The sequence below is a fragment of the Paraburkholderia sp. GAS348 genome, from assembly GCF_050434205.1.
Classification (GTDB): Bacteria; Pseudomonadota; Gammaproteobacteria; order Burkholderiales; family Burkholderiaceae; genus Paraburkholderia.
In genome coordinates this window covers 1-56409 of sequence record NZ_JBNPVT010000011.1, presented here as the reverse complement: position 1 = coordinate 56409, position 56409 = coordinate 1, and the positions used below count along the sequence as shown (strand labels likewise).

Annotated in this window: 60 protein-coding genes and 2 pseudogenes (1 of these 62 only partly in view); 43 read left to right on the top strand and 19 right to left on the bottom strand. The window is 59.1% G+C overall.

What is annotated here, in order from left to right; all coding sequences use genetic code 11:
- The 3 genes from P3T22_RS19495 to P3T22_RS19485 form a co-directional block, all read left to right on the top strand.
- Positions 1-240 carry the final stretch of a PDR/VanB family oxidoreductase gene (locus tag P3T22_RS19495; RefSeq protein WP_429325927.1) on the top strand. Its footprint begins 726 nt before the window's first position, so only the last 240 of its 966 coding nucleotides appear in the window; its start codon lies off the left edge, out of view; it ends in the stop codon at positions 238-240.
- A 208-nt stretch (positions 241-448) separates the two neighbouring features.
- Positions 449-1591, top strand: coding sequence for an MFS transporter (locus P3T22_RS19490; protein WP_236720952.1), 1143 nt, complete (start codon positions 449-451; stop codon positions 1589-1591).
- A 94-nt stretch (positions 1592-1685) separates the two neighbouring features.
- On the top strand, positions 1686-2771 hold the full coding sequence (locus tag P3T22_RS19485) for a porin (protein ID WP_148662165.1): 1086 nt from the start codon (positions 1686-1688) through the stop codon (positions 2769-2771).
- A gap of 210 nt (positions 2772-2981) precedes the next feature.
- On the opposite strand, the gene P3T22_RS19480 is transcribed toward P3T22_RS19485, so the two are convergent.
- The 6 genes from P3T22_RS19480 to P3T22_RS19455 all read right to left on the bottom strand — a co-directional run bounded on the left by P3T22_RS19480 (position 2982) and on the right by P3T22_RS19455 (position 8340).
- Positions 2982-3383, bottom strand: a complete 402-nt coding sequence (locus P3T22_RS19480; RefSeq protein ID WP_429325868.1) for an integrase arm-type DNA-binding domain-containing protein — start codon at positions 3381-3383, stop codon at positions 2982-2984.
- Between the two features lie 301 nt (positions 3384-3684).
- On the bottom strand, positions 3685-4599 hold the full coding sequence (locus P3T22_RS19475) for an ABC transporter substrate-binding protein (RefSeq protein ID WP_429325867.1): 915 nt from the start codon (positions 4597-4599) through the stop codon (positions 3685-3687).
- A 59-nt stretch (positions 4600-4658) separates the two neighbouring features.
- A complete protein-coding gene (locus P3T22_RS19470; RefSeq protein WP_200620739.1) occupies positions 4659-5159 on the bottom strand; it encodes a flavin reductase family protein in 501 nt (166 codons plus the stop codon).
- Between the two features lie 71 nt (positions 5160-5230).
- Positions 5231-6553, bottom strand: coding sequence for an LLM class flavin-dependent oxidoreductase (locus tag P3T22_RS19465; RefSeq protein ID WP_408371124.1), 1323 nt, complete (start codon positions 6551-6553; stop codon positions 5231-5233).
- Between the two features lie 48 nt (positions 6554-6601).
- Positions 6602-7405: an amino acid ABC transporter ATP-binding protein gene (locus tag P3T22_RS19460; RefSeq protein WP_429325866.1), complete on the bottom strand. Its 804-nt coding sequence runs from the start codon at positions 7403-7405 to the stop codon at positions 6602-6604.
- The gene (locus tag P3T22_RS19455; RefSeq protein ID WP_429325865.1) at positions 7402-8340 is read right to left on the bottom strand and encodes an amino acid ABC transporter permease; all 939 of its coding nucleotides are present in this window, start codon (positions 8338-8340) and stop codon (positions 7402-7404) included. The genes P3T22_RS19460 and P3T22_RS19455 overlap by 4 nt, the downstream gene beginning before the upstream one ends.
- Positions 8341-8529: 189 nt before the next feature.
- Here P3T22_RS19455 and P3T22_RS19450 point away from each other — a divergent pair, with 189 nt between their 5' ends.
- From P3T22_RS19450 to P3T22_RS19440, 3 genes are all read left to right on the top strand, one after another.
- Positions 8530-9459: a LysR substrate-binding domain-containing protein gene (locus P3T22_RS19450; protein ID WP_200620735.1), complete on the top strand. Its 930-nt coding sequence runs from the start codon at positions 8530-8532 to the stop codon at positions 9457-9459.
- Between the two features lie 1112 nt (positions 9460-10571).
- Positions 10572-11312 (top strand): autoinducer binding domain-containing protein, encoded by a 741-nt coding sequence (locus P3T22_RS19445; RefSeq protein WP_429325864.1) that lies wholly within the window; start codon positions 10572-10574, stop codon positions 11310-11312.
- A complete protein-coding gene (locus tag P3T22_RS19440) occupies positions 11296-12327 on the top strand; it encodes a fatty acid desaturase (RefSeq protein WP_429325863.1) in 1032 nt (343 codons plus the stop codon). The genes P3T22_RS19445 and P3T22_RS19440 overlap by 17 nt, the downstream gene beginning before the upstream one ends.
- Here the strand turns inward: P3T22_RS19440 and mnmH are convergent.
- Complete coding sequence (gene mnmH / locus P3T22_RS19435; protein ID WP_172316549.1) at positions 12253-13311, bottom strand: tRNA 2-selenouridine(34) synthase MnmH; 1059 nt, start codon at positions 13309-13311, stop codon at positions 12253-12255. The genes P3T22_RS19440 and mnmH overlap by 75 nt on opposite strands.
- 567 nt (positions 13312-13878) lie before the next feature.
- Here mnmH and P3T22_RS19430 point away from each other — a divergent pair.
- From P3T22_RS19430 to P3T22_RS19330, 21 genes are all read left to right on the top strand, one after another.
- Complete coding sequence (locus P3T22_RS19430) at positions 13879-14280, top strand: hypothetical protein (protein ID WP_235993973.1); 402 nt, start codon at positions 13879-13881, stop codon at positions 14278-14280.
- Between the two features lie 103 nt (positions 14281-14383).
- Complete coding sequence (locus P3T22_RS19425) at positions 14384-14635, top strand: helix-turn-helix transcriptional regulator (RefSeq protein ID WP_172316550.1); 252 nt, start codon at positions 14384-14386, stop codon at positions 14633-14635.
- Positions 14622-14909 (top strand): hypothetical protein, encoded by a 288-nt coding sequence (locus P3T22_RS19420; RefSeq protein ID WP_172316551.1) that lies wholly within the window; start codon positions 14622-14624, stop codon positions 14907-14909. Before P3T22_RS19425 ends, P3T22_RS19420 begins: the two co-directional genes overlap by 14 nt.
- Before the next feature lie 366 nt (positions 14910-15275).
- The gene (locus P3T22_RS19415) at positions 15276-16097 is read left to right on the top strand and encodes a ParA family protein (protein ID WP_211707996.1); all 822 of its coding nucleotides are present in this window, start codon (positions 15276-15278) and stop codon (positions 16095-16097) included.
- A 1-nt stretch (position 16098) separates the two neighbouring features.
- The gene (locus tag P3T22_RS19410) at positions 16099-16644 is read left to right on the top strand and encodes a hypothetical protein (protein ID WP_429325862.1); all 546 of its coding nucleotides are present in this window, start codon (positions 16099-16101) and stop codon (positions 16642-16644) included.
- Positions 16645-16646: 2 nt separating this feature from the next.
- Positions 16647-17288 (top strand): lytic transglycosylase domain-containing protein, encoded by a 642-nt coding sequence (locus P3T22_RS19405; protein WP_429325861.1) that lies wholly within the window; start codon positions 16647-16649, stop codon positions 17286-17288.
- A 50-nt stretch (positions 17289-17338) separates the two neighbouring features.
- Positions 17339-17680, top strand: coding sequence for a TrbC/VirB2 family protein (locus P3T22_RS19400; RefSeq protein WP_172316554.1), 342 nt, complete (start codon positions 17339-17341; stop codon positions 17678-17680).
- Positions 17681-17697: 17 nt separating this feature from the next.
- A complete protein-coding gene (locus P3T22_RS19395; protein WP_172316555.1) occupies positions 17698-18018 on the top strand; it encodes a type IV secretion system protein VirB3 in 321 nt (106 codons plus the stop codon).
- A 1-nt stretch (position 18019) separates the two neighbouring features.
- Positions 18020-20488, top strand: coding sequence for a VirB4 family type IV secretion/conjugal transfer ATPase (locus tag P3T22_RS19390; RefSeq protein ID WP_429325860.1), 2469 nt, complete (start codon positions 18020-18022; stop codon positions 20486-20488).
- Positions 20485-21666, top strand: a complete 1182-nt coding sequence (locus P3T22_RS19385; protein ID WP_429325859.1) for a type IV secretion system protein — start codon at positions 20485-20487, stop codon at positions 21664-21666. The genes P3T22_RS19390 and P3T22_RS19385 overlap by 4 nt, the downstream gene beginning before the upstream one ends.
- 16 nt (positions 21667-21682) lie before the next feature.
- A complete protein-coding gene (gene virB5 / locus P3T22_RS19380; RefSeq protein WP_200620709.1) occupies positions 21683-22378 on the top strand; it encodes a P-type DNA transfer protein VirB5 in 696 nt (231 codons plus the stop codon).
- A 228-nt stretch (positions 22379-22606) separates the two neighbouring features.
- Positions 22607-23323 (top strand): virB8 family protein, encoded by a 717-nt coding sequence (locus tag P3T22_RS19375; protein WP_429325858.1) that lies wholly within the window; start codon positions 22607-22609, stop codon positions 23321-23323.
- The gene (locus P3T22_RS19370) at positions 23320-24144 is read left to right on the top strand and encodes a TrbG/VirB9 family P-type conjugative transfer protein (protein ID WP_200620699.1); all 825 of its coding nucleotides are present in this window, start codon (positions 23320-23322) and stop codon (positions 24142-24144) included. Before P3T22_RS19375 ends, P3T22_RS19370 begins: the two co-directional genes overlap by 4 nt.
- Positions 24137-25366 (top strand): type IV secretion system protein VirB10, encoded by a 1230-nt coding sequence (virB10, locus tag P3T22_RS19365; RefSeq protein WP_429325857.1) that lies wholly within the window; start codon positions 24137-24139, stop codon positions 25364-25366. The genes P3T22_RS19370 and virB10 overlap by 8 nt, the downstream gene beginning before the upstream one ends.
- Entirely contained in the window at positions 25363-26481 is a 1119-nt protein-coding gene (gene virB11, locus P3T22_RS19360) for a P-type DNA transfer ATPase VirB11 (protein WP_429325856.1), read from the top strand. The genes virB10 and virB11 overlap by 4 nt, the downstream gene beginning before the upstream one ends.
- A gap of 12 nt (positions 26482-26493) precedes the next feature.
- Positions 26494-26868 (top strand): hypothetical protein, encoded by a 375-nt coding sequence (locus tag P3T22_RS19355; RefSeq protein ID WP_429325855.1) that lies wholly within the window; start codon positions 26494-26496, stop codon positions 26866-26868.
- On the top strand, positions 26865-28604 hold the full coding sequence (locus P3T22_RS19350; protein WP_429325854.1) for a type IV secretory system conjugative DNA transfer family protein: 1740 nt from the start codon (positions 26865-26867) through the stop codon (positions 28602-28604). Before P3T22_RS19355 ends, P3T22_RS19350 begins: the two co-directional genes overlap by 4 nt.
- Entirely contained in the window at positions 28601-30424 is a 1824-nt protein-coding gene (locus P3T22_RS19345) for a PriCT-2 domain-containing protein (RefSeq protein ID WP_429325853.1), read from the top strand. The genes P3T22_RS19350 and P3T22_RS19345 overlap by 4 nt, the downstream gene beginning before the upstream one ends.
- A gap of 59 nt (positions 30425-30483) precedes the next feature.
- Entirely contained in the window at positions 30484-32016 is a 1533-nt protein-coding gene (locus P3T22_RS19340) for an LPD7 domain-containing protein (RefSeq protein ID WP_429325852.1), read from the top strand.
- A 221-nt stretch (positions 32017-32237) separates the two neighbouring features.
- A complete protein-coding gene (locus P3T22_RS19335) occupies positions 32238-32558 on the top strand; it encodes a hypothetical protein (protein WP_429325851.1) in 321 nt (106 codons plus the stop codon).
- A 1-nt stretch (position 32559) separates the two neighbouring features.
- Positions 32560-33573, top strand: coding sequence for a relaxase/mobilization nuclease domain-containing protein (locus P3T22_RS19330; RefSeq protein ID WP_429325850.1), 1014 nt, complete (start codon positions 32560-32562; stop codon positions 33571-33573).
- A gap of 185 nt (positions 33574-33758) precedes the next feature.
- On the opposite strand, the gene P3T22_RS19325 is transcribed toward P3T22_RS19330, so the two are convergent.
- Positions 33759-34187 carry a hypothetical protein gene (locus P3T22_RS19325; protein WP_429325849.1) on the bottom strand — a complete coding sequence of 143 codons (429 nt, stop codon included), beginning with the start codon at positions 34185-34187 and terminating at the stop codon, positions 33759-33761.
- A 1135-nt stretch (positions 34188-35322) separates the two neighbouring features.
- On the opposite strand from P3T22_RS19325, the gene P3T22_RS19320 reads away from it, so the two are divergent.
- From P3T22_RS19320 to P3T22_RS19305, 4 genes are all read left to right on the top strand, one after another.
- A complete protein-coding gene (locus P3T22_RS19320) occupies positions 35323-35619 on the top strand; it encodes an HU family DNA-binding protein (RefSeq protein ID WP_429325926.1) in 297 nt (98 codons plus the stop codon).
- A gap of 206 nt (positions 35620-35825) precedes the next feature.
- Positions 35826-36032, top strand: coding sequence for a hypothetical protein (locus tag P3T22_RS19315; RefSeq protein ID WP_429325848.1), 207 nt, complete (start codon positions 35826-35828; stop codon positions 36030-36032).
- Positions 36033-36210: 178 nt separating this feature from the next.
- The gene (locus tag P3T22_RS19310; RefSeq protein WP_429325847.1) at positions 36211-36651 is read left to right on the top strand and encodes an SET domain-containing protein; all 441 of its coding nucleotides are present in this window, start codon (positions 36211-36213) and stop codon (positions 36649-36651) included.
- A gap of 40 nt (positions 36652-36691) precedes the next feature.
- On the top strand, positions 36692-36952 hold the full coding sequence (locus P3T22_RS19305) for a hypothetical protein (RefSeq protein WP_429325846.1): 261 nt from the start codon (positions 36692-36694) through the stop codon (positions 36950-36952).
- A gap of 687 nt (positions 36953-37639) precedes the next feature.
- Here the strand turns inward: P3T22_RS19305 and P3T22_RS19300 are convergent.
- Positions 37640-37804: a DUF4365 domain-containing protein gene (locus P3T22_RS19300; RefSeq protein ID WP_429325845.1), complete on the bottom strand. Its 165-nt coding sequence runs from the start codon at positions 37802-37804 to the stop codon at positions 37640-37642.
- 1148 nt (positions 37805-38952) lie between these two features.
- Here P3T22_RS19300 and P3T22_RS19295 point away from each other — a divergent pair.
- The gene (locus P3T22_RS19295; protein ID WP_429325844.1) at positions 38953-39552 is read left to right on the top strand and encodes a transglycosylase SLT domain-containing protein; all 600 of its coding nucleotides are present in this window, start codon (positions 38953-38955) and stop codon (positions 39550-39552) included.
- Positions 39553-39646: 94 nt separating this feature from the next.
- On the opposite strand, the gene P3T22_RS19290 is transcribed toward P3T22_RS19295, so the two are convergent.
- From P3T22_RS19290 to P3T22_RS19275, 4 genes and pseudogenes are all read right to left on the bottom strand, one after another.
- Positions 39647-39868 (bottom strand): hypothetical protein, encoded by a 222-nt coding sequence (locus P3T22_RS19290; protein ID WP_429325925.1) that lies wholly within the window; start codon positions 39866-39868, stop codon positions 39647-39649.
- Between the two features lie 236 nt (positions 39869-40104).
- Complete coding sequence (locus P3T22_RS19285) at positions 40105-40473, bottom strand: VOC family protein (protein ID WP_429325839.1); 369 nt, start codon at positions 40471-40473, stop codon at positions 40105-40107.
- Positions 40474-40650: 177 nt separating this feature from the next.
- Positions 40651-41793 carry an epoxide hydrolase family protein gene (locus P3T22_RS19280; RefSeq protein WP_429325843.1) on the bottom strand — a complete coding sequence of 381 codons (1143 nt, stop codon included), beginning with the start codon at positions 41791-41793 and terminating at the stop codon, positions 40651-40653.
- Between the two features lie 610 nt (positions 41794-42403).
- Positions 42404-42651 (bottom strand): annotated as a pseudogene (locus tag P3T22_RS19275) (transposase domain-containing protein); the annotation flags it as partial.
- Between the two features lie 453 nt (positions 42652-43104).
- Here P3T22_RS19275 and P3T22_RS19270 point away from each other — a divergent pair.
- The 4 genes from P3T22_RS19270 to P3T22_RS19255 all read left to right on the top strand — a co-directional run bounded on the left by P3T22_RS19270 (position 43105) and on the right by P3T22_RS19255 (position 45813).
- Positions 43105-43998, top strand: a complete 894-nt coding sequence (locus P3T22_RS19270) for a LysR family transcriptional regulator (protein WP_429325842.1) — start codon at positions 43105-43107, stop codon at positions 43996-43998.
- A gap of 112 nt (positions 43999-44110) precedes the next feature.
- A complete protein-coding gene (locus P3T22_RS19265; RefSeq protein WP_429325841.1) occupies positions 44111-44860 on the top strand; it encodes an SDR family NAD(P)-dependent oxidoreductase in 750 nt (249 codons plus the stop codon).
- Between the two features lie 87 nt (positions 44861-44947).
- Positions 44948-45238, top strand: coding sequence for a DUF1330 domain-containing protein (locus P3T22_RS19260; protein ID WP_429325840.1), 291 nt, complete (start codon positions 44948-44950; stop codon positions 45236-45238).
- Between the two features lie 206 nt (positions 45239-45444).
- On the top strand, positions 45445-45813 hold the full coding sequence (locus tag P3T22_RS19255; protein WP_429325839.1) for a VOC family protein: 369 nt from the start codon (positions 45445-45447) through the stop codon (positions 45811-45813).
- A 467-nt stretch (positions 45814-46280) separates the two neighbouring features.
- On the opposite strand, the gene P3T22_RS19250 is transcribed toward P3T22_RS19255, so the two are convergent.
- Positions 46281-46649 (bottom strand): winged helix-turn-helix transcriptional regulator, encoded by a 369-nt coding sequence (locus P3T22_RS19250; RefSeq protein ID WP_429325838.1) that lies wholly within the window; start codon positions 46647-46649, stop codon positions 46281-46283.
- 89 nt (positions 46650-46738) lie between these two features.
- Between P3T22_RS19250 and P3T22_RS19245 the strand changes: the two genes are divergently transcribed.
- The 6 genes and pseudogenes from P3T22_RS19245 (at position 46739) to P3T22_RS19220 (ending at position 52217) form a co-directional block, all read left to right on the top strand.
- Positions 46739-47065, top strand: coding sequence for a nuclear transport factor 2 family protein (locus P3T22_RS19245; RefSeq protein ID WP_301787116.1), 327 nt, complete (start codon positions 46739-46741; stop codon positions 47063-47065).
- Positions 47065-47844 carry an SDR family oxidoreductase gene (locus P3T22_RS19240; protein ID WP_429325837.1) on the top strand — a complete coding sequence of 260 codons (780 nt, stop codon included), beginning with the start codon at positions 47065-47067 and terminating at the stop codon, positions 47842-47844. The genes P3T22_RS19245 and P3T22_RS19240 overlap by 1 nt, the downstream gene beginning before the upstream one ends.
- 238 nt (positions 47845-48082) lie before the next feature.
- Positions 48083-48793, top strand: a complete 711-nt coding sequence (locus tag P3T22_RS19235; protein WP_429325836.1) for a helix-turn-helix transcriptional regulator — start codon at positions 48083-48085, stop codon at positions 48791-48793.
- Between the two features lie 74 nt (positions 48794-48867).
- On the top strand, positions 48868-49971 hold the full coding sequence (locus P3T22_RS19230; protein WP_429325835.1) for a DNA alkylation repair protein: 1104 nt from the start codon (positions 48868-48870) through the stop codon (positions 49969-49971).
- Position 49972: 1 nt separating this feature from the next.
- Positions 49973-50131: pseudogene (locus tag P3T22_RS19225) on the top strand (ABC transporter ATP-binding protein); the annotation flags it as partial.
- Between the two features lie 394 nt (positions 50132-50525).
- Positions 50526-52217, top strand: a complete 1692-nt coding sequence (locus P3T22_RS19220) for a methyl-accepting chemotaxis protein (RefSeq protein ID WP_429325834.1) — start codon at positions 50526-50528, stop codon at positions 52215-52217.
- A 124-nt stretch (positions 52218-52341) separates the two neighbouring features.
- Here P3T22_RS19220 and P3T22_RS19215 read toward each other — a convergent pair whose 3' ends face one another.
- The 4 genes from P3T22_RS19215 to P3T22_RS19200 form a co-directional block, all read right to left on the bottom strand.
- Positions 52342-52602, bottom strand: a complete 261-nt coding sequence (locus P3T22_RS19215) for a hypothetical protein (RefSeq protein WP_429325833.1) — start codon at positions 52600-52602, stop codon at positions 52342-52344.
- A 129-nt stretch (positions 52603-52731) separates the two neighbouring features.
- Positions 52732-53112 (bottom strand): DUF4148 domain-containing protein, encoded by a 381-nt coding sequence (locus tag P3T22_RS19210; protein WP_429325832.1) that lies wholly within the window; start codon positions 53110-53112, stop codon positions 52732-52734.
- Positions 53113-53179: 67 nt separating this feature from the next.
- Positions 53180-53506, bottom strand: a complete 327-nt coding sequence (locus P3T22_RS19205) for a DUF4148 domain-containing protein (protein WP_429325924.1) — start codon at positions 53504-53506, stop codon at positions 53180-53182.
- Positions 53507-54198: 692 nt separating this feature from the next.
- Positions 54199-54738, bottom strand: a complete 540-nt coding sequence (locus P3T22_RS19200) for a cytochrome b (protein WP_429325831.1) — start codon at positions 54736-54738, stop codon at positions 54199-54201.
- A 365-nt stretch (positions 54739-55103) separates the two neighbouring features.
- On the opposite strand from P3T22_RS19200, the gene P3T22_RS19195 reads away from it, so the two are divergent.
- Positions 55104-55613, top strand: a complete 510-nt coding sequence (locus P3T22_RS19195) for a DUF1269 domain-containing protein (protein ID WP_429325830.1) — start codon at positions 55104-55106, stop codon at positions 55611-55613.
- Between the two features lie 43 nt (positions 55614-55656).
- On the opposite strand, the gene P3T22_RS19190 is transcribed toward P3T22_RS19195, so the two are convergent.
- On the bottom strand, positions 55657-56307 hold the full coding sequence (locus P3T22_RS19190) for a Tn3 family transposase (protein ID WP_429325829.1): 651 nt from the start codon (positions 56305-56307) through the stop codon (positions 55657-55659).
- Positions 56308-56409 lie beyond the last annotated feature (102 nt).

The window sequence follows — 56409 nt, the reverse complement described above, 5'->3', positions numbered from 1 at the left end:
ACTGGAAAGACGGTGACCATCCCCGCAGACCGCACGGTGACGCAGGCGCTCGCGGACGCTGGAGTTGACGTACCCGTTTCGTGCGAGCAGGGCATTTGTGGAACCTGCCGTACCCGCGTTCTCGACGGCGAGCCGGAACATCGAGACCTGTTCCTATCTCCGGAAGAGCAGTCACGAAACGACCAGTTTCTACCGTGCTGCTCCCGCTCGAAGTCCGGGAGACTTGTGCTGGACCTGTAACGCCGCAACCCGGCAACACACGCCCGGCGCCCCTTACGCGCCGGATGTCAAATCGGAAAAAGAATAAGGGCGGCGTACGCACGCCCTGCATGGAGGAGTCGTGGGAAAAAACCTGACGTCGTCGAGTGACGCATCGGGCGCGGACTGGACCGCGTCAAGCGTCGGTGTAACAGCGGCGAGCCCCTACCGCTGGGTTGCTCTGTTTATCGTGTGGGCAGCATTTCTTCTCAGCTACGTCGACCGCGTCGCATGGAGCACGGTCGCAGCGCCTGTTGGCGCATCGCTCGGTATCAAGGTGTCGCTCCTTGGTGCCTTTGTTACGGCGTTCTATGCGGGATACGTGGTTGCAAACATCATCGGAGGCATGCTGACCGATTTTCTCGGCGGTCGGGCCATGATGACTCTCGCGTTGCTTCCGCTCGGTGTCTTCACGTTCTTTTTTGGCGAGACGACCTCGTTGACGGCGGGCATTCTGATTCAACTGGCAATGGGCTTTGCAGCCGGAGCTGACTATTCGGCCGGGATGAAGGTGATTCCTGCCTGGTTCACGCGAGACCGGGGGCGAGCGATGGGCATTTACACCACGGCAACTTCGCTCGCCGTGGTCCTCGCCAATGCAATCGTGCCCACCATTTCCGCGCAGTACGGCTGGGCCAGTGCATTTCGCATGCTCGGCATTGCCACGTTCGCCTGGGGCATCGTCTCCCTTCTGTTTCTCAAGAATCGCCCGGTCGGCGAACGAGCTCCGGCTCGCAACAGTGCGAAAGAGATGCTTAGTCTCTTGCGCAATCGCAATCTGATATTTCTTTCCATTGCTGGTTGCGGCGGTCTCTGGGCGACTGTTGGCTTCGGCGCCTGGGGAAATGCGCTGATGACGCGGCAGTACGGTATTTCCCCTGTCGTGGCCGGGTCGATTATCGCGTCTTTCGGCATCGGCGCGGTCATTGCGAAACCCACACTCGGTTGGGTATCCGACCTGCCGGGAATCTCGCGTCGGCTCATGTCCATTCTGGTTCTGGTCGCGTTTGCCATCACTCTTGTGGTGTTTGGCATGTGCTCGACTGTCACGCAGTTTTATATCGTCGCTCCGGTTCTTGGCGCGTTTTCATATGGTTACCTGCCGGTGCTTATGGCACAGGTGAGCGACGCATCCGGAAAACGTCTGGCTGGAGCGAGCGCTGGTTGGACAAACGCCATTTGGCAAATGGGTAGCGCTGTGTCCCCTCTGGCTGTCGGACACGTCTATGGCGGGACACATTCAATCGTGCTTGCCGTTCTTACGCTTGCCATCGGGCCAGTCGTCGGGCTTGTAGCGATGCTGTTCGTGAGCAAACGCATCGCACAGGTTTAATTCGCCCCGCACCGTCGGATGCAAATCGAAAAATTGTCGATGTGTATCGCCTGAATATTAAATTAGTATAACTACTCATAATAAGGAGACTAGCTTGAAATCGAATCACGGTACGCGACTGTTGAGGACAGTGCTCGCCGCTACGATATGTTCGTCGGCAAGTATTGCATCTCACGCTCAGTCATCGGTAACGCTCTACGGCATTCTTGACTCTGGCGTCGAGTTCGTCACCCATGCAGCCAGGCAGGGCTCCGGCAACCTGTTTCGTATCAACACCGGCAATCGCATCAATTCTCGTTGGGGTTTCACTGGCAAGGAAGACCTTGGGGCAGGTCTGCGCTCGATATTCACGCTCGAATCGGGCTTTGCGACGAATAACGGTACCCTGCAGCAGGGAGGACGGTTGTTCGGCCGCCAGGCGTTCGTTGGCCTTGAGAGCGATAAGTTCGGTGCGGTGATGGCCGGCCGGCAGATGACACCTATGTATCGCTTCTTCCTGGCGCTTGACCCTCTCAATTACTCCAGCTATGGCCTGTCGGCCCAGGATGCGCAGTTTGTAGGACGGGCCGATAACGCGCTCGAATATCTCGGGCACGCCGGTCCGTTCGAGTTGAACGCGCTCTACAGTTTTGGCTACGATTCGACGATTGCGAATGGGGGCCAGGTGCCGGGAGAGTTCCGGGTCGGCAAGCAGTTTGATATTGGTGGCCGGTATCGCCAAGGGCCAATCAACCTGACCTTCGTTTATGAGCAACGCCAAGGGACGAGTGTTGCCTCGTCCGGCGACAGCGAGCGGCGCTATCTCGCGGGCGGTTCCTGGTCTATTGGCAATGCGACCCTGTACGCTGGTTACGAACTCCTTCTGAACGACATTGCCGCTACGTTCGCTGCGTCACCGCCGCAGACCATGGGATTCGGAGGCCTTCGCTATAAGTTAACGCCAGCGTTTCAAGTTTCGGCGGGTTCGTACTATCACACATTTCGGACGGTTTCGGCGCATGCCATCAGCTCAGGCGTCAACGCAGACTACCTGCTATCCAAGCGCACCACGCTGTACACGGATGTCACGTACGTCATCAACAGCGCGAAGTCTGCCTTGAGTGCGACAGGGTCGACCACCCCTGTCGCGACCGGAGCCAACCAACTTGCGGTGGTAGTCGGAATCGCGCATGCTTTCTGAGTTGTGCCGGGGCCCGCAGGACTACGCGGGCTGAGCGTTGGGCCAGAGATGCTGACGCGTGTCCGCAGCTTACGGGCAAGGTGGCGCTCATGTAGCCTTTGGGCGGTGCGGCCGCTGCGGCGCTCCGCGTGGTCGCTGGGACTGCTCGCATCGTCTGGACGCAAAGAACGCAAAAGACGCGTTGCTGCCGGTAGTTCGTGATGGAACTCCTTAAGGTTCGTCGCTGTAGGAACCAACGAGGTTTTCAATCCGCCCCTTTAGAACACTGCCGTCCTCCCGAACCCGCTCGCGGACGCGACCGACGTCTTCCTGATATTCGCGCACGACAAACTCCGCCTTCCGGTAGGTTTCGTCCACCCATTCCTTGGGTTTGAAGTCGAGCCAGCGCTGGGCCACGAGATGGAAGGCGCCTTCGGCCCCGCATTTGCGGGCGATGGACTCGGCCCGGCGATGTTCGACCGGATCGGTGCCTTCGCGAACCAGATTGCACGCGGTAGAAGCGGACCGTCGCGCATCAGCGAGTGTGATATCGGGGTAGGGGCCGAGGCTAAGGAAGTTTTCCTTGCCCGTGCCAGGACGGCGATAGCGAAGCAGCCAGGTTTTTGTAGGCAACAAAAAACCCCGTAAGACGTCGATCTTACGGGGTTTCTCGAACTACTTCGGCTTACGCCGGAACAACTGTTGGTGCCAGGAGAGGACTCGAATACGATGCCTAAGTATTTGATTTAAAATAATAAAATTTTGTTTCTTTTCGTTGCATATACGCATATGTATACGCAAAATTATTGGATCCCACCGGACGCTGTCCCATGACGGACAGTTTCGACCGCCGTGACACCACGGTAGGCTTGTTAGGTTAAGGGGATTTATTCCTTTCACGGGGTGCAGGCGGTCTCGCTGCCAGCCTGAGGCTTCACATCTGCGGATCGTTGACGGGGAAGGTGGGGCGTCCGTCCTTCGCGGGCAGACCCCACTTCTGCATCACACTTTGATAAAACCCTTGCTTCTGCAACTTGATCAGGGCTTGCTGGAACGCATGAGCGAGTCGCTTGCCGTTGTCGTCGACGCCAAAGCCGATTCCGTATGACGAGAGGTTGTAGTAGAACACCGCCTGATATTTGTCCGGAAACTTCTTGATGTTGTAATTCGCAGCGGGCGAGTCGATCCATACGGCCTGGCTTGCTTCGTTGGTCAGTGACATCAGTGTCATGTTGGTGTCCGGATAGGTGGCGATCGAGATAGCTTTCTTACCGTCCGCCACGCATTTGTTGCTCACTTCATTCGCCCGTTGCAGCGGCGCTGTGCCGCGCGGCAGCGCGATCTGCATCCCACATAGATCGTCGAGCGACTTGAGCGTCATTTGCCGCTTCGACGAGGCGACGATCGTCTGGCCGACGTTTAAGTAGTCGATGAACGTCACTTTGCTATGGCGCGAGGGAAAATCGCCAAGCGACAGCAGCACATCGAAGCGGTTCGCTGCGAGGCCCGGAATCAACGAATCGAACGAAGCCTGCACGAACTTGATTTTCAACCCCAGCACTTTGGCCGCAGCTGAGATCAGATCAGGCGCGAAGCCCGCAACGTCGCCGTCTTCGTTGATGAACTTGACGGGCGCGATCTCCGGATTGACCGCAACCGTGATTGGTTGCTTCTGACGATAGAACTCTGGCACGAACGCGGAAAGCTCGGGGCTTGCAGGTATGGCGTCGATATTCGGCGCGTCTTCGGCGAAAGCCGGCGACATGACACATGGCGTAACGCTCAGACCGAGTGCGGCGGCAACGGTGAGTCGTGCAACGATCCGGGTGAAACGAATGGGTGTGGTCATTATGTAGGGATGGTTGGAACGGGGTTGACCGGACTAAAGCGTATGTTCTGCTGTGACGCTCATCGCGCTTCCACTGCCGCAGCCGCGAAATGACGCTGATGCCAGAACAGACAGTGCGCCGACGGGTCGTCGTGCGTCGATGAATCGGTGATCTCGCCGATGAAGATCGTATGCGAATACCCGTTGTGCGTCGCGATTACTTTGCAATCGAGAGAGACGACACTGCCGGTCAGCAGCGGCGCGCCACTCTTGCCAGCTCTCCATTGCGCCGGATCGAAACGGGACGGCCCTTTCTCGCTGGCAAAACGTTGCGCGACGTCTTTTTGATCGGCGGATAGCAGATTGACGGCAAACACCTTCGCGCGCAGGATCACGTCGTGTGCGCTCGCGCTTCGGTTTACGCAGACGAGCACCGTCGGCGGATCGGCTGACAGGCTGCACACCGATGTCGCGATCAGGCCGAACGGCGTGCCGCTATTAGCGGTCGTAATGACCGTGACGCCGTTGGTGAAGCGCGCCATCGCATTGCGGAAAAGTTCGTCGGTTGTGTCGGTACTCATGTGAAACGCCTCGCGTCGGAAAGGCGCCGCTCGTTGGCAAGCGGCGCATGATGCTTTTTAGTCGACGAAATTTAGTCGCCAAAGTGCAGGGGCTGCAGTCCGAGATTGCCCCTCAGCGTGTTCGCCTCGTACTCGGTGCGGAACAATCCGCGTTTGCGCAACTCGGGAAGGATGTATTGCGTCAGGTCGTCGACACCTTGTGGCAACGTCGCTGGGCAAATATTGAAGCCATCCGCGGCGCCGGCCCGGAACCACTTTTCCATTTCGTCGACGATGTCCTCCGCAGTGCCGACGATCTGCCAGTTGTTGCCCGAAGCCACGCGCTTGTACATCTGGCGGATCGTCAGGTTTTCCCTGTGCGCCAGCGCGAGCAGATTCTCGGCGATACTGCGCACACGCTGATTGCCGACATCGGGCACCGGACCGTCGAGTTCGTATTCGGACAGATCGCCGAGCACGCCGTAAAGAATGGCCAGTCCGCTAAGCGGATCGATCAGGTTTTGCAACTGATCGAATTTGTCCTGCGCTTCGCCGCGCGTCTTGCCGACATACAGGGTGACGCCGGGCATGATCAAAAGTTGATCCGGCGTGCGGCCGTATTTCACAAGGCGGCCTTTGAGATCGTCGTAGTAGGCTTTAGCGCTTTCCATGCTGTTGGCGTTGCTATAGACAACATCGGCATAGCGTGCGGCAAGCTCGCGTCCCGCTTCAGCGGCACCGGCTTGCACGATGATTGGACGGCCTTGCGGCGTGCGGGCGGAGTTCAGCGGGCCGCGCACCTTGAAGTGCTTGCCCTTGTGATCCGGCACGTGCAGCTTGGCCTCGTCATAGAAGATACCGCTCGCCTTGTCACGGATAAACGCGTCGTCTTCCCAGCAATCCCACAGCTTCCTGACCACTTCGACGAACTCGTCCGCGCGCTCATAACGCTCTTCATAGCCGAGATGCTCGTCGCGGCTGAAATTCCACGCTTCCTGCTGCGACCACGACGTGACGACGTTCCAGCCCGCGCGACCGCGGCTGATATGGTCGATCGACGCATACTTGCGTGCGATATGGAAGGGCTCGTTGTACGTCGTCGAAGCCGTCGCGACGAGGCCGATATGCGACGTGCACGCGCCGATCGCCGCCAGCAAGGTCAGTGGTTCGAGTTCGGCATTCTTTGCGTCGCGGGCGAGCGATCCTTTAGGCGTATCGTTTGCGCGGATCCCGATTCCGTCGGCAAAGAAAATCATGTCGAGCTTTGCCTCTTCGGCTTTCTTTGCAGTACGAAGAAAGTAGTTGAAATCGATGGCGCCTGCCGCGGGCACATCCGGATGCCGCCATGCGGCCATGTGGTAACCCAGATAGCGCATTGACAGGCCAATTCTGATCTTTCCGTCTGTAGCAGTCATTTTTTCAATCCCGATCGAAGTTTCCAGGTAACCGATTAGCCTCATGCACTAGGTGCGCAGACTCGAAAGAAAACGTTTGCAGCGTTCGGTTCCACCGCCGTCGAAGATGTAGGCCGGTGTTCCCTCATCGACGATGCGGCCGGCGTCCATCAACACCACGCGGCTCGCCACCTTGCGCGCAAATTCCATCTCGTGCGTGACAACGACCATCGTGGTGCCCGCGAGCGCCAGCTCCTTGATTACGTTGAGCACTTCGTTGACGAGTTCCGGATCGAGCGCACTGGTCGGCTCGTCGAACAGCATCACTTCTGGCTCCATTGCGAGCGCGCGTGCAATCGCGACGCGCTGCTTCTGTCCGCCGGACAATTCGGCCGGATAGTGGTGCATTCGGTCGGCGAGTCCAACGCGCGTCAGCAGATACTTGCCGCGCTCCATCACGTCGCGCTTGCGCTTGCGCCCGACGATGCAGGGGCCGGCCAGCACGTTGTCGAGCGCCGAATAGTGCGGAAACAGATGGAAGCCCTGAAAGACCATACCGAAGTAACGGCGTTGCTGGTCGAGCGTTTTCTTCGGCAGGCGCACGCAGCGCGTACCGCGCATTTCCGTGCCGAGTACTTCGCCCTTGAAGGTGATGCTGCCGGCGTCGATCAATTCGAGCATGTTGATGCAGCGAAGCAGTGTGCTCTTGCCCGAACCGGACGGCCCGATCATCGCGACGACTTCGCCTTTGGACAATGAGAAGTCCACAGCATCCAGCGCGGTGAAGTCGCCGAACTGCTTCGTGACGGCGCGCATGTCGAGAAAGTGTGTCGTGTCGTTCATCGCCGATGTGTCGTTGTGGATCGAGTTCACGTCCGTACTCCCTTCCTGAAGTGACGTTCAAGCAGACTCTGCGCCGCCATTGCGAGGCTCGTCAGCGCCAGATACCAGATACAGGCGACGGTCAGCAGCGGAATCGTTTCGAAGTTGGTCGCGTAGATCAGCTGCACGGTCGTCAGGAGTTCGACGTAACCGATCACCGTGACGAGCGACGTGTTCTTGAACATCGTGATCAGTTCGTTGGCGAGCGGCGGAATGATGATGCGCACTGCTTGCGGCATGACCACATGCCACATCATGCGGAAATCGCTCATGCCGATCGCCTTGCAGGCTTCGCGCTGTCCGCGATCGACGGCTGAGACGCCGCCGCGAAAGATTTCCGCGCTATAGCCGCCGAGGTACATCGCGAGTCCGATCACGGCCGTGCTGAAGCGCGAGATGATGTGGTTGGTGTCGATGTCGAACAGATTCGCGTGAAGTAACGGCAGCGGCAGATAGAGCCGCGGGATCAGCGCCGACAGAAAGAACAGGAACAGCAGCATTGCAAGCGGCGGCGTCGCGCGGATGATCCAGATGTACACGTAGCCGGCGGCGCGCAGCACTGCGTTGTCCGCCATCCGGCAGGCAGCGATCACGACCCCGAAACACAGACCCAGCGCGCTCGATAGCACGGTCAGGATCAGCGTATTCCCTAATCCCTCCATCACGCGCTTGTTGAACAGGTAATGGGCGACGATGTCCCATTGCCAGCGCGGGTTGTCGACGACCAGTTCGACGAACAGTACGACGACGACGAGCAGCGTGGCGTACCAGAACCAGTCGGATTTCTTCGGACGCGCTTGAATGCGCAAGCCCGCAGGCTGCTGCGCACCGGGCTTGTACGCTCCGCCATTATTCCGGTGGGCGAGCGGCGTCTTTGTGAAAAACGATGCCGGGTCCTGCATGTCTTTTCGAGCTTCAATGTCCACTGGCCTGTCCTCGTGAAGCAGTCGTTTCAAAAGTGCGCAATGTGTCGATGGAGCGACTATAGGCAGGCAAAACTATTACATCCACTACAATTTTGTTCGTTTGATCCTATTCTATGTAATGCCCTAAGATCGCTGCACGGTGGGCTTTCCACGCTGCCGCATTGCAGCAATAATCGGAGGGACACGCTCGTGGCCAGGCTCAATGCCAAGCAGATGGAAGTGTTCGTCGCGGTGATGACGCATGGCTCTATCACCGCCGCAGGGCAGCGCCTGAACGTATCGCAGCCGGCCGTGAGCCGGATGATCGAGCGGTTCGAGCAGGAGGCCGGTTTCGTCGCTTTCGAGCGGCGCCGAGGCAAGCTGGTGCCCACGCCGGAAGCGGAAATTTTCTTCGCCGAAGTCTCGCAGGTATATCGCGGGCTCGATTATCTGAACGAGGTGGCGAGAGAAATCGGCACCACGCGGCGCGGCTATTTGCGCGTCGGCGTATTTCCCGCATTCGCCGAGGGCTGGATCACCGAGCGCATCACACGCTATGTCGCGGGGCGTGAGGAACTGCTGACGTCGCTGGAGCCGATGTCGACTGATAGCGTGATTGAAGCCGTGTCGCGGCAGACCATCGATCTCGGGATCGCGCTGCGCGCATCGGATCGCGAGGGTTTGCGCAGCGAGGAAATCACCAGTTCGGAGATCGTCTGCATTCTGCCCAAAGGGCACCGGCTGACTGGACGACCTGTGTTGCAGCCGTCCGATCTGTCTGGGGAAGACTTCATTTCGATGGCGGCTAAGGTGAAGGCGCGCACGTCGATCGATGCGGTGTTCGATTCGAGCGGCGTCGAGCGACGCATTCGCGCGGAGACCCCGTGGGCATCGACGGTCTGCCATATGGTGGCGCATGGTCTGGGCGTCGGGCTCGTGATCCGCGAGTCGGCGCTCGAGTTCGCGCATCTGGGCTATCACATCGCCGCGTTCAAGCCGCGCATCGACTATCGCGCGTATCTGATTACGTCGACCGCTCGTCCGTTGTCTACGGCAGCAAAGGGGTTTCGCGACATGCTGCTGCTCGAATTCGACCAGGCAAAGAAGGCGCCGCGGGCGTCGAAGCATTGGCCGACCTGACAAAAAAGCCATGGCCTCGCGTCAACAGGACGGTGGGCTCACAGATACTGCGCAGAAACGCAAATGCGTGAACGCGAAGCTGATTAGTCGCCCAGCGCCGGATTGCTGAAGCTCAGGCTGCCGATTTCGACGTCTCTGACTGGAATCCTGCTTTCAATGGCCTAGATTGAGACCTTCGATTGGCTTGCATTGGACCGATATCGTACTGTTCAGTTTTAGACACCGTGATCCCAGTACGATAAGGGTTATCAGGCTACTTCTTGATTGGGAGACCGTCCTGGCTACATATTTTTGGGGTGGCTTTTCATGCTTTCCATTTAAAAAATGAGGTGATTCTCTCTCTCGATTCGCTGTGGCCAGCCAGCCAAGCTTCGACGTCGGTACCGCGGATGGGACCGCGATCTGCCGCCTACCGACCGGACCGTTGCGGGCCGTCAAGAAGAGGGACTTGATGGACGTTCGCTTGACGTTGCCCACGCTATTTGCACAGACGAAATCGGACAGTGCTAAGCTGAAGTGATACTTGTCGCAAAGCGATTTGTTTCATAAAGCTTTCGAACATGTCAAACGTAATATCCGAATTGGGGTTTCTTTGCCCCAAGTGCAGCGTCCCAATGGAAGACGGTTGGGAAGTGTTGGCTGCAGGAGAGGTTCACCGCCTCACCTGCCGGTGCTGCGGCACCGAGTTCGACGGTTTGGTTGTCGAATGTCTCGCTTGTGGGTCCGAAGACTTTATCACGAGCGTCTCGGAAATCGATCCCGAAGATATCGTTTGCTCTTCATGTGGCCATCGCATTCGCCCTAGCGGGGCCGACGATGAAGAGTCTTGTTTTTGAGCGTGGACTTAATATCGGCGGGGAACACATCGTGCTTACTCTGTTCAGGACGACGCGCGGTTTTTCTCTCGAGCGACGGCTCATCGAAAGGGATCAAACGGTGTCCATTCAGGTCCTTCCGATAACTGCCTTGCGGGATTTACACCGATTCGCAACTGCGGACCCTTATTCGGCAGAACTGGCTCCGCTGTATTACGAAGTTAGGCGTCACCTTGTAGAAAATCGCGTGGTCGAATAGCCAGGCGAGCGCGTGAAGGGGTTGAGGAGGGTGAGGATATGACTGCCCAACAGACGTCCCCTGAAGTAAGCAGACTTTTCGAAAAAATCATGGTCGCCAAGGACGACTCTGAATTAGCAGATTACGTAAGATCGCTCGTCACAGTGCTTGGCGGGGAGTCATATGTGTTCGTTTCTCTCCATCCCGGTGCTACAACGGATAGCCGCGCCACGCATCGTTTTCTCATTGGCTGCCGCCCCGAATGGTGCCAGATGTATAACGCCAATAAATGGTACATGACTGATCCATTTTTGGAGTATGCGCGAAGCAACACTGAACCGGTCACTGGATCGCAGATCGTCGTCGAAACGCAGGGCCAACGCGAAATGCTGGCGGCGGCAAGCAAAAACGGCTTCAGAAGCGGGATCGTTGTGCCCGTCCATACCAGCACTACAGAACGCATGGGCGTTCTGTATATCGGATCCGACGATAGTCAGGCAGTAGGGGAAAAGAGGCTCACCGCGCAACGCTTGTATTTCAGGGCGCTCGCCATGGAATTGCTTGACTGGTCCATCCGAATGGCGAAACGTGAGGTCCTTGAGGCGCACGGTATTACTGAGATGGATCTTCGCGTAGTGGGTTACCTTAAAAGTGGATTTACCGCTGAGGACATTGCTCGTGAGCTTGACGTCTCGGTCCAGACCGTCTACGGAAACTACAAAAAAATAAAGGATAAGTTTGGGGTTTCGCACATCTCAGAAGCGGTTAAGTTCGCGGAAGTGAATGACCTTCTGGCGTAACTCGGGTGGAGCGTTTTGGCTCTCACTCACCTTGCCGATCGTCGCGGGCGTCTCGTTTTCCGTCGGACGCCCGTGGGCATTTGTGGGTGTGGTCCTTTTCGTTCTTCCTGCACTGGACGCGATGATAGGGCGAGGCACCCCGCGATCGGGGCAAACCACCGAGAAGACAGATGAAGATCAGGTACCCTGCTGGTTCGCACTCACTTGGGCCTTAGCAGTGGCAATCGGTGCGTACCGTGCGTCAGCCGCGTCCTGGATAAATCTGATGGGGCTTGCTGTCGCGTGCGGAATGCTAAGCGCGACCGCAATGGCACACCTCCACGAGTTAACGCACCGACAAGCCAGGATATGGCAACAGGTTAGTGACGTAGCATTTGTCATCGTCGGCTATCCGCATTACCGGGTTGCACACCGATTGCACCATCAACACGTTGGAAATCCGCAGTTCGGCTCGACGGCGTCATTGGGAACGTCGGTCTGGCGTCATGTTGGACGCTCCTATGTAGCGACCTTGATAGCAACGTTTTCTCGGCATTCCTACCCGTGCGGTAGGGTACCGCGTAGTCTTTTTCGAAATGCACTTTTCTCAATTTCTTTGCTGGGGCTGGCCGCGTTCCTGCAATGGAGGATCGCGCTCTTCTACATCGGATACGCTATTGTCAGCGTGTTTGTCGTTGAGGCCGTTGGGTACATGCAGCATTACGGGTTCGACCAGGACCTTTCGCGTACCGCGATCACTTCGTGGGACGTTGACTTCTGGTTGTCCAATTGCCTCCTGGTGAACAACGGATTCCACAACGCTCATCATCTGGACAGTGAAGTGTCCTTTCTGGGTCTTGCCGCGAAACGATTCACCTTACCCGGCGGCTACTTTCAGATGCTGTTGTTGACGCTTTTCCCGCCGTTTTGGTTTTCGACAATGGACCGGCGAGCAAAGGTCTTACTCAGGCGGTGGCGACGCCGGAACGTCTGCCTCTGCAATCAGACCTCGCGCGATGTTTATGAGGTGCGCTGAGTCAAGCGTTTCGAGTCGGATCTTGACGGCATGCTCGGTATGCACATAATTTTTCTTCGTCGAACGAAAATACGCGGGGTCGTAGTAGTCCAGCATGATGCTCTTAAAGAGAGCGTCGATATCCCGACGTTCAGCCATTGAAACCCATTTCTCCAACGTCACTCCGCTTACGAGTGCTTTCAGATGACCAAGTTGAGCGACCAGACCTACGGGGTCCCTCTCGAAGTGGGGATACTCGCGGCGCCACATGGCGATTCTTTCGGGCATTGGAGTCTCGACTGCGAATAGACGTCCGCCATGCATTCTGTGAAACAACGCTTCTGGTAATTGAACGCGCCCAATTCGTTTGCTTTCACTTTCAATCCATACCTGCCTTGCTAGGTCTAGACGACCTATCTCGGCAAGCAGGAGGCTGTCGAACAATTTTTGACTTGGCTGCGCCCGACCTGGAATCGCTCCTATGATTGACCCGCGGTGCGAGGCAAGAGCCTCCAGGTCGATGACCTGCGCACCAACCTCCCTTAACGCAAGTAGCAAGCGAGTTTTTCCGCAACCGGTGGGGCCGGAGAGCACGTTGAGTTGCAAGTGCGTAGGGACTTCGTCAAGGCTTTGACGCACCCAGTTTCGATATCCTTTCCAACCCGCCGGGAGCCGCTCGACCTTGTAGCCGATCGTTTCCAGCGTGTCTGTCCAAAGCTTGCTTCGTTTTCCACCGCGAAAACAATAAACGAGAATTGAAATTCGCCGACTGGTCCGAAAAAACGGAAGCTCGAGGTGCCGGGCGATGTTTTTCAGGGAGTAAGCAACACCAATCTGATACGCCCGCATAGGGTCGGTGCGGTGCGTAGTCCCGACTTCCGCGTACTCATCGTCGAAGACGACCGGAAGGTTTATGGCTCCCGGCAAATGATCTTCGGCAAACTCGCGCGGGCTTCGCGCGTCGATGACCAGATCAAACTTTTTCAGAGCATCCAAATCATACATGTTGGGCTCCCCCTTATCACGATGCTGGCGGAAAGTCAATGCAAGATGGCGTTACCCCGATCCTGGAAATGCCGGACTAAACTTTCGCTTACTGGGCAGCCAATAGCCGCAACTTTCGGTTCGGGTTGGCAAAAATTTTGTATCGACGGAACGGCCGTTGCGCTTCGCTCCCAGCGTACGGCATTGGACGTCGGGGGCAGTGGATATTCTGTTTGGAATATAGGTCCGTTTTGTGCCGACGGGATCGGATCTCTAGGAAGAAGTTAAACGTTGGGCGCGTTATCGCAGGATGCGATAGGCCGGTGCCCCGTCAATGCAGGCGCTAGCCGCTGCGATCATTCCGTGACGGGTTCGAAGAGCAATCGGGGGCGAAGAGTGATGCGGCGTAACGCTGCATGAGGACGTGTCATGGATCACTCACATAACGCATGCCAGCCTCCAGGCGCTCGTGACGGAGCTACCTCAGCGTCTGACACCAACGCATTGCAGCGGCGTGTTGATCAGGCAGAGGCTGATGTTCGTCGGCTAACGGAGCGGTTAAGAGGAAAGGACCGACAGTTAGGCGAAATGGGGAAGGCGCTCTTGCGCACGGTGGCTTTGCATCATGCGATCGAGGAACGGCAGGAGGAGGAACTTGAGTCTTTGCGTGCGATGGTTCCGGCGTGGAAAATCTGCCCGTGCGTAAGCGACGGGCCGTCGGAGCATTCCGACGGGATCACAGTTCACCTGCCCTTTATTACCGAAATTCTTTCGGGGATGTTCGATGTCATGCACACTTTCTGGTCAGGTTATGACGAGAACAATCCGCCCAAATCGTCTGTGGTCGCACAGGCGATCGACCAACGTTTAAACCTCAGAGCCCAGCCCGGTGGCGAAGCGTCGCGCAGCGGACAAACGTACGCGTCAGCGATTCGGCCAGACTGGCTCAAGGAAGCCGACAGTCGGCATCACGTGCGGTCGCGGACCTGACGGGTCACCCAGACGGTAAGACGGGTTTGCCCGTCGCTTGATTCCCTTGCTTGAATGAACCCTGTAGGCCGGTACCTCGTCGGCGACAACAACAGGGTTTGTCATGAGCGAAACAATACGTCATTCGCTTGCGATTTTGCGGCGCAAGCAGGTCGAACGGGAAGTGGGGCTGTCGCGATCGACGATCTATCAACGCATCAAGGACGGAACATTTCCTCGGCCTATCCGGCTGGGTGCGCGCGCTGTGGGCTGGCGTGCGGGGGACATCGATGGCTTTTTGCGTGATCCCGCAGGCTACCGTTCGCCACTGGCATCTGACAACGGCGGAGCGGAGAAGACTCATGAGCGAGACTGACGGCGCACTCCGGCTCGACGAGCGTCTACGCAACTGGGCCAATGCGGACAAGGTTTGGAGTGACGCCGCAGACGCTGCACGCGTGGAGGTGGCGTGGCGTCGGCTTGCAACACATCACCAAGAATTGTTGCGTATGGCGTACGTGTGGCGCGCTGGTCGTGGCGTTATTTGCAGGCGTTTGAAAATTCCCCAACGGCCTTGGTACCGATATGAACTCGAGGTCACGCAAGCGAAGGCCGCGCTCGCTCGATTGCTGCATGAAGAACGAGTCTAAAAATATTCAGGAATGTTTCGGAATGATCTGGAGCAGGTTGGAGTTAAGGAAAAAACTGACCGGCCGAGAGGTCTTGCAACACGGATAGATTCATCCTAAAGTTGATCTCAACAATCTGCCCCGGTCAACGTGCATGGCACGACCGAGTACGCGTTAGCGGCCCCGAAGTACTGACCTATCTGCCAATGGCGTAATTGCCTGAATATGGGAAAAGCCTGCATTCGCAGGCTTTTTTGCGTTCTACCGCAGTGCATCTCGAGATTCCCCTTTGAACCGCGGTTTGTCTCCCGGCACCGCGGGCTTCTTGTTCGTCGTCTCAGATACAGGTTGGTGGTTCGGCGCATCACCTGAGGCGAGTGACTGACCATGAAAACGCTTCTAATCGCCACCGAACAGGGTGGTGCCGGCAAGACGGCGATGCTGTGTCAGTTCGCCCATTACCTGCATCGGGTGCGGCGCCTGCGGGTGCTCGTTATCGACGCGGCCGAGCCGCCATGTAGCACCGCCTCGCTGGTGCGGGGGGGTAGAGCAGTCGTGCTGCGCGGAGAAAAGTCGATCACAGAATCCGAGCGGGGCGACGTAGAGGCTCCGGGATTCTGGGTGTTGCCGACGGGTACCGTGCCGTCGTTGACGCTGGGGCCTGGCGATGACGGGGCTCGATACTACGCCAATGTCCGGCATCTGCTTTTCGTTGTGGCGAAGCTGGCGGATGTCTGCCTGATCGACAGTCCGCCCCTTCCGGATCTGCGTGCACTTTGCATCGAATCGACAGTCGACGCAATGTTGAGCCCAGTCCAACTCAATCGGGAGTCGCTTGACAACCTCGCGGACCTGATCAATGGCCCACATGGTGTACGGCAGATACGTGCAAAGTTGAACCCCGCACTGCAGTTCGTCGGTCTTCTCCCGAACATGGTGGAAGCGACGTCGCTGGGACGCGCGAACGCCCGCGCCATCGAGACCCAGTTCGGACCCTGGCTAATTGCTGATCCGGGGAGACCGGGCGGGTATCTGCGCATTCCACGCTTCGTCGCAGTCCAGAGGGCACAGGCGGAGGGTGTGCCAGTGGTGGAGGTCGTCGGGAGGGAACCGGCTGCGTGTAGGGCATGGCAGACCATGCTGGCTTGTTTCCAGGCGCTGACCGGGTACTTGCGTCTCGATGAAATTGCCTGCGACGTGGAGGCCTGAAATGGGCGCCGCTTTGATACGACACGCCGCAAGTTACCGGTCCTTCGCTGCGCTCGCGCTAATTGCCGCTTGCGCATTTGCTTCGGGAATCGCTCATGCCGACGACTGGGGTTGCCAGGTAATTCTGTGTCTGTCGAACCCCGGTGGCCCGGAGCAGTACAGCGAATGCGTGCCGCCGATCGAGAGACTATGGCGGGCGTTGCGTCACGGCGATCCGTTTCCGACCTGCAATTTCGGTGCTGGCAGCTCGCAGGGAACGTTTGCGACCAACACCTTTGCAAGCAGTGGTTATTGCCGTGAAGACCTGTTGTACTGGGGCGAAGCGGAGCAGAGTGAACTGCGGTGTGACGCTTCCGGCGCAATCAATGTCGATATCGACGATCAGCTCTATACCCGTGTCTGGTGGGGCGTAAGAGGGCAGGTGCCGACAATCACCGAATTCTATGGTGCCGGGAGTGCGCAGGTGTCCTACAACCCGACAAAGTCCGCAGCGCTCTTCCTGCAGCAGGCGGAGCAGCAGGAGAACGGCTTCGGCGGGAGGCACTGAAAATGCTGATCGACTTCATGGCAATTGCCCAGCAGTGCGCGCCGCAAATTGACCCGATCACAATGGCGGCGCTTGTGCGCACGGAGTCCGGATTCAACCCTTTCGCGATTGGCGTCGTGCATGGCCGGCTGCTTCGGCAACCATCGAATTGGGTCGAAGCGATCGCCACAATGCGCGCACTTGAGGCCGCTGGCTGGAATTTTAGCGTAGGGCTCGCGCAGGTAAACCACGCCAATTGGCGCGCGTACGGATTGACGGAGCAAAACGCATTCGAGCCCTGCCGCAATGTGGCCGTCGGCGCCGCAATTCTCCAGCGTTGTTTCATGTTCGCACATCGTGCACAAGCCGATACGCAGGTGGCGCTTCGGGCAAGTCTGTCCTGTTATGGGAGTGGCGATTTTTCGACGGGATATCGCACCGGTTACGTACAACGTGTGGTGAAGAACGCGCAGCAGCCCGTTCCCACGTTCCCGATCACGGTTCCTTCTATCGCTCCGATCCCGGTGTTGCCAGTCGATTCAAGAATGTCTGCTAACCCCATCCGGCCATATCCGGTGGCTCGCCGACCGCTGTTGCCCGATCGAGACGATGCATTAACGGATGAGCAGGGAGGTGAGCCGGACAGTAGCGCGGTGGTGTTCTAAACCGCGATTCAGATGATGGCGGGTAGATAGCAGGCGAGAAGGAGTAAATCATGTATTTAGGATTGCGTAAAAAAACATATCATCAATGCTCGTTGTTGCGTCGTATTGTCTTGGCGCGTCAGTTGGTGAAGGAACTTGCCGTATCAGCTTCGACGCTACTGCTCTCGACATCGGCGTGGGCACAACTCTCGCAAGTCAATACGCTACTGAACACAATCCAGACGACTCTGCTTGGCGTCGGAGGTGTGATCTGCTCGATTTCCATCATCTGGGCAGGTTTCCGGATGATGTTCCAGCATGCCCGGTTCGGCGACATTGCGAACGTCTTCATCGGCGGACTCTTCGTCGGCTGTGCGACGGTGATCGCCGGCATGCTGATCCCGGCGAGCTGAGCCTTGGGAGTCGAATCATGAACCCCCTCAAGGATCCGGTTTTTAAGGGCTGCACCCGTCCTGCGATGCTGTGGGGCGTACCCCTTGTGCCGTTCCTGATGGCCGGTGGCGGCATGCTGATTCCGGCCATCTGGGCGCTGCTGGCGAGTCCCCCGCTGGGCGTCGCCATCCTTTTCCTGATGATTCCGGTGTTCGTCGCGATGCGTGTGATCACGCGCCATGACGATCAGCGCCTCGCTCAGTACGCGCTGCGCCTTCGGATGATGCTCGGTCAGCGCAATCGCTGGTATTGGGGGGCGCATGCCTACGTGCCCGTCCGCCTGAAAAGGAGGGCGTGATATGCCATCTGAGCCCCAACACGTCGCCGTGGCGAACCGTGAAGTCCCGCTTGCGGGCTACATCCCGTACTCGACGCATGTGACGGACCACGTTATCAAAACACGCGAGGGCGACTACCTCCAGATCTGGAGGATTGCCGGCATCGCGTTCGAGGCAGCCGATCCGGCCAACATCCTCGCGCGGCACGACGGATTCAACCAACTCGTGCGCGGGCTCGCTGGCGGCCACGTAGCGCTCTGGTCACACCGCTTGCGCCGGCGCGTGTCGGATCACTTCGCGATGCCCTACGGCAACCGCTTCTGCCAGGAGCTGGCGACGCGTTATTACGCGAGCTTTTCCGGCTATCGCATGATGGCCAACGAGCTGTATCTGACCCTTGTCTACCGGCCGAACTGCACGAAGCTCGGTCGCGCCTTTCGCCGTGCTGCGCGCCGCACGCGCGAGGATATCCGATGCGATCAGCACGACGCGCTGAAGGCGATAGCAGAACTGGCCGCCCAGGTTGAATCGAGTTTAAAGCCCTACGATCCGATCGCGCTCGGCGTCTATACCAGACAAAGCAGCTATACCAGGCACCCGCGCCGATATTCGTCGACGCTGGAGTTGCTTGGTTATCTGGTGAACGCTGCATGGGAGCCCGAGCCGGTTCCGGCTGGCCCGATCCGTGAGGGGCTGCCAACGTCGCGCCTCTTTGTTGGGGCCGAGAAGATCGAGATCCGCATGCCGGCCGCGACCCGCTTTGCCGCGATGCTCGACTTGAAGGACTACCCGGAGGACACAGAGCCCGGAATGATCAACGGCTTGCTGTACGGCGACTTTGAGTACATCGAGACGCAGAGCTTCACCGTCCTCGACAAGCCGAGCGCGAAAGAGGCATTGGAGCGTCAGCGTAACCAGTTGATTGCCGGCGAGGATGTTGCCGTGTCCCAGGTAGAGGCGATGGAAGGGGCGCTTAACGACCTGATCAACGGAGATTTCGTCTTGGGCGAATACCATTATTCGCTCGCTGTGCTCGGCGACACGTTGGATGAAGTTTCGAAAAGTGTGGCGAAGGCGCGTACGCAGCTGGCCGACGCGGGTTTTCAGACGGCACTCATCGATCTCGTTGCGGATGCGGCGTGGTTCGCGCAGTTGCCAGGCAACTGGCGTTACAGGCCGCGCGAGGCCAAGCTTACGTCGCGGAACTTCTGCGGACTGGCATGCCTGCATAACTTCGCGACGGGCAAGCGTGATGGTAATCCGTGGGGTGAGGCGATCACGATTGTCAAGACGCCTAGTGGTCAGCCACTTTATCTGAACTTCCACGTCACGCCCGACAAGAAGGACTCGCTCGACGAGAAGGCGCTCGCCAACACCCAGATTATCGGTCAGGCCGGCGCGGGCAAGACGGTGCTTGAGCTGTTCCTACTCGCAATGGCGATGAAGTACGGCATCACTGCCGTGCTGTATGACAAGGATCGCGGTACCGAGATTGCGATCCGCGCGATGGGCGGCATATACACCGTGTTCCGCCGAGGGGAGCCGACCGGTTTGAACCCGTTCCAGATGGAACCGACCGAGGCTGTGCTCGACTTCTGGGAAAGGCTCGTGCGCAAGCTCGTCGATATCGGCGTGCCGCTGCCCGCGAGGGACGAACTCGATATCTCGCGCGCCGTACGGGAAGTTGCCCGCATGGACAAGCCGCTGCGACGGCTTTCCATGGTGCGGCAACTCCTGCCGACCGTGGGTGAGAACAGCCTCCATGCTCGCCTCGCCAAATGGTGCGCGGGCGGACGTCTAGGCTGGGTATTCGATAACCCGACCGACCGTATTGATCTCGCCTGCTCGGGACTGTTCGGATTCGACGATACCGAGTTGCTTGACGATGCGGAGGTCTCGACGCCGGTCACGATGTACCTGTTGCACTTGACCGAAAATCTGATCGACGGCCGGCGCTTCATCTACGTGATGACCGAATTCTGGAAGCGTCTCTCCGATCCCGTTTTCACCGATTTTGCGAAGAACAAGCAGAAGACGATCCGCAAGCAGAATGGCCTCGGGATTTTCGATACGCAATCGCCTGCGGACGTACTGCGCAGCGAGATTGCCAGTGCGCTGATCGAGCAGAGCGCAACGTTCTTCTTCCTGCCGAACCCACGGGCCGATTACGACGATTACGTTTGTGGTTTCAAGCTGACCGAAGCCGAATTCAACATCGTGCGCAATCTCGGCGAGAACAGTCGGCTGTTCCTGGTCAAGCAGGGCCATCGCTCGGCCATCGGGCGGCTTGATCTCGCTGGCCTCGGAGACGTACTCGACGTGCTGTCGGGTACGACCGATAACGTCGAGCTTCTCGACACGATCCGTGCGCAGGTGGGCGATGCACCGGAAGACTGGTTGCCGGTTTTCCACGAGCAGCTTGCCCGGCGGCGCACGGCGAACGGCGGACTGCGTTCGCCGTTTCCCCCGGAAGCGGGAGGTGCGCGATGAGCGGCCTCTTTACCGCGGTAGGTGGCACTCTCGAAAATGGTATGTCCACCTACATCACGAACGTGTCATCGGCCTTGTCCAGCGTGCTCGTGCCAGTCGTGACCACGGCCGTTACGATCTGGGTTGTCGCCTACGGTCTGGCAGTTGTGCGGGGCGAAGCCCACGAAGCTGTCCCGGCGTTTGCTTGGCGGGGGCTAAAGGTCGCCATCACGCTCGTGTTTGCGCTGAGCGCCGGCATCTACCAGCAGCGGGTTGTAACGGCGATCAATGGTGCAACGGCCGGGCTTGCCCAGACGATCCAGAACGCGGCTAATACGTCGGGCGGCGGTAATTCAGGATGCGGGTCGGTCAACGGCGGCAGCGTGACAGCGCAGAGCGCGACCAGTATCTACCAGACGCTCGATTGCTACGACCAGCAGATCGACCTCGTGATGGACGCCTATTTCGACAAGGCGACGCACGAGGGGATCAGTGTCAGTGGACTTGCCGCCGCCATCGGCGATTTCCTGTGCGGGATCATCGCCGCACTTGGTGGTTCGATCTTCCTCATCGTCCTCGCCTTCGAAGTGGCGATGGCGAGGATGCTGCTCGATCTCGTGCTTGGGCTTGGTCCTATTTTCATTGCCTGCGCGGCATTTGCCCCAACCGCGCGCTTCTTCGAGGCTTGGACCGCGAAGGTCGCCAATTACGCCTTGTTGCAAGTGCTCGTCGCCGCCTTTCTCGGCATGGCGCTCACGGCATTCTCTGCCGATCTAACTCCCCTCAATGCCACTAGTGCTTCCCCCGGTGCAGACCCATCGGCTGTGATGCAGGGCATTACCGCTGCTCTCAACAATGCCGCGGCGGGTGCAGCAGCGATCGGCTTGTTCGCAACCGGGGTCTTTCTCGCCATGGTCGGCTGGCAGTTGCCATCGGTTGCATCGGGACTTTCCGGTGGGGCCACGCTGTCCGGGTTTGGCGCGTTCGTGGCGGGTTTTGCCGCACGACGTATGGCCAGCGCACTCGCTCAGGCGTTTTCTCGCAGCGGTGGCGGCTCATCGCCTGGCGGAAAGATTCGCAACCGCACCGGCTCAAGTGGTGGCGGCAGCAGCGGATCAGGCGGAGGGGGTTCGGCGAACGGACCCATGCCCGCTTACCAGCGCGCAGCGCGCGCAAACCTGGGTCGGCAGGGCGAATGAATGTGAGGTGATGACCATGACAGGACAAACCAGATTGGCGAGGGCCGCGATCGTGTGGGTGGTGCTCTGTTCCGGCGCTCATGCACAGGGCATTCCGGTGTTCGACGCGCAGAACGTGGTGCAGGCTATCGCGACGGTCGCCCGGCTTGAGCAGGAGGTGCAGCAGGAAATCCAGATCTATCAGTCGACGGTCGGCACGCGTGGCTTCGGTGCGCTGCTAGGCAATCCGGTCGTCGCCAGCTCGCTGCCTTCGAACTGGCAGAGCGTCTATACGGCGATCCAGAACGGTGGCTACGCGGGCTTGACGGGCAGCGCCCAGGAGTTGCGCTCGGCGAACCAGATCTACAACTGCCAGGACCAGACCGGCATAGACCAGCAGGTATGTCAGCGCACGCTGAACAAGCCGTTTCAGGACAAGGCGTTCGGCCTTCAGGCGTACCAGACCGAACTGCATGAGCTGAACCAGATCCAGAGCTTGATGCAACAGATCGACGTGACGCAGGACCCCAAGGGGGTGGCCGAGTTGCAGGCGCGTATCCAGGCTGAGACCACGACGGTCGGCAACGAGATGACGAAGCTGCAGCTCTTCCGGATGCTGGCCGATTCCGAGGACAAGCTCGTGGCCGAGCAACAAAGTGAACTGGCACTGACTCGGGCTGGCAACACGGCCCGATTGCAGGACCAGATGGTGCCGGCTTCGTTCGGGAACTGAGGAGGATGCCATGCGTGCGCTTACCTCCGTCGTCCTCGTGGGGTGCCTAGCCTGGAGTCTGGCGGCCTGCAGCAGCGGGCCATCGAAACCCGCCTTGCCGGACGGTCAGCACCGCGTGCCCGTCAACCGCATTCTGCCGGTGCCTGAAGTGCCAACTTCTGTGCTCCCGACACCTGCAGCGCCGGCTTCCCAAGCTTTGCCCGTGTCGCCGGGCGCAGGAGCCCGATCGTGAGCGCACCGCACGACTATCGGCGCGTGCTCGATATCGAGGCATCGCTGACCCACCTGCAGGAGCGATCCGAGCGGCGCGCGTGGCATGTCGCCTATGCGGCGCTTGCTGTCGCCGTATTGAGCGCCGCGGCGCTTGCGCTGATGGTGCCGTTCTATCGCGTCGTGCCGCTACCGATCGAGGTCGATCGCCTGACCGGCGAATCCCAGGTGATCGACGTACTGGATGCCCGCCACGTACGCACGAAGGATATCCAGGATAAGCACTGGGTCGAGGCATATGTGCGTTCGCGCGAGCGGTATGACTGGGGGCTGCTGCAGATGGACTACGACAGCGTGCTTGTCATGAGCGATGACGTGGTTGCGCGCGATTTTCGCAGCATCTATGGCGGTCCGGATGCACTGGACCGGCAACTGGGGCCGGGCATCGAGCGGCGCATCCGCGTTCTCTCGACCACGCTGCCGCCCGATCAACCCGGACATGCTGTTGTGCACATCGAGCGCACGTCGTTCAGGAGCGGGGTGGCGAACGCGGAGCCGACGCAGCGCTTTGTGATTACGCTCGCCTTTACTTACCGGCCACCCGTATTCACGCGCGAGAGCGTTGCGATCGCCAATCCGTTCGGGTTCAAGGTGACAGCCTACAGCCGTGATCTCGAATATACGCCGCCGGCTGCCTCTCTAGCTCCAGCCTCGACGGCGGGAGGCACCCCATGAAAGCGCTCGCTCCTGGTGTCGCGCTCGTGGGGCTGCTGCTCACCTACTCCGTGAGTGCTGCCGATTTGCCGGGCTGGTTCGTCGATTCGCGCGTGCGGCAGGTGGTGTACGAGCCGGACGATGTCGTTCGTATTCAGGCACAACGAGGCATTGCCACCCATATCGCTCTCGACCCGCACGAACGGATCCTGGTGGTAGCACCTGGTGATCGAGACGGCTGGCAGGTTGTGGCGAACAAAGGCGATCACGACGTGTACCTGAAACCGCAACTCGCTGCGCACGATTCGAATCTGGAAATCCGTACTGACCGCCGCAGCTACAGCTTCGATCTGGTGGTGTTGCCGCTCAAGGCGAAGTTCGGCAACTACGACGTGATGTACCGGGTGACCTTCACGTATCCGGATGAAGTGAAGGCGCTGGCGCGTGCGAACACGGATGCTGCGCTGGTTGAGCAACGTCTCGCGCAGCCGCCGGTGGTGCGCAACGGCCACTACTCGATGGAGGTGACACCGCACTCCGATGACATTGCGCCGACAGCGGCGTGGGATGACGGACGTTTCACCTACCTCCGTATCCCGAACAACCGGCGGATGCCGGCGGTTTTCCGGGTGGCCGATGACGGTACGGAGAGCGTTGTGGACAAACACGTGCAGGGCGACACGATCGTCGTGCACGAGGTCGCGAAGCGCTTCGTGCTGCGGCTCGCGGACGAAGTCGTCGGAATCTGGAACGACGCTTACGACATGGATGGCGTCCCGCCCCAAGGCGGCACGACTGCCAGCGGCGTGAAACGCGTCTTGCGGAGTCACGGCGATGAGTGACGATACGCCTCGCAATACGATCGAGCCCGATGGCCGGTCAGATCGTGCGCAGTCCGGTCTGGAAATGGGCGGTATCAATTCCCCAGGGTTGGGCGCGGACCGTGGCATGCCGGAGCTGGGCCAATACCGCAGAGATCGCCCGCGTGCGTGGTGGCTGACGCCGATTGTGATCGTTCTCATGGTCGGTGCCGGCGCGGTGTGGACCGTGCATGGTTTCCTTGCGCGTCACGACGCAGATGCGAAGGCGCACCGCGACGCGGTGGCCGATACGTCGACCCAGGGGCGTGTGTTCAAGGATGGTCCCGCCCCCGCGGTGGGTGTCGCCGCCGTCGCGCCAATTGCTGCAAGCGCCATTGCCGTGCATCCCGCACAGCTTCCGGGGCCGGGCACAGCACCGGAGCCGGTCGGCGCCGTGCACATTGGGGCACGGCGCAGCTATTACGATGCACCGTTGCTCGCAGTAGGCGGCGCGGGCAGTCAGGACGCGGCGGCCGAGGTTTCGGGTGTTGCATCGTCGGTCGTGGCCACTGTCTCTGGTGGAATCGAGCCATCAGGAGAGAGGCTGGCTCAGACAGGCGGCGCATTGGCGCAGGCGCTGTCGCCGACCGCCACACCGCGCGTGCGCGCTGGGATGCTGGGGAATCGTAGCTTCATGCTCGCGCAGGGCGCCAAGATTGATTGCGTGGGCGATACGGCGTTCGATTCCACAGATGCGGGCATGTCTACCTGCACGGTGACGAAGAACGTGTATTCCGACGATGGCCGGGTTGTGCTGATCGAACGAGGCTCGCAGATCAACAGTGAGTACCGCTCGAATCTCTCGCCGGGCCAGAAACGAATCTTCGTCTTGTCGGCACTGGTCAAGACGCCGTTAGGCGTGACGGTCGAGATCGATTCGCCAGTAGCCGATGCGCTCGGGCGCATGGGCATCGATGGCTTTGTCGACAACCATTGGAGGCCACGCGTCGGTGCCGCGGTGATGCTTGGCATCACCCAGGATGCGATCGGCTATCTAGCCACACGCGGCGGGAACAGCAACGGTTCGGTTGTCTACGCGAACACGCAGCAGCAGGGCAATGACATGGCCACGCGCGTGCTCGACAGCACGATCAACATCCCGCCGACGCTGACCAAGAACCAGGGCGCGGAGTTCACGATCGTGATCGCACGCGATCTGGATTTCGGTTCGGTCTATGCGCTGCAGCCGGAGTTTGCACCATGAATGCCTGCACGGACAGATCGAATCGGGCAACTGACGCCGTGCTGGCGCGCCTGCCCGACGATGCGTCGGTGCGGGAGCTGATGCGCCCGTTCGCGCCGCTGCTCGACGACGCGGATGTGACCGAACTCGTCATCAACCGGCCACAGCGCGTGCTGGTCGAGACACATCGCGGCTGGCATGGCCACGACTATCGGGAGCTCGATTTCGAACGCCTGATGTCGTTTGCGGTGGCGGTGGCCACGCTCACAAACCAAGAGGTCTCGGCCCTGCATCCTGTGCTCTCGGCGCTGTTGCCGGGCGACACACGTATCCAAATTGTAGTGCCGCCGGTTGTGCCGCCGCGCACGGTCTCGATCACAATCCGTCGGCCGTCCGCGGACGAAAAGACCATCGACACGTACCGTGACGAGGGACTGTTCGACGAAACGGTATGGCATCGCCCAAATGGGCTTGACGCTGCGTTGCCTTTGCTGCGGCCTTGGGATAGCAGACTCGTGCAGTGCCTGGAGGCGCGGGATTGGGGAGCATTCTTTGAACTGGCCGTCACTGGGCGGCTGAATATCGTGATCGTCGGTAACACGGGTTGTGGCAAGACCAGTTTCATTAAGACCCTTTCCCGCTTTATCCCGCGGACCGAACGGATCGTGACGATCGAGGATGTCCGGGAGCTTTTTATTCGGCACATCGAAAACTGTGTGCACCTGCTGTACAGCAAGGGCGGGCAAGGTCAGGCGCGCGTCACGCCGGCCGATCTGATCGCGAGCACGATGCGCATGCGCCCTGATCGCGTGCTGCTGGCCGAACTGCGCGGCGCTGAAGCCTACGACTTCCTCAAGCTCCTGACGACAGGGCACGCCGGTTCGATTACGAGCTATCACGCCTCGAATGCGACGGTCGCGATTGAGCGCTTTGCACTGATGGCGAAGGAGCACCCCGAGGCTGCGACCTACGACGATGCCGCGCTGAAGCGTTTGCTTTTTCTCACCATCGATATCGTCGCGCACATGGAAGCGCAGCCGATTTTCAACGGGGCAGGTGAGCAGACTGGCAAGCGTTGGGGCATGACCGAAATCTGGTTCGATCCGGTTCGCAGGGTCCGGACAGCGTTTGCGTAGGAGATAACGGTCATGACGAAGCTATCTCTTTTCATCTCCTATCAAGTGCGGACGGCCGTAATCACGGTGACCGTGCTGGCAATCCTGCTCGGAGGCTTGGCCGCCGCTCTCTGGCTGGCGTCGTTTTTCCTGTACGCGAGCTTGCGGATCAATCCCTTGCATGCTGGCTTGTGGGGGTGGCTCGACGCGGCACTCGCGAGACACGACGGTCTGATGCCGAATGACGGCCGACGATTGGTCGGTGCGGCTATCTTCGGCGTTTTGCTTGCGTTCGGTGGACCGGCGTTCGGCCTGCATGCCCTGTGGGAGCGGTCCGGCCGGCGGCGCCTCTATGGCAGTGCGCGGTTTGCCAGCGACGCGGAAATTCGCGATGCGGGGCTGCTATGAACACGCGCGCAAGCACGGATCCGGCGCCTGCCATTGTTGTTGGTGTTTGGCGTGGACGTTACCTGCGATTCACCGGTCAGCAATTCGTCCTGCTGGCGGCGCCAGCGCGTTCGGGTAAGGGCGTTGGCATTGTGATCCCGAATTTGCTCAGTTTCCCCGATTCGGTGGTGGTGCTCGACGTCAAGCAGGAAAATTACGCCATCACCGCGGGCTTCAGGCATGCGTGCGGGCAGGACGTCTATCTGTTCAACCCGTTCGCGGAAGATTGTCGCACGCATCGGTACAACCCGCTGTCGGCGATCTCGGATGGATTGTTCCGCGTTGGTGAAATTCTCGCGATTGGTTACGCCCTGTATCCGCCTGGTGGGCACGACGATTTCTGGAAGGATCAGGCGAGGAATCTTTTCCTTGGCATCGTGCTGCTGCTGTGCGAGTGGCGTGATGCGCGCCGCGCTGGCAAGGGAGCGTCGACTCAGGACTATCCGGTCACGATGGGGGAGGTGTTGCGGCAGTCTTCGGGCAATGGCATGCCAGTGAAAGCCTATCTTCAGCGGGCACTCGTTCAGCATCGTAGTCTGCTGACTGGACCGTGTGTTGATGCGCTGAACCGTTTTCTCTCGAACGACGATAAGGTGCTGGCCAGCATTCTCGCGACCTTCAATGCGCCGCTGACAATTTGGGCTAATCCCATCGTCGACGCAGCGACGAGCGCCAACGATTTCGATCTGCGTGATGTGCGCAAACGCCGTATGTCGGTCTATATCGGCATCACGCCCGATCATCTGTCGGAGGCAGCGCTGCTCGTAAATCTCGTGTTCTCGCAACTCGTCAATCTCAATACGAAGCAGTTGCCCGAGGCCGATCCCACGCTGAAATTCCAGTGCTTGGTCCTGCTTGACGAAATGACAGCGATCGGAAAAATCCACATCATCGCGCGGGCAGTTGCCTACATGTCGGGCTATAACCTGCGCCTGCTGTCTATCGTCCAGTCGATCGCGCAACTCGAATCTGTCTACGGCCGGCCCGACGCGCGCACCTTCGTCACCAATCACGCAATGCAGATTCTCTACGCGCCGCGTGAGCAGAAAGATGCGAACGACTACTCCGAGATGCTCGGCACGTTTACGGACCGGTCACGCAGCGTCAGCCGCTCGAATGGGGTCTTCGGCGGTCGCGGCGGGTCGAGCGAAAGCGTGTCCGAGCAGCGTCGACCACTCTTGCTGCCGCAGGAACTGAAGGAGCTGGGGCGCGAAAAGGAAATCATCGTGCTCGAAAACACCAAGCCGATCCTGGCCGAGAAGATCTGCTACTGGTGCGATCCCGAGTTTGTCTCCCGGGTAATGGCGGCGCCCTCGGTGCCAGCCATGAATCTGGCGCGCTTCAGCGTCGTGGTCGAACGACGGCTGCGCGAGCTGAGGACAGACGAGATTGATCCGGATGGCACAGGGCTCATCAATCCAGCCACCGAGTATCTGGAAGTATTACAGGCATGGGATCCTCGCGATCTCCCACGGAGCATCGCTGACATTAGTGAAGACGATGCCGTGGCGTATGTGGAGCGGCATTTTATGCTGCTTGGAGTGCCCGCCGAAAGGGTCCGAAGGGCTACCCGCCGCCTGTCGGTTGCCGATCTCGATGCGGCGGAGCTTTCCACGGTTGAACCATCACGAACCCGCCGCACGTTTGCGCGGCGCGTGCCTGCGAATGTTGTGCCGATCCAGGGAGGCAGTCAATGAACGAGCCACATCTAGATGAGGCGGCACGCGCACGCGCAGCGCTGGCGGTAATTCCGGCGGACGATTACGGGACGTGGGTGGACATGGCGTTCGCGCTCAAGCAGGGATTCGGCGACGAGGGCTTCGAGATCTGGGATGAGTGGAGCCGCACCGCTGGTAACTATAGCGAACGTGCCGCGCGCACCACGTGGCGCTCAGCCGACGCATCAGGCGGCAAGACCCTCGCCTCGCTGTTCTGGCTCGCGCGCCAGCACGGTTTCGATCTGAAGCGTTCGCAGTATCCGGACCGGATGGCAACTGCCTCCGTGCCTTCCCCCGAGGTGATCGAGCGCCGCACGCGCGAGGAAGAACGGAGACAGGCCCGTCATGTCGCGGTGGCCCGCGAGGCGGACGCACTCTGGCAGTGGTCGCGTCCGGTGGGGCCGCAACATCCTTACCTGACGCGCAAGCGTCTCGATCCGGTCGAGACTTTACGTGAACTGGATGCGCAAGAGCTGCGCTCGCTTCTTGGATACGCGCCAATGAGCGAGGAGGAGCCGCTGGTCGGGCGTGTCCTGATTGTGCCCGTCTGGATCAATGCGATCTCCACGCTGGAATTGATCGACGAGTACGGCCGGAAATCGTCGCTGGCGGGGGGCGTGAAGAAGGGTGGGTACTGGACGGCTGGATCGGCGCCGACTCCGAAGGAGGCATTCTCACCGATCCTGATCGGTGAGGGCATGGCGACGGCTCTTTCCACATACCGTGCGACGGGCTGGTTTGCGGCAGCGGCACTTTCAAGTGGGAATCTCGGTCAGGTGGCCGCCTCCTTGCGTGAGCGGTTTCCCGACAGCAATCTGATAGTGCTTGGCGAACTAGGGCGAGGTGACTCGGATGCCCGGCGGGCGGCAGAAGGTGCAATGGCGCATCTGGCGCGGCCGGTCTTTGCCAACGACAAGCGTATCAACGGTAAGGTGCCGACCGATTTCAGCGACATGGCGATACTGTCGGGTTTCGATGCCGTTGGCGACCATCTGCGTGAAGTGGCCTTTCAGTCCATCGGAAGAGCGAACAGATTGCCGGATACAGATGTCGTGTCCGACGTGCAGGTGAGTGAGATGGATGAACGGAATGAGGAGGGAAAAATGGATCGCTCTAAAGAGAACCCGGCGGACGACACCGAAGACAATCAGCGTCATCAGTCATCGGAACGTAGCGTAGCGAAACAGGTGGTGCTCGAATCTGCTGCACCGCCTGCGTCCGATGGGTCGACTGCTCCGGTGGTCCCCGCAGGCGCGCTGCCACGGTTTGCGCGGACGCGTGCGCCGGTCGGCGAGCCATTGTTTGAATTGGGTGACGTTCCCGAAGAGATGAAGACGCTGGCCGGGCAACGGTTCGGCGTACCGCTCAGGATGGCAACGCCGCGCGAGAACGGCGGGCCGTACCGTGGTGAAGTGTTCAATACCGAGCACTACCTGATCCAGGAGGTCTCGACGCGCAGCGTCGTGTTTCACAGGAAGGACCAGATGGAGTTCACCTCCGAGCGTCTCAAATGGATGGACGTGAACGCACGGTTGAATGGTTCCGAGGTGCAGGTCGGGTATGACGGCGACCGATCGAAGGTTTATCCGTGGGATCGCGCGCGCGATCTGCTGGAACGGACAGTCGGTTCGCTGAAGAAGTCCGCACGTGAACTGAATTTCAGTCCGAATCTCGAGACGATGCTCGATCAACTGCAGGCGAGATCGTGGGCACGGATTAGAGAGGCCCGCGCCGCGGCACTGGAGAAGTCGAAGGAACACACATCGTCGCTTGAACCGGCGGCGCCTCCCGATCGGTAGCGTATCCCGGTCGCGGCGTTCATTTGAAGAATTTGCCCTGAACAGTATGAGGTTGCATCATGTCACAGACATCTTCGGCCCAGGATTCTGATCCGGTTATTAATGTGATCGAGGAAGATGGGCCGGGCGTGAGTAGCGCAGCAGCTCCATCAGGTGGTAATGACCGTGATGACGCGCTGAACTCGGCAGCAATTGAAGCGGTGTCGGCGCGGCGTCGCCGAGAGTTCGATGCGGCGCGGACGAGGCTGCGAGACCAGGCGATTCGCGACGATGCTGGGGCACAGCGGCAAGCAGTAGAACGAGCGGCCGCCGATGTGCCGCTGCAGCATACCGTTACGGGCCGCGTGCCCGTTGACCAACCACCGGAGCGTGTCCGCAAACGGTATCTGCGCGCGGGCAACCAGTATTTCCTGAAGGAGGCGCCGTATCAGCTCGCTTTCGAGGATCTGGGGCCATACCTCGTCACCGAGCACAACCGTCCGGACGTGGTGGAGTCGATGGTCGATATAGCGCATGCCAAATCGTGGCAACGCATCCGCGTTTCGGGGCACGAGGTGTTCCGTAGCGAGGTGTGGCTGCAGGGCACGCTGCTCGGAATGGAGGTGCGCGGCTACGAGCCAAAGGCAGCGGATCTGGCTCGCCTCACCGACGCCCGACAGGCGCGGCTGAACAATCGCATTGAAGGAGGTCTGAAGGTAGCGCCGACCGCTGCCGCTGGCTCGAGAGGGAGCACAGATGAACGTTATGCAGCGTCTCTATCGCCGCAGGCGCGTGCGCGCGCCGCTTCGAATGACGCATCTCCTGCTGAGCCTACGCGCAAGGAGAGCCCCGCCCCGCCTCCTGTTCTGGAAAGCCGGAATACTGCGAATGACGAACCGGACGCGCCACGGCGGTACGTCGGGGAACTGCTCGACCATGGAGGTGCGCCGTATCAGCACAACCCCGCGCGTAGCGACTCGTACTACGTTGTGTTCCGCGACGAGGCGGGCGTCGATCATGTGTTGTGGGGCGTGGATCTCGAGCGTGCCGTTCTTGAATCGCTGGCCGGGATCGGGCAGCAGGTGACGCTCGAAAACCTCGGCAAGCGACTCGTGACTGTTAAGGTGCCGATTCTGGATGGCAATGGTGTCGTGGTGGGCGAGGAAGAGAAAGACGTGCACCGGAATACGTGGCAGGTGGATGTCGTGCAGCGTGGACGGGCGGCTTCTCAGGCAACGTCGCGATCCGAAACGCCATCAGGTGATGCCGCTCAACCTTATGCCGGCCAGCGTCCACAGCCCGCGACAGAGCCTGGGCCGCAGCGTGGTCGTGACCCGCAGCGGGAGGGTGACGAACGCGTGCTGCACCTGGCTGTCCTGACCGCTGCGATGCGGGAACAGGGTTTTAGCGAACGTTCGATTTCCCGTGTGCAGCGACACGCCGCACGCATGCTGGACGCTTTCGGGAAGGAGGATATCCCGGTGCCTCCGCCGAAGGTCTTCGATGCAAAGGCACCTTCGGGCCGTGATCGTCGGATGCGCGCGGCTGCTGAGCGTGCGCTCGCTCGCGAAGTCGAACGGGCGCCGGCCGAGCCGTCAATGCCAGCACCTTAGGGTGAGCCGTGAGATTCCGTGAGCGCCTGTGCGTCGAGCTGGGCGCGGTCAGGCCACGCTGGGATGCTTGGTGCGCGCGCCGTGGCGTGACGGCCGGCGAGGGCGTACGGCAGTTGATTGCTGTCGCAGTCAACGCAGAGGCTGACAATCGACCTGTTGAGATTGAATCTGGACTGACCCGGCCGATAGTCGGAGAGTCGCGCGGTCGTATCGAAATCCGGTTGACCGCCGCAGAGAAGATGGTGGTGGAGCAGCGGGCGGCCGCGTCGGGCCTGCACAGCAATCGGTGGATTGTGGCGCTGATCCGCGCGCAACTGACACGGGAGCCGCAGTTGGGAACACGGGAACTGCTTTTGCTGTCGGCGTCGAACCAGCAGCTTGCCGTTATCAGCCGGTCGTTGGGGCAGCTTGCGCGCCGTGGCGGAGCGAGGCACGCGTGCCCGGAGTCGGCTGATTTTGAGGGTATCCGGGAACAGATTGACGAGCATCTGCGAGCTGTCGCAGGTGTGATTCGCACGAATCTCGACCGATGGAGCCGATAGCATGCCGTATCCAAAAATCTACGTCGACGCAATGCTCCTGAACTGGGGTGATCGGCTATTTCAAGAGCCGTTCAGGCACGCAAGGGCGTCTCGGCTTTCACGAGCGGCCATCCGGGACGAAGCCGCGCGCATGCGCGGCCAACTCGCCCGAACGCTGAAGCGTACGCCGGAGGTGATGGTCAAGATCACCAACAAGGCGTCTAGTGCCCAGGGAATAGGAGCCGTACGTCGGCATCTTCGTTACATCTCGCGTAACGGCCAGGTCGAACTGGAAGATCAGACCGGCGACAGATTTTCCGGCGTAGATGCGCTGCGCGACCTCATGAAAACCTGGCAGTTCGGCGGATGGGGGATACCGGACACCAGCACTCACCGCGAAGTATTCAATATCCTTCTGTCGATGCCGCCGGGAACGAACCGGCAGGCCGTGCGCGATGCGGCGCGTGATTTTGCGGCGCTCGAGTTTGGCGACGGACGCGCGTATGTCTTTGCAGCGCACGACGATGAGGCCCATCCGCATGTGCATTTGAGTGTGCAGGTGCGGGGATCGGACGGGCGTCGGTTGAATCCACGTCACAACGATCTTCAGCGGTGGCGTGAGTATTTTGCAGAGCAACTTCGGGCGCATGGTGTAGAGGCGAACGCGACCTCTCGGCGAACCCGCGGAGTCACACGACGGTATCCAAAACCGGCGGTCGTGCACATGATGGAGCGCGGTGAGACGCCGAGTTTCTGGCGAGCCGTCCCGACCGACGCGCAACGCGAGACGGGTTGGGTTGCACAAGGCGGGGTGTTTGCCGCATGGCGTGCGATGGCCTTTGCGATGGCGGGATCCAGTGCGCGTGAGGATCGTGAGCTGGCGGTTGATATGGCTTATTTCGTGGGTGCCATGCCGGTACAGCGGGACAGGCCTGCGACGGAACGAGAGAGAATTACCGGACCGGCGCGGCCGGACCGCACGGTACGGGGAAGCGATGGTCGTTCGAACGATGTCGGGCCGGATGCGGAACGTTGATCGGCTGAGATGATGATGGACGTCCGGTATACGGTCAGAGGTACAGACAGCCCCGATTCGCATAGGGGACTGATCCTGTTCTGTTGGAACTGGCCAGATGATCCGGGGGGCATTGCTCCAAAGTGTGGTGCGTGGAGAGCGGGTCGGCGCGAAATAAGGCACCGGTGCGGAAGGCTAACCGCCGCTTAGCGATCGACGAGCCACGCCGGACCAGCTTTGAAGGATGCGAAAAGCACAATTGCCATAGCGATTAGGAGCAGCGGGAGACTGTAGAGCGCCACGGGGAAGAACAACGCCAATTGCAATGCCGAACCGCCTAGTCCGTGGAAAAGGTCCGTTTCACGGATATTTTCATAAACCATCCAGACAATGGGGACGAAGCTTAAAACGATGAGAACGAGTCCATCATTAATTGAAGCATGATCGCGTACGCCACTTGCATAGCAATAAAATCCCAGCCACATGAGGTTGATCGCGAGTGCCGCCAACCAGAATGCGCGAAGCGTGAAAAAGCGATGTCCAAAACGGCGACGGCAGTGGCGGCTGAATAACTGGATACTTTTCACAAGGCCAATCAGGGCGCCTACGGTAACGGCACATTTCAGGATTTCCACTACCTCACTCCTCGATCGTTGGACTGTGAAGATATGCGGACGACTGCCGATGAAGGGCGTGATTCGGTGCACGCTGTCCTTGGGTTGCTTTTTATCCAATATAGACGGTCGGGTCGGCTCGGACAAAGGCAGTTTGTATCAGTCGAGAAGTCGGTGGGCATTGCGAAGACGCTGCTGGGCGCTGCCTGAGTGTCGCTATCGACGCACAACAAAGACTTTACCAATTGGTGACGGTGCGCTCGGTCATGAGCGCACCGGGAAAGCCGTGACGCTGAAACAATTGTGCGGATGTGACATTGGCATTTCGGTTTCGCGCTGATCCAGACGATTGAGAGCCTTGAGAGGCGACGGGCGCGAGCGGTAAGATCCCAGCAGGACTGGCTCGGGCCAGATGGGTTGCGGTGACAAGGCGGGTTATCACCGCTCGGATACGCCATTAAACTCAACCCTAAAACGTTGAGTTGTAGTTGGAAGGGTGCAAAAAGATGGCCCGCACTTTCCCGGCCTCGGTTCTAGCGGAGCAAGGACGGGCGGCCAGTCTCCCGCCACCGCGCATTGCCCCGTTTTGCGGTCGCGTGGCGCTAGCACGAACCACATCTAGATCATAGTCACTGCACTGGCAAGCGACGGGGTTTTCCAGTTGCGCCACGCCACGGGCAGGCACCGCCCCCACCGTTCCTTACGACGAGGACTTGCGAAGCATCAGGAAAGAGAAAAATGCAAGAAATGGTGTACATGAAGGCCCGGATAGTCAGAGCTATCCGGGCCTTCATTTGCAGGAGCCCTCATTTCAGGCAGATGCTCGGCCGGATTGAGGAGTGACAGGAGCCGTGATGGACGCGGGCACGAGCAACCGAAGGCGTGGAGGCAGAGAAGCGGTCGATGGTCGGTGCGGATCGGCACTCGGGGAATGCCGGGCCTCCGGCGCAGAACCCAGGCCGTTGACTTTTCGCGGTCAGCGTCCCTGACCGTGCACGTGCCAATTTCCTCAGGCGCCTTCAACACGCGCGCGCCCGGTACGACAGGCGGCGACGGGCCGCCATCGGGAGGTGCACCGGGGGCGTGAAACCCGTGCAGTTGCGTGCCGATTGCGCGGAGGCGCGCCGATCGGGTAGGGTGTCGGCATCATCATTCAATCAACGAGGAAAAATCAATGAACAAACAGGAATTGGTGGATGCAGTCGCTGCTGCGACCGGAGAAAGCAAGGCCGCAACGGGCGAGGCGATCGATGCATTCATTGGCGCGGTCACGGCGGCCGTCAAAAAAGGCGATACCGTGCAACTGATCGGCTTCGGGTCGTTTTCCACGAGCGCGCGCGCCGCGCGGGTGGGCCGCAATCCGGCGACCGGCGCCGAGATCCAGATCCCTGCCGCGAAGACGGTGAAATTCACGGCGGGCAAGGCGTTCAAGGATGCCGTGAACGGGCACTGACAGTGAGCGACAGCCGCGGGCCGCAGGCGTGCCAGCGGCTCACGTATGCGGGAACGTCGCGACCGGAGGCCGGTAGGCCGCGATGGGATGCGCCGCCCCGGTGAACAGCCCGAACCCGCCCCGGTCGACCTGGTAGCATCAGGTGCAGAGTTGCCTTAGATGTACATCGGTCTTGCAATCGGCTGGATCCATATATAAATACTGTTATGGAAAAGAAACGATCGCGGATTCACCAGGAGGTCTTGTGCCCGCCGATCGGGGCGCTGTTGCGCTACCGGACGCGCATCGTGCGCGTCATCGTAGAAGCGCGGGGGCAGCGTGCGATGATCGAATCGCTCGACACCACGGGCCAAACCTTTGTCAGCGCCGTCAAGTCGAACAGCCTGCGTGAGCTAGACGCCCAGCTTTTCTAGCCCGAAGCTGCCTTCACTTGAGCGGGTTCCGAACCGCCAGTTGATTGCGCCAGGACGAACTTCCAGTTTCGACCCGAAACGATTGCCGCAACCTTGACGCGAGTGCCGTATCCACGTCGGCGTGGATGCGGATTTATGCCGCTTCTATACTGGCGCGCATGTCAATCGAGAGAACACCATGAGACGTGTGATCGTCCGGCGATCGTCTGTTCACGGCAGGGGCGTGTTCGCCGCTCGGCCGCTCGCCGCAGGCGAGCGCGTGCTGCAGTACAAGGGTGAAATCACGTCATGGCGCAATGCGGTGCGCCGTCACCGACGCGAAGGCGTTGATGGACATACGTTTCTGTTCGGACTATCAGACGGGACCGTGATCGACGGGAGTCGCGGTGGCAATAGTGCACGCTGGCTCAATCACGCCTGCGCACCGAACTGCGAGACCATCGAGGATCAGGGACGGATTTTCATTCATACGCTGCGGGCAATCGAGCCGGGCGAAGAACTGTTCATTGAATATCAATTGGCGATTGACGATCCTGCGAATGGAGAGGTTCGGGCCCAGTACGCCTGCCGGTGTGCGGCATCGGGCTGGCGTCAGTCGATGCTGGCGGACGCAGCGTGAACGGCTGGCTGTGCAGGTAAGAGTGGGCAGCACCACTCCCGTGGAAAACGACCTCGTTGCGAGGCGGCCGAACGATGCCATTGTCCGGATCGGCGTGGATGTGGTCGTCCATTTCGATGTGCTGAAGCCACCATTGTCAAAGAGAGATGCCTCCGACGGTGCCGCTGGCGCAAACACGAAGAAACAGATGTCGCTGGATCTCGACGATTTGTTGTGGCGTCTACGCGAACGCGTATCGTCGACAGATACACAGGAGCGGCCTTATGAAGAAGCGGAAGTTCGCACGGAAGAGGGCGGGTGAAGTGAGTCTGCCTGAACTGCGGGGCCGGCTTGAACTGGCATTGATCGAGGTGCCAGCCCGCATTTCGGTCTGCAGAGCGCTGTCGGATCTGAACTGACGGCTCGGCTCGACCAACGAGAAAGCTGCTGCGCGGACCGGTCGAACCACGCCTTCGCGACGTCGACGCCGATCCGCCGTCGAATCCCTGCCACTGTTTTCGTGAACGTCGCAGGATCGAACGAACTGGCGGTCTTTGCCAATCACCCAAGACGGTTCAGCAGCCTCCGGCAATCGATCCGGCACGTCGCGCATCGGATTGAGTTTGGCCGCGAAGCGTCATTCGTCAAGGCAGACACTGGGACATTCGTGCGACTGCTTCGCCTAGATAATGGACCTTTGCAAGTGGGAGTTGAGCACTGTGCTCGCGGGCGTGTCCTCGGCGACAAATCACAACGTGCGGCGACCGCTCCCGCTGCAGATCGAGGTGACGCCGCGATCACGTTACCATGCCGGTGACCTTGAGCTGTGACGCGTGTTTATCGCAAGGTTTCGCATGCGCTGTTGCACGGGCGCGCCGTCGAAAACTGAAGCCGGGGCAGCTCGAGTGCCCGCGCCCAGCCTGTTGGCCTTCGGAATGGGGATGGTCCATGACTTGCCGGTCCGCTTTATCTGACTTTTGTCGACGTAGACCCAAAACGATTCGCCCGATTAAATGAAATGGGTGACGAGAATGACATGCAGTGAATGATTCGTCCAATAGTCGAGATGTGTGAGCTTCTCACGAAAGATGTAAGAGTCGTCGCATTCGGCGAAGTGGCTTGGACCGGTTCTGATCTGGATCGCAATCAGCTTGCCGGTTGGTTGCTCGTCCACTAGCCCGACATGGGACCTCCGCCGTCTTAACGACCTCGTCGCGGTGATACCGGCGCCTAATCTGCTATGGCTCTCAAGTCCACTTCCCGCCCGCCCAGCAACGGGTAAATTTGGTCTCGATTCTGATCATTGTGAAAAGGCCTGGGTTGGCGTCCGGCTTGAACCGCATTTCGTCGGCGGAACCATACAACCGCTACCCCGCAAGGCACGCCGACCTGACCCGCGACTTCTACGCTCACTGAGTGACGAACATAGCCTGGATAATTCGCACGTTATTACGGCAACCGGCGTGGCGGGCTCAGGGCGGGTAGGGGGCAGAGACGAAGCGCGCATGCTGTGCCGGGAATCAGGGCGTTACTTGTATGCCGCAGTCGAGGTTAAACGCCCCTGTTCAGGTCCCCATTTGCTGCCGCTTGATTGGCTCGCCTTGGCCGTGCGGTCCCCACCGCTCACGATAAAGTCAGATGGTTGTCGTGTTCGCAAGGCGCTGCCACATAGGGATAGTCCTAACCCCGTAAGGCTTTACGAATGGAAAGTATTGTACTAGTCTAAACTTTACAAATGGAAAACATAATAATCATCATCGATATTCGGTAAATCGAAAAAGTCCAGGGTCGATTGTTGGCGAAAGTCCGATCTTCGAACCTTGGCCTGCTGTACGTGAGTTCGGCTTAGTGTTCCCGGGAAATTTCGCGTACCAGGGGGAGGGGGACTATGTGTCGGTATGGAGGCAAGCCAAATGAGTCCAATTACAGTGAATTCCGCACCAGAGCGTGTGAGATTCGCGCAGCGATCGCTTCGTTCTGTGGTGGAGAAATGGCTTAGGCCAACGCCGGCCGCACCTGCCCGAGTGAGCGACTTCAGTCGAATGGCAATCGGCGGCACGCGCTTCGTGCGCGTCGAGGTGTCGCGACAGGAGCGACGGATTTCCTTCCTGTTCTTCCGGCACATCGACGGTACGTGGAATGTTTTTCCGCCAGCGACACCGCGTCCGATGACGAAATTCTATTGAATGATACCTGCGCCGGCCAAACGCTTGGGCGGCCGTCATTTGAGCGTGTCAGCGACGAAAGTGTCCGTCAATGCAGCCCCGTGCCTACCTGGGGAATGCTCTTGGTGCGCGGTAATAATTTTCAGGAACATAGGCCATGTTTGCGGACCTGAGCGAGGATTTTATTGATTGGCCGCGCGCTATTGCGCACCGCCTCCACGGTATTGTCTTCGCGGCAATTGTGGTCTTCGGGTCGCTAGCGGGACTGTGTTATGGCGCTGATTCGCAGGTTTGGCAAACGCCCACTCACACTTTCGACGCGCCCCGAGAGGGCACGCCCACAGCAGAGGAAATCGCAACTGTTGTGAGCGCCCGCTTTCATATAGGGTTGCCCGACGCATTGGAAATCAGTCACGCGGTGCTGAACGCAGCCAGGTGCTACACAATCTCGCCGTTCTTATTACTTGCAGTGATCGCGGTCGAATCTAGTTTCGACCGATTCGCGATAAGTGTGGTCGGCGCCAAGGGACTCATGCAAGTGCTTCCATCTCAGCACAGAGACCGCGTCCTTCGAACGTCCGATTTGACTGACGCGCGAACGAATGTCCGAATCGGGTCAGAAATTCTTCAAAACTACATAAGAGCGGCAGATGGAAATCTTGAGAGCGCGTTATATCGCTATAGCGGCGGCGCAAGGGGCTATGCGCGACGCGTTGTCGATCACATGAGCACAATGAAAGCGGATCTCGGTTTCTAGTCGCGGCTTGGTTTGGAATCGGCTGATGACGTTCAATAAGTAAATACGGAGCAGAGTGATCGAGAAAATCGCATCTCGTGGCAGGTGAACGGGGCTACAGCTCCGACCACATCGACGACTCATTCGGTAAGGCAGCGTATTGCGTCGGGTTGCACAAATCTGTTCCCGCTCGGCTGCCGACGCCCGACGGGCGGCCCTCCGGGTGGGAACAATATTGGGCGGCCGGCTCCAAATTCGAGAAGAATGCCGTTTGCAGGTCGGGGACACCATTGAGTAACGCCGAAGTCTTGGGACAACGCGCGCAGTCCTCTTCAATGCGATAGTCATAGCCTCATCGGAAGAACGACTTCCACTTGTCATCCGCAATGCCTCGATGATCTGGTGAGGTATCAACTAGTGAGGATATCTGCTCTTTTCGCTGGAGAATCGCCTCCGCTTCACCTCGAATAGTTCACCAGTTCCCCCTCAAGCTGACCGATCCATGGGGACAGCGAAAATGCCAAGGGCCGGATTATGGCGGCTGACCTCGAATGGGTAGATGGCTCGTCCCTTTTATTTGTAGAGCCAAGGCTTATAGGCAATCTCGATGTTGTATCCGTCCGGGTCGCCGATGTTCGCCGCGAAGTAGTCGGCACGCCATTCGGGCCGAAGGCTCGGTTCCTTGTTTGAAGTAGCTCCCGCGTCTATCGCCGCCTTGTAGCTGGCCCTGACAGCGTCTGCGCTCCTGGCGGTGAATGCGACATAAAGGTCTTTGGCGACTTCGCCATTCTTCAGCCAGAAACCCGGATTGCTATTGATCGCGAAACCGTGCAGTTGATCGAACTTGTAGGGCATGTCGATGCCAAGCGGCTCAAGCAGCTTCTTGTAAAATTCGCTCGACCGTTCCAGGTCAGAGACGGGGAGATAAATATGGTCAATCATGGCTTTCCTCTTTTCGTTTGACTTTGACAGCCCCGATCAGGGCCCTCCTAAATCCTCATCCGGCAAGTTAGTTTGCCGAGGTCAGGTCTTCGTTTCGCTCTAGGCCGCCGTCGGCAGGCGGCCCAACCGACCTTCAGGTGAATAGCTTGCGCGGATCCGCGCCTGGCGCGGCCACCCTCAACGCACCTTGGCGAAGCAGTCGCGGATTTCCTTGGCGTGCAGCGCCGGCTGCTCCCAGGCGGCGAAGTGGCCCCCCCGCTCCAGGATGTTGTAGTGGATCAGGTTCGGCATCCACCGATCGACCCAGCGCCGAGAGGGGCGGAGGGTCTCGCGCGGATAGACACTGACACCTACAGGAATCTCCAGCCTGACCGACGCGACGCCCATGGCGAAGCTTTCCCAATATAGCCGGGCGGAGGAGGTCGCGGTCCCCGGCAGCCAGTAGAGCATGATGTTATCCAGCATCTCGTCCAGGGTCAGGGCGTCTTCGGGGTTTCCCTGATTGTCGGTCCAGGCCCACATCTTCTCAAAGATCCAGGCCGCCTGGCCGACCGGCGAGTCGGCGAGTCCGTAGCCTAGCGTCTGCGGTCGCGTCGACTGCTGCTTGAAATAGCCAGAGCCCTTTTCCTCCCAATGGGCCAGCGACTCCACGGCGGCTTGCTCGAACGGATCCATATCCTCGAGCTGGTCGGGTTCAGGAAACACCAACGGCATGTTGACGTGGATCGCCGCGCAGTCATCCGGCTTCATCACGCCGATGGCTGTGGTCACCACCGAGCCCCAATCGCCGCCTTGCGCGACCCAGCGTGTGTACCCGAGGCGCCGCATCAGCGTGATCCAGGCGCCAGCGATCTGGGGAATGCCCCAGCCTGTCTCGGTCGCCTTGTCGGAGAAGCCGTGACCAGGCAGCGAGGGGGCGATTACGTGGAAGGCGTCCTCGGCCTTTCCGCCGTGGGCGGTCGGGTCGGTCAGGGGACCGATGATCTTCATGAATTCGATCACCGAACCTGGCCAGCCGTGAGTGATGATCAGCGGCAGGGCATTCTCGTGTTTCGAGCGCACGTGCAGGAAATGGATGTCGAGGCCGTCCACGGTGGTCTTGTACTGGCCCCAGCCGTTCAGCGTCGCTTCGCAGCGGCGCCAGTCGTAGCGATGACGCCAATGATCGACCAGCGCCTTGACTTTGGCGAGCGGTGGACCCTGGGTCCAATCCGACACCGTCTCCGCGTCCGGCCATCGGGTCTGGTCGATGCGGCGGTTGAGGTCATCGAGGTCCGCCTGCGGAATGGCGAGGGTGAAGGGGGTGACGGTGTCATTCATCCGGCGTCTCCTTTGTTAAATAAGGTCAATAGACCTATAATAACTGTCTATAGACCTACATGCAAGCAGAGTCTATCTATGGTAAAAACCAATATAATCTCTTAAATTTGCAAATTATCAATTGTAAGATATAAAAATTGAGGAAATTATATAGGTTTGTTGACCTATATATAAAGATAAGCCGATTCGGGGAGTTCGATGAATACCTGAAGCCGTGGCCGGAGGTTCTTCCGATCTCGCTGTTGCTGTTCAGGTGGTGACGGGTGTCCTTGATACGGGGCAAGGACAGAATTTGAACCGGGCATCCGACATGCTGGTGAGGCCCTCATCCCGCAGTCACGTTGCTCGTCGACGGCATATGCTCGCGTCTGAGAGCGGTCGAGGAACTTGGCTTCGTCGACCGCGACAGCATCGTCGCGCTGCCGGCCGTAGGACGGACCGACTGGCGATCGCGAACCAGAAGGCGCGCCAACCGGGGCCGGATGCGGAGAACTCGGGAGGCGTTTAGGAGCAGGAGATGGGTACGGAGGGGCAATCTTTGCGTTGGCTGATCGTAAGCGCGCAATCCAGCACAAGGAACGGCGAAGTTCGCGGCAATGCGCCGGTTGGATCAACCGGGGTTACTTGCTGCAGCCGCGAACTTCGCGAAGTTGAAGGGTAGCAGGTCGGCGACATCGGCATCCGGTGCACGCTGCGGCAACTCGGTGAGCGCGTCCACGAGTATGCGTAGGGTTCGACATTGCAGGTCCGACACGTGAGCATCAGGCTGTAGACCATTGGGTTCGCTTTCGCTCCGGCAACCGTGTCACTGAACAGCCACGAGAATCTGCCAATGCAGAATGGCCTGATGTCGCGGTCGTATCCGTGGAACGGAATTATGCAAGGTCCAGAGAGGTTACACGCAGCGCGTTCCGCGTCGCCCAGCGTTGTTCGGCACGCGATAAGCAGGCAAACCAGGCAGCCACATGACGGGAAACGGGGGCGTCGCACGTTGCAAGACCGCAGTCTTGCTGAATTCTCCAACTCGAAACGTACTGCGAAAACCAGCGCCCCAAACCAAAACACGACTTTTTCAACAGAATCGACCAGTTCCGGACAGTCCTGAACGAGCGCTATCTGGAAGCCGGACATCGCGGCGACGGGCGCACGGCCGAGAGCCTGGGCATGTTTTCCCAAGGTAACTACCTCATGCTTCGTCACAAGAGCCGCAAAACGGCCCGGAGAGGCCCCCTCAATTATGGAATAGATTTGCCCATGATCATGCAGGATCTATTCCTTAGTAAGATAGTCCATTCCCCGTAGGAGGATCGGATGGATCGGCTCGAAGGCATCAAGATATTCGTGCGCGTCGTAGAAAGCGGGAGCTTTTCAGCGGTTGCGCGTGAGCTTGGGACAGGGCAGCCGGCGATCAGCAAACAGGTTGCCGCGCTCGAAGAACATCTCGGTGCGCAGCTTCTTATGCGCACCTCCCGCAGCCTGAGCCTGACCGAGGCCGGGCGCGACTTCTACGAATCTGCGGTACGACTCATCAGCGATCTCGAGGCAGCGGAATCCCGCATCGGTTCGGGACAGGTCTCGCCGTCCGGCGTGGTGCGTGTCAGCGCCGCGCCCGCCTTCTCTCGACTCTATGTCGTGCCGCAACTCCCTGCGTTCCGCGTTCGCTATCCCAAGGTCGTTGTCGAGTCGCTCGTCTCCGAGCGGACGATCAATCTCGTTGACGAGGGCATCGACCTCGCCATTCGCAATGGCGCCCTTGCGGACTCTAGCCTTATCGCGCGCAAGATCGGCGAGTTCGCCCTCGTCGCCGTAGCGTCTGCGGACTATCTGGAACGCAGAGGAGTGCCGAAGCGACCGAGCGATCTCGACCGCCACGACGGCGTGTTTTTTGTCTCACGGGATGGACCGCGACCCTGGACCTTCGCCAGCCGCGCCGGGGTGGTATCCCATCAGGCGGCGGCATCGTTTCGCACCAATGATGGCGAGGAGCAACGCGCCGCGGTCCTTGCCGGCCTCGGTATCACCCAGGCGCCATACTGGCTTTTTGCGGCCGACATACGCGCCGGAACGGTGCGGCGAATCCTGCGCGATTGTGAGCCGCCCAGAATTCCGATCAGTGCCGTGCGACCCGCGTCCCGCAGTCTGCCCAGCAAGGTCGCAGTGTTTGTTGACTTTCTGGCTGCGCTGCTCGCCCAAATGGACGACTGATCCATTCCCCAATGGGATCGATGCTATCCAAAGTTAACGTCTAGTCCGCGCCTGGTGGAATTGATAGATTTGCATCACCGACAAACGAGATGTTCAAACGAGGTGATGCATCATGAAACGGCTCGACAATAAGGTTGCGATAGTGACAGGCGCTTCAAAAGGAATCGGCGCGGGCATTGCAAAAGCCTTCGGCGCGGAAGGCGCGGTGGTGATCGTGAATTACGCGCGCGATCAAGCGGGCGCGGAACGGGTGGTGCGCGAGATCACCGGCAAAGGCGGGCGAGCTATCGCCGTGCAAGGCGACGTGGCACAGAGGTCCGACGCGCAACGCCTCGTCGCGGAGGCGAAAAATACCTTCGGCCGTCTGGATGTGCTCGTGAACAACGCGGGCGTCTTCTCGTTTGCGCCCTTTGAGCAGTTCAGCGAGCAGGAGTTTCACCGTCAGTTCAACACGAATGTGCTTGGCACGTTCCTCATGATCGAAGCCGCTTTGCCGGCCTTCGGTACGGAAGGCGGCAGCATTATCAATATCGGATCGACGGAGAGTGTCGCTGCCGACCCGACCCTTTCGATCTACGTGGCGTCAAAGAGCGCTGTCGATGGCTTGACGCGCGTGCTCTCAAAGGAGTTCGGTCCCAGGAAAATCCGCGTTAACGCTCTCAGTCCCGGTGGAACCGAAACGGAGGGTGCGCACGCGGCAGGCGTCATGGGAACGGAGTTTAAGAAGCAGATAATCGCAAGTACTCCGTTGGGCCGCGTCGGCCAACCCGAGGACATCGCACGCGTGGCCGTATTTCTTGCCTCGGATGATGCGGGCTGGCTCACGGGAGAAATCATCTTCGCGAACGGCGGCAACAGGTAAAACGCCTTCTTGGTTAATAACGCGGGCTACGGCCCAAGGGTTTTCATTGGAATTTCGGTAATCGATTAACAAAGTAGGAGAGCGATCATGTCCGCATACATTGTCTTCACTAGAACTAAAACCATCGATCAAAAAGAGTTCGAAAAATATCGGACTGGAATCAAAGCAACGATGAAGGATCATCCTATCGAAGTGCTCGTAGCCGATGGAAAGCACGAAGTCCTTGAGGGTGATCCGATTGAGGGAATGGTCATTGTGAAATTCCCGAACGTAAAAGCTGCAAAGGATTGGTGTTACAGCGAAGCCTACCAAAACGTCGCCAAGCACCGCAAGCACGGGGCGATCTATCACGGACTCCTTGTTGAAGGTGTCAGCTGACGGAGAAGAAATGCATGCTCAATGGCGCCATCACTCCCTTCACCTTCATCCTGGACCGGGGAGCACTTCGCCGCCTGGGAGGAGCCAGCGAGGAGATTCGCGACTGCTTCGCCGAGGTGCGCTGACCCTGGCAAACTAACTTGCCGGATGAGGATTTAGGAGGGCCCTGATCGGGGCTGTCAAAGTCAAACGAAAAGAGGAAAGCCATGATTGACCATATTTATCTCCCCGTCTCTGACCTGGAACGGTCGAGCGAATTTTACAAGAAGCTGCTTGAGCCGCTTGGCATCGACATGCCCTACAAGTTCGATCAACTGCACGGTTTCGCGATCAATAGCAATCCGGGTTTCTGGCTGAAGAATGGCGAAGTCGCCAAAGACCTTTACGTCGCATTCACCGCCAGGAGCGCAGACGCTGTCAGGGCCAGCTACAAGGCGGCGATAGACGCGGGAGCTACTTCAAACAAGGAACCGAGCCTTCGGCCCGAATGGCGTGCCGACTACTTCGCGGCGAACATCGGCGACCCGGACGGATACAACATCGAGATTGCCTATAAGCCTTGGCTCTACAAATAAAAGGGACGGAGATCTATGATCCCTTCATCGCGGCAATCCACAAGCAGCACATGAGATAGATCGCGATACTGGAATTACCTTCGCTGATATTGCGTTTCGTCGCGGGAAAATGTCCCGACAAGAACCGCCAATGAATATCGATCCTGCGAGGATTCTTTGGTGCTCTGAGCAGTCTTGATCGCAGCTAAGGCAAGATAGCGAATGACTGCTTTGCGCAGCCGAGTTGAGCGAATCGACCGTCTCAAATTAGCCGACATGAGACGACCGCGGACAACGCGTCGGCCTTCATCTCGTCGGCCACCACGGAAAGTGACGGATCGCTGACGCGGTCCGACCATACCGGGACCCGACTGCGTGGCTCCGAAAACGTTGGGCGAGCACCCAAAATCGATCCAGACGCATCCGTTGGTTTGCCGCAGACACCTCGTCGACCACCCACAGAATTCGAATTCAGGAAAACAGGTCTGTCAGCCTTTGGCACGCACACTCGACGCAGCCGATGGAAAGTCTTCACGGCGCTCCGCCCATTTCAGGATCGCATCCAGTGCAGGGCAGAGAGCCTGGCCCCAATCGGTCAGGCGATAGTCCACCTTCGGCGGCACCTGGTGATAGACCGTGCGCGTGACAATTCCGTCCTCTTCCAAGCGGCGTAGCTGCTGGGCAAGCATCTTTTGCGTGATACCGGGGATCAGCCTCTCGAGGTCCGAAAAACGCCGCACCTGGCCACCGAAAAGGTGAAACAGGATCACCAGCTTCCAACGACCTTCCAGCAGTTTGAATGCGGCTTCGACATCGACCGCGGCGGTCGCAGGTGTGTAGGCTTTTCGGTTGGGCACGGCTTACTTACTTTTTAGTGCGTTCTTGCGATGCGGTAACTATAGCGCCATTATTGGGACATGCAAACGTGACGTTCAGGAAAAGTCCGATGAACATGACATTGCCGCCGCCACTGGATGCCTATCTAAACGCGGAAACCACCAGCGACACTGCCTGTCTTGCGAACTGCTTCGCCGCCGATGCCGTCGTGCGCGACGAGGGCCGCACTATCGAGGGGCTCGAAGCCATCCAGGCTTGGAAGAAAGACACCAAAGCCAGGTACCAGTACAACGTCGAGCCGTTGGACCTGTCCCAGGATGGCGCCGCCGTCACGATGCGCGCTAGGCTCACGGGCGCCTTCCCCGGTAGCCCGGTTGAGCTGACGTACACGTTTGTCCTGGCCGGCGGCAAGATCGCGTCTCTGGAGATCCACTGATGAGCGCCGCACCCGAACTTCAGGGCCTTCGGGCGCTTGTCACAGGCGGGACCAAAGGAGTCGGTAAAGCCGTTGTCGCGCACCTTTGCGAGGCCGGCGCGAATGTCCTTGCGACGGCACGTTCGCGTCCCGATGACCTTTCCGAAGAAATGTTCATCGGTGCGGATATCACGACGGCCGAGGGCTGTAAAATCATTGTCGACGCCGTGCTCGAACGGCTCGGCGGCGTCGATTTAATAGCGCACGTGGCGGGTGGCTCATCTGCGCCGGCGGGTGGCTTCAGGGTGCTCGACGACGACGAATGGAACAAGGCATTGAGCCTGAACCTGTTCCCGGCAGTGCGCATCGATCGCGCGCTGTTGCCCTTGATGGTCGAGCAGCGCTCGGGCGTCATCATCCACGTCACGTCGATCCAGCGGCAGTTACCGTTGCCGGAGGCCACGATTGCCTATGCCGCCGCCAAGGCTGCCCTGTCGAACTACAGCAAAGCCTTGTCCAGGGAAGTCAGTCCGAAAGGCGTTCGCGTCGTGCGTGTCTCCCCCGGCTGGGTCGAGACAGATGCGGCTGCGGGTCTCGTTGCTGAGATCGCCCGGCGGAACGGCATCGACCCGGAAGGCGCCCGCAAGATCATCATGGATTCGCTCGGGGGCATTCCTCTCGGCCGGCCATGCTCTCCCCGAGAAGTCGCAGAACTCATTGGCTTCCTCGTCTCCGCTCGGGCCAGCGCCATCACCGGCACTGAGTACGTCATCGACGGCGGAACTGTTCCGACCGCGTGATCTGAGCCGCTTGTCGGTGGACGTTGACTTGCTTCGGCTTACGCGAAGCGCGTTTCGCAGGTAGCTATTCGCGGTTCTCGTTCAGGCGCCGGCCTTTTACGTGGTGTGCCCGCCCAATGAACCTCGGCTTTTCTGCAGCACGGCCAACCGTGGTGGGCCGAGCATTATTCACCGTTGTCATCGCACCTGGACGTCAGGTCACACAGGTAGCTTGGTCATTTCTGGGGAGGAGTGAGGCATGTCGCGTTCGGGACGGCTCCTGGGCCTGATGGAGATACTGCGCACCAGGCGATGCCCCGTGACGGCCGCGCAACTTGCCGTCGAACTTGCGGTGTCCGAGCGGACGATTTATCGCGACATCGCTGAACTGACGGCGCAGGGCGCTGCCGTCGAAGGCAGTGCGGGGGTGGGTTACGTGCTCAAACCTGGCCATTTCCTGCCGCCGCTTATGTTCGCGCGCGAGGAAGTGGAAGCGATCCTGCTTGGGCTGCGCTACGTCGACCAGCGGGGCGACGACGTGCTCAAAACCGCTTCCGCTGCAGCATTGGTGAAGATCGTTGCGGTGCTGCCGCCGGTCGCGGGTGCCACGCTCGACGCGCCGCTTGCAATGCCGGGGCCGCCGGCGCCGTTCTTTCCTCATAACGTAGTCGAACTCGACCGCTTGCGCGCGGCGATTCGAGCGCAGTGTCGCCTCGAAATCGTCTATGCCGATGCGGCCGGGCGTTCCTCGCGGCGAGTGGTCTGGCCGGTGCAAATCGGTTTCATGGACAGCGCGCGCGTGCTTGCTGCATGGTGCGAACTGCGTAAAGCATTTCGCACGTTTCGGACCGACCGAATTCTCGAAGCGAAAGAAGGCGCGCGCTATCCGGGACGCCGTAGCGAGCTGATGCGGGCGCTGCATGAGCACCTGACGCTCTCCGCTCAAGCACAGCCTGCTGACAGAAACTGACAGTTGCTTGCGCGACACTGTCAGCTTTCCGGCCCATTGATAACCGGTCAGAACACCGGGTATCTGTAGTGACTATGACTACTCGAGTTAACACCCCGCTCAAGCATTCGATGGGCGCGCGACAGTTTCGCGCTCTTTCGGCCGTACTGCACGCGATTGAATCCACCTTCGAGGAGCCGGTCTTTCTCGCGACCGCGCTCGACGGACTTGAACACCTGACGCTGATGGAGCGCGTACGTCGCGCCAGTGATGCGATTGACGCTGGCTCACGTGGACTACGGGGCGGTTACGATGCGGTACTCGCGCTCTTGACGCAGGCGGCGCCGCTGCTCGGCAAAGGGTTCGTGTCGCTCGTACTGCCTGACTATGTCGGGCAGTACGGTCGTCATGCATTCGAGCGATCTATGGACGCGCTGAAATACTTCACGCCATTCGGTTCTTCCGAATTCGCAGTGCGCGAATTTTTGCGTGATGATACGCACCGCGCGCTTGCGATCATGGAAACCTGGTCTACACACTCAGATAATGCGGTGCGGCGACTCGCCAGTGAAGGCAGCAGGCCCCGCCTGCCCTGGTCATTCCGGCTAGGTGAAATAGAGGCCGATCCGTCGTTAGCGGCGCCGATTCTCGACAGACTGAGCGCTGACCCGAGTGCATACGTACGCAAATCGGTGGCAAATCATCTGAACGATGTGACGAAGACGCATCCGGCGTGGGTGCTGGAGCGAGTCGGTCAATGGCATGGAGACAATCCCCATACTCGATGGATCGTTCGCCACGGGCTGCGCACGTTGGTAAAACAGGGTAATAAGCAGGCGCTTGCGGTGCTGGGCGCGGGGGGCGCGCCTGAGATTGTGCTCGAGGTGTTTAGCGTGACTCCGCAGCGGATTGTCATCGGTGACACGATCACGCTCGGCTGCGAGCTGAGCTCGGCGGTGAAGGCGGCGCAGAGGCTCGTCGTCGATTATCGCATCAGATATGTGAAGCGCAACGGCGCGACGGCTGCGAGGGTGTTCAAGCTGAAGGAGCTGACTCTGGAACCCAGCCAGCATATTTCGTTGAGCCGCACCCAGCATATTCGCAATTTCACGACACGCACGCACTATGCTGGCCGGCACGTGGTTGAGCTAATTGTAAATGGTGAGGTCGTTGCGAAATCATTCTTTAACCTCGTCTGATATGGTCGAGAAGACCTTCGAGGTGGTGCGCGATGTGTCGAAGGAGGGCATCACGGTGCTGCTGGTTGAGCAGAACGCGCGTCTCGCGCTGCAGGCGGGGAACTGTGGCTACGTGATGGACTCGGTCATGGTGACGATGTGCGGCGACGCAAATCAGTGAGCGGTCCGCCTCACCGTTGCGCAGATGCTCTGGCCCGATCCGGGTGCGGTGCGCAAGATTTGACGCTTCGCTTCGGGGCATGGAAATAAGCAGCACCTTTTGAAACGTCCCAGCATGGGGCTGGCGATAGGATTGATGTTTTTTGTTGCCGGACACGTCCAGTCTCCGGCTCGTTCAGTTTGAGGTGCGATGTGAGGATGACTGCGAGCAGTTTCACGAGCAAACGCCTCAGCCCTACTGGCTTTCCGCGTCTGTTTGCGGCGTAACATTTTTGTCATATTGATCGTTTTTGCTGAAACCATACTCAAGTTGTTGAACATCACTGCCGTCATCTTCAGTCAAGGGACATTCAACATCGAATGTCGTCAGGCAACAGCTCAAGGGGACACGTGGAATGACGCTTGCAAACCTGAAAATTGGAGTACGCCTCGGCGCGGGGTTTGGATTGGTCCTTCTGCTAATGGTGGTCTTGATCGTCACTGGTTTGATTCGCCTGGCGCATATCGGGGAGATCAACGACGACATCATTCACAAGCAGTGGGCAACGTCTGACGCTGCACAGGTCATCAATACCCGCACTCGCGCCAATGTCCGCGCTACGCTGCAGCTGTTCATCACGAGTGATAGGGATAAAGTATCCGCGCTCTACCGTGAAATCGACGGCAACAAAGCAATCGTCAATGACGCACTTGGGCAGCTTGACCGGCTTGTCTCTACACCTGAGGGTAAGAACCTACTGGCCGATATTAGGGAATCGCGCGCTGCGTATATAGGGTCCGTCGACAAGGTAGCCCAACTGATCGCGCGGGGAGAGCGTGATGATGCGGCCGCGATGATGAATGCCGAAACGCTACCGGCGTTCGATCGCCTGCAACAACATGTTACCGACATGGCGGAGTTGCAACGACGCCGCGGGGAGGAGCGCGGCGCGCAAGCGGAGCAGTACATCGTCTCGGCCCGTGACATGATGGTCGGGCTTGGTCTGGCGGCAGTCGTGATCGGAATTGTCTCAGCGTATGCGCTGACGCGTTCCATCACACGTCCACTGAATGAAGCGGTGAAAGTCGCACAAACCGTGGCCGCCGGAGACTTGACGAGTGACCTTCGCGCCCGATCACGCGATGAGATAGGCCAATTGTTGGAAGCGCTTGCCAAAATGAACGAAAACCTGAAAAAAATCGTTGGCGAAGTGCGCAAGGGCACAGACATGATCGCCACTGCATCGAGCCAGATTTCGAACGGGAACCAGGACCTCTCGTCTCGAACCGAAGAGCAAGCGACTTCACTTGAAGAGACCGTCGCATCAATGCAGGAACTCACGAACACGGTCAAACAGAATGCAGACAGCGCGCTGCAGGCAAACCAACTCGCGCAATCGGCCTCTGAGGTCGCGATAAAGGGTGGCGCCGTTATCTCGCAGGTGGTCGACACGATGGCCGTGATCACAGGATCAGCCAACAAGATTGTCGAGATCATTGGGGTTATCGAAGGCATTGCGTTCCAGACCAATATCCTGGCGCTCAACGCCGCGGTCGAAGCAGCTCGCGCCGGAGAGCAAGGTAGGGGCTTCGCAGTCGTAGCGGGTGAAGTGCGAAACCTCGCGCAGCGTTGCGCGGCAGCTGCCAGGGAAATCAAAAACATGATTGGCGAATCGGTGGAGCAGGTGCAAGCCGGAAGCCGACTGGTTGCGCAAGCTGGCATGACAATGGACGAGATCGTCGTGAGCGTCGAGCGCGTGACGGGCATTTCGGGCGAGATCACTGCCGCGAGCCAGGCGCAGAGTGCCGGGATCGAGCAGATCAACCAGGCGATGGCGCACATGGACCAGGTCACGCAGCAGAATGCGGCGCTGGTGGAGGAAGCCGCCGCAGGAGCGCAATTGTTGTATGGTCAGGCGGGCGAGCTCGCGGACCTGGTTGGTGTGTTCAAGCTCGACGACGTGAGGGCAGAGGCCTCGACTAAACGGCCAGATGCTGCGCCTGGAGGGACCTTTGCCGTGCGGGAGGCGAGGAAGGTCGGCTCTGCCGCGCGCATGATGGTCGAGCGTCCGGAAGCGGGCCGCGATTCGCAGTGGAAGCAGTTTTAACCACAAATATCATCAATTTCGCGAGGACGTAATGAGCTTTTGTTGAACCAATTCGACAATGACTCGCTAGCTAGTACCGGGCAGTCCGTCAAATGTTTCCGTATGCAGTGTCACCGTGGCGTTGTTAAGCATCGGTCCCAGTGAGTAAGAACACTCTTGAACTTGTTGAAGTCATGCGAACAGACGCGCACTCTTCCAGCGGCGCCGGTATCGACGCAGCGTCGTGATCATCCAGCAATGGTTCCTGCGGTGCGGGGGAGATCAGTTCGATGCCGCCCAGCGCAAGCTTTTCGTCGAGCGTAACTTCGACAAGGGTTGCTTCATGTGAGCTAGCAGAAGACGCGTACACGACGGGCGAAAGATCATCAGCATCTGAAATAACCATGAGCTTCGTACACTTGCTCGTCTGCGACTTTTTCTCGTCGTGCCATGCCGGGCAAACTAACACGGCACGCGAGAAGTTGGCACATGGCGTGTATAAAATCCCTTCCAGCGAAGCGCGATGGCGTGCGGCTCACGAGCCGAAAAAAATATCGCAGAAGCTGACAGGTCCGACGCACGTCGACGGATTTGAGGGATGCATATCCTGTTTTTTGTGGCCAGAATCGCTCGTGCCTTTCATTTCGGCACCCATGCCACTCTCGCTTTTTTGCTGCTGGGGTGTGGCGGCTTGCTGTTCAGCGTCCTGGGCGGCTACTTTCGCCTCCGCAGCCTGGATATCGGTAGGATAGGTCGCGTCATCGCTGGTCGACGGATTGTATCCAGCCTGTTCGAGCTTGATGAGGTCGGCGCGTACCTGCGCTCTGGTGAGCGGGACGGACGCGGACTGCGCAAAAGTCGATGTGGAGATGACGACCGCACTGAGCGTCAGTGCCAACAGGGTGAGCTTTTTCATGATTGTGACTCCTTCCAACAAAGACCCCGGTTTGCCGGGGAACGGGTGAAGCACGTTGTCGTGTGGCTCAAGAGCCGGAATAAATAGTGCAGAAGCTGACAGGTCCAACGCAGGCTGACAAAGCTGAAGGAGGTGTCTCCCGTTTGATGTGGCCGGCATCGCTTGTGCCTGTTGTTGCAACACCTATCCCACTGTCGCTGTTTTGCTGCTTGAGCCGCGTGACCTGCTGTTCAAAGATTGGCGCAACGTCGGGGTACGACGTGTCACTCACGAAATTCAGACCGTTGCGTTCGGCTTCAATCAACTCCTGCCGCACCTGCGCCCGGGTCTTTTCCTGAGCCTGGGCATTGATCGCAAAGCCTGCAGCGGCGGCGAGAATCAGGGAGAGAATCATGGTTCGTTTATTCACTTTGGACTCCAATTTAAATTGCTGGAAGTTGGTGGTTCGCATCATGAAGCGCTCGGAGGACTCAACCGGGTTCCCCTTTTCTCTATTCGCTTCAATGTGAGGGACCCGAAACGCTTTAGTCGTCATCAGCGTGCTCACACCACGGTATACCGGGAGCGGGCGCCTCTTATTCCCAAAGTTGCCAGGGATGCAGGTAAAACATAATGCAGTTGGCGACCGCGTCGTCTGGCAAGTTGCTGGTGCAGATCAACGGCATTGGTCACTCCATCCCCGGCCACACATTAATCTCAGCCGCAGGACACGGAGGCGACGATCAGCGTCAGCGAAGTGACGCCCTCCGATCAGTTCGATTCAAAGTGCCGGCGCATATCCAATACATCAGCGCGAACGACGGACGCTTGTAGCCCAATTTCGTGCGAAGAATGCAGCATATCGTTGGAATAAACAGGCACACTCTCGGGTATTTTTTGCCAGACGCCAGGAAGCCTGAAGGACACGCCGATGGGCGACGATGGGAGGATGGCCAATAAGGTTCCGGACGAGCGCAGCGGGATCTCGTAGGCGACCTCAAAGCGATTGAGGAATCAGGTTCACCCGTGATCAGGAATGGAATTCCCGTTTGCAGCAAACGCTGAAGACAACGCGGGAGGGGGCGCCTCCCGCGAAGTTCCTGTAGATCAGATTCCCATGCGTTCAGCAACGCCGTCGCGGTCGATGAGCTTATGTTTCAACGCGGCGGCGATATGCGCAATCATCAGGAGCGCAAGCGTCAGCACCAACCCGCGGTGCAGCGTGTCAGTCAGCAAACGCAAAGGTTCGTCCCTGCCGATGAAGACCGGTAACTCCACCAAACCAAAAAAACTTACCGGATGTGCGCCCGCCAATCGGTGCACGTAACCGGCCAGCGGCACCAGGAACAGCAGTGCGTACAGCGTTCCGTGCAACACGCTCGCGGAATATGCTTGCCACTTCGGAATGCTGGACGGGAGTGTCGGCGGGGTATGCATAAAGCGCCACAATAGGCGTGGTGCCATCAGCATGAAGATCAGGCTGCCGATCGATGCGTGATAGAACAAGATGCCGTTGAAGCGTGGTGAGTTATGCGGGAACGTGTCCATATAGAGACCGATCGACAGGTTCAACAGGATCAGGAACGCAATGGACCAGTGCATGATGATGGCGAAGCGTGTGTAAGTGTCATTGTTGGCGCGGGACATGAGAGATCTCTCTTTTTAAAATAATGTGACGGGCGGAACCTCGCTTGCCAGATCAATCGGCAATGCAAACTGCGCGGCCGCAAACTGAGAAACCATCTCGAAGCCGGATTTATTCCCGTCGCTCGCATCAAAGTGGTTGGGCCACTCTGAATGCAGCGGTGCGCGCTCCCTGCACGAGTACGCACCATCGAGCAGGTAATTCCTGCGATTACGCTGACCTGAGCACAACCGCAAGTACGCGCGATCCATTCCCGGTCGGTTGCCAACACACCTGTTCTTCGGGAATAACCTCACTCGAGTTGCGGTATAGACAAGACACCCTCCCGATGTTTCGGGACCGGTGAACGACCGCTCGGGAGAAGGACATGAGACGTATCTATTTGCTATTGCCGAATGTGCATAGTGCACAGATGACTATCAACGAACTTCTGTTATTGCGGGTCGAGTGGCGACATATCCACGTGATCGCCAATCACAATGTGCCGCTCGAGGATTTGCCAGAAGCAACCCTGGCGCAACGCAGCGATCTGTTGCCCGCCCTCGCGAGAGGGGTGGCGATGGGCGGCCTCACGGGGACGCTGGCCTCACTAGTCGCACTGGCGTTCCCGCCGGCCGGCCTGACGATTGCAGGCGGCGCGGTCGTGGCGATCACGCTCTGTGGCGCCGGCTTTGGTGCATGGACGGCGACGATGATTGGCGTCGATGTACCGAACACGCGGCTCAAGCGTTTTGAACAGGCTATAGAAAAAGGTGAACTGCTGATGATGATCGACGTCGCGAAAGATCGCGTCGAAGAAATCGAGGAGGTGATCAAACTGCGTCACGCCGAGGCCGATATCAAGGGAACGGACCCGACAATTCCGGCGTTTCCGTGACGCTGCGTAATGCCATCTGGTTCCACCGCAATGACGCGCTCCGTCATGATGTGCGGTGCAATATGAACGACAGAAAGCTCGTCGTCGTGATGGGCGGCGCGGTGGTGCCCGCGCCCCAGTAGGTTGTGAAGGGCAGGCAATGCAGATAGTTGGCCAGTTCTTCCGATCCTTTCTGGTGGGTCTCGTCGCGGATATACCAGGCGACCAGCCATGCAAGTTTTGCGGCGCTTGTGCCCGCACAGGTATCGACCATTTTCTCGAGGCCAAGGTTGAAGGCATCGACGAGGATGGCGGTCAGCAGCAGTGTCCGCTCGGGCGCTTTCGCCTCGCACTTCCGGTGCGTGAAGCGGCGGGTGAAGTCGGTCCACAGATCGACCTCGAGCAGCCGATCCGTGCTCTTCACGCGCGGCATCAGGTCATAGGCCTGCGGCCTGAGCACATTCGCCTCTGCCAGCGTTGCGTCATCCGGTGGCGAGATCCTGGGTCCTCTGTCGTGCAGCCCAACATCAGGCGGTTTGCCCGCTGCCACGAGCCGACTGATTTCATCGAGCGCTTCGTGCAAATGCTCGAGGCGTTCATCCAGATAGAGAGCCGCTGACGTTTCGACGGCCAGCCGAAGCTGGTTCTCCCGTTGCTGCTCGCCAAACGTTGCGCACGGCTTCAGGTATTCATCGAAGTCCCTGATTTGGCTCATCCTAATGTAGGTCCAAAAACCTATATGACGTTTTTTAATTTCATATCTTACAATTAAGATTGGGCAAGGAATTGGGATTGGATGGGGGTTTTACCTAGATAA

Excerpts from the sequence above, each read along its gene's own strand:
- P3T22_RS19475 (WP_429325867.1), bottom strand. The coding sequence starts at position 4,599 with ATGACCACACCCATTCGTTTCACCCGGATCGTTGCACGACTCACCGTT.
- P3T22_RS19470 (WP_200620739.1), bottom strand. The coding sequence starts at position 5,159 with ATGAGTACCGACACAACCGACGAACTTTTCCGCAATGCGATGGCGCGC.
- P3T22_RS19465 (WP_408371124.1), bottom strand. The coding sequence starts at position 6,553 with ATGACTGCTACAGACGGAAAGATCAGAATTGGCCTGTCAATGCGCTAT.
- P3T22_RS19445 (WP_429325864.1), top strand. The coding sequence starts at position 10,572 with ATGACTGCCCAACAGACGTCCCCTGAAGTAAGCAGACTTTTCGAAAAA.
- P3T22_RS19440 (WP_429325863.1), top strand. The coding sequence starts at position 11,296 with ATGACCTTCTGGCGTAACTCGGGTGGAGCGTTTTGGCTCTCACTCACC.
- mnmH (WP_172316549.1), bottom strand. The coding sequence starts at position 13,311 with ATGTATGATTTGGATGCTCTGAAAAAGTTTGATCTGGTCATCGACGCG.
- P3T22_RS19430 (WP_235993973.1), top strand. The coding sequence starts at position 13,879 with ATGGGGAAGGCGCTCTTGCGCACGGTGGCTTTGCATCATGCGATCGAG.
- P3T22_RS19425 (WP_172316550.1), top strand. The coding sequence starts at position 14,384 with ATGAGCGAAACAATACGTCATTCGCTTGCGATTTTGCGGCGCAAGCAG.
- P3T22_RS19420 (WP_172316551.1), top strand. The coding sequence starts at position 14,622 with ATGAGCGAGACTGACGGCGCACTCCGGCTCGACGAGCGTCTACGCAAC.
- P3T22_RS19415 (WP_211707996.1), top strand. The coding sequence starts at position 15,276 with ATGAAAACGCTTCTAATCGCCACCGAACAGGGTGGTGCCGGCAAGACG.
- P3T22_RS19410 (WP_429325862.1), top strand. The coding sequence starts at position 16,099 with ATGGGCGCCGCTTTGATACGACACGCCGCAAGTTACCGGTCCTTCGCT.
- P3T22_RS19405 (WP_429325861.1), top strand. The coding sequence starts at position 16,647 with ATGCTGATCGACTTCATGGCAATTGCCCAGCAGTGCGCGCCGCAAATT.
- P3T22_RS19400 (WP_172316554.1), top strand. The coding sequence starts at position 17,339 with ATGTATTTAGGATTGCGTAAAAAAACATATCATCAATGCTCGTTGTTG.
- P3T22_RS19395 (WP_172316555.1), top strand. The coding sequence starts at position 17,698 with ATGAACCCCCTCAAGGATCCGGTTTTTAAGGGCTGCACCCGTCCTGCG.
- P3T22_RS19390 (WP_429325860.1), top strand. The coding sequence starts at position 18,020 with ATGCCATCTGAGCCCCAACACGTCGCCGTGGCGAACCGTGAAGTCCCG.
- P3T22_RS19385 (WP_429325859.1), top strand. The coding sequence starts at position 20,485 with ATGAGCGGCCTCTTTACCGCGGTAGGTGGCACTCTCGAAAATGGTATG.
- virB5 (WP_200620709.1), top strand. The coding sequence starts at position 21,683 with ATGACAGGACAAACCAGATTGGCGAGGGCCGCGATCGTGTGGGTGGTG.
- P3T22_RS19370 (WP_200620699.1), top strand. The coding sequence starts at position 23,320 with ATGAAAGCGCTCGCTCCTGGTGTCGCGCTCGTGGGGCTGCTGCTCACC.
- virB10 (WP_429325857.1), top strand. The coding sequence starts at position 24,137 with ATGAGTGACGATACGCCTCGCAATACGATCGAGCCCGATGGCCGGTCA.
- virB11 (WP_429325856.1), top strand. The coding sequence starts at position 25,363 with ATGAATGCCTGCACGGACAGATCGAATCGGGCAACTGACGCCGTGCTG.
- P3T22_RS19355 (WP_429325855.1), top strand. The coding sequence starts at position 26,494 with ATGACGAAGCTATCTCTTTTCATCTCCTATCAAGTGCGGACGGCCGTA.
- P3T22_RS19350 (WP_429325854.1), top strand. The coding sequence starts at position 26,865 with ATGAACACGCGCGCAAGCACGGATCCGGCGCCTGCCATTGTTGTTGGT.
- P3T22_RS19345 (WP_429325853.1), top strand. The coding sequence starts at position 28,601 with ATGAACGAGCCACATCTAGATGAGGCGGCACGCGCACGCGCAGCGCTG.
- P3T22_RS19340 (WP_429325852.1), top strand. The coding sequence starts at position 30,484 with ATGTCACAGACATCTTCGGCCCAGGATTCTGATCCGGTTATTAATGTG.
- P3T22_RS19330 (WP_429325850.1), top strand. The coding sequence starts at position 32,560 with ATGCCGTATCCAAAAATCTACGTCGACGCAATGCTCCTGAACTGGGGT.
- P3T22_RS19315 (WP_429325848.1), top strand. The coding sequence starts at position 35,826 with ATGGAAAAGAAACGATCGCGGATTCACCAGGAGGTCTTGTGCCCGCCG.
- P3T22_RS19310 (WP_429325847.1), top strand. The coding sequence starts at position 36,211 with ATGAGACGTGTGATCGTCCGGCGATCGTCTGTTCACGGCAGGGGCGTG.
- P3T22_RS19295 (WP_429325844.1), top strand. The coding sequence starts at position 38,953 with ATGTTTGCGGACCTGAGCGAGGATTTTATTGATTGGCCGCGCGCTATT.
- P3T22_RS19285 (WP_429325839.1), bottom strand. The coding sequence starts at position 40,473 with ATGATTGACCATATTTATCTCCCCGTCTCTGACCTGGAACGGTCGAGC.
- P3T22_RS19280 (WP_429325843.1), bottom strand. The coding sequence starts at position 41,793 with ATGAATGACACCGTCACCCCCTTCACCCTCGCCATTCCGCAGGCGGAC.
- P3T22_RS19270 (WP_429325842.1), top strand. The coding sequence starts at position 43,105 with ATGGATCGGCTCGAAGGCATCAAGATATTCGTGCGCGTCGTAGAAAGC.
- P3T22_RS19265 (WP_429325841.1), top strand. The coding sequence starts at position 44,111 with ATGAAACGGCTCGACAATAAGGTTGCGATAGTGACAGGCGCTTCAAAA.
- P3T22_RS19260 (WP_429325840.1), top strand. The coding sequence starts at position 44,948 with ATGTCCGCATACATTGTCTTCACTAGAACTAAAACCATCGATCAAAAA.
- P3T22_RS19255 (WP_429325839.1), top strand. The coding sequence starts at position 45,445 with ATGATTGACCATATTTATCTCCCCGTCTCTGACCTGGAACGGTCGAGC.
- P3T22_RS19245 (WP_301787116.1), top strand. The coding sequence starts at position 46,739 with ATGAACATGACATTGCCGCCGCCACTGGATGCCTATCTAAACGCGGAA.
- P3T22_RS19240 (WP_429325837.1), top strand. The coding sequence starts at position 47,065 with ATGAGCGCCGCACCCGAACTTCAGGGCCTTCGGGCGCTTGTCACAGGC.
- P3T22_RS19235 (WP_429325836.1), top strand. The coding sequence starts at position 48,083 with ATGTCGCGTTCGGGACGGCTCCTGGGCCTGATGGAGATACTGCGCACC.
- P3T22_RS19230 (WP_429325835.1), top strand. The coding sequence starts at position 48,868 with ATGACTACTCGAGTTAACACCCCGCTCAAGCATTCGATGGGCGCGCGA.
- P3T22_RS19220 (WP_429325834.1), top strand. The coding sequence starts at position 50,526 with ATGACGCTTGCAAACCTGAAAATTGGAGTACGCCTCGGCGCGGGGTTT.
- P3T22_RS19215 (WP_429325833.1), bottom strand. The coding sequence starts at position 52,602 with ATGGTTATTTCAGATGCTGATGATCTTTCGCCCGTCGTGTACGCGTCT.
- P3T22_RS19210 (WP_429325832.1), bottom strand. The coding sequence starts at position 53,112 with ATGAAAAAGCTCACCCTGTTGGCACTGACGCTCAGTGCGGTCGTCATC.
- P3T22_RS19205 (WP_429325924.1), bottom strand. The coding sequence starts at position 53,506 with ATGATTCTCTCCCTGATTCTCGCCGCCGCTGCAGGCTTTGCGATCAAT.
- P3T22_RS19200 (WP_429325831.1), bottom strand. The coding sequence starts at position 54,738 with ATGTCCCGCGCCAACAATGACACTTACACACGCTTCGCCATCATCATG.
- P3T22_RS19195 (WP_429325830.1), top strand. The coding sequence starts at position 55,104 with ATGAGACGTATCTATTTGCTATTGCCGAATGTGCATAGTGCACAGATG.
- P3T22_RS19190 (WP_429325829.1), bottom strand. The coding sequence starts at position 56,307 with ATGAGCCAAATCAGGGACTTCGATGAATACCTGAAGCCGTGCGCAACG.